Genomic DNA, 57,671 nt, shown 5'->3' on the forward strand with positions numbered 1-57,671 from the left:
AGCATACATAAGACCGGACGACCACGTATGCAAACCTTTCATGCTGCCTCAGGAGAAACCGCTGGAATATTACGACCGACTGATTTACTCTTACAATGTGCCGGAGTTTACAAACAGACCGATACAACTGGAACATCGTAAGATAGAAAATGAGATTGTATCAAGCAAGCGTGTAAAGGTAAAAATCCACAAATAGTAAAGCACCATTTTCCATCAGTATTATGCTGATGTGGAAAACTTTAGCTCATACCACGTTAAAAAATAATAATTCTATTGCGCATCAAATGTCTTTATATACTTTTGCAAAAAAATTATAAAGAATCACTCCATACTAAACAATAGAAAGAGTCTTTATATTCTATGAAACGGGTCATTGTTGTATCTCATTTAATACTATTTTTCTGTATCAGTACCTGTTTGTCTGCGCAGGACACGAGTATACACCGGGACACATTATATGCAAATATCAAGTTCCGGCAGGGATATTCGCAGGTAGACTCTGCTTTCAGTGACAATCAAATGCACTTGGAACGTCTGATTGCATTACTGGACAGCACAGCACTCCACTCATCTTCAGTCCTCAAGTCCATAACCATAAAAGGGAGTGCCTCGCCGGAAGGATATACCCCCATGAACCGCAAGCTGTCGGAAAAACGCGCCCGCAACATGCAGGCATACATCGTCAACCACACATCCCTGAAAGACCTCAATGTAAAAACCGCCCCTTCGGACGTAGATTGGGAATTGCTGAGTGAGATGATTGCCGGTACCGACCAGCCGTGGCGTGACGAAGCCATGAGGATTATCGCCAATACTCCTATCTGGGTTTTCAAAGACAAGAAAATTGTGGACGGAAGAAAAAAACAGCTCTGCATGCTGCAAGGAGGACGTGCGTGGGAATACATGTCGAAGAACTTTTTCCCCACCCTGCGCAACGCCCGGTTCCGGATTATGTGCGAATGGGAAACAGAAGAAAGATTCGCCGATACCGGCAAGGATTCGGCAGCCACGTTACCTGTGCCCATAGCCGACACCGTCTTCACCGAATCCGTCGTCCCCCCGGCAAAAATAAAAATAGAGAAAGACCGGAAGTTTGTCATGCTATTGAAAACAAATATGCTGTATGACGCTATGGCTATACCTAATATAGGAATAGAGATACCCATCACTTCCAAGTGGTCGGCAAGCGCCAACTGGATGTATGCCTGGTGGAGCAACGACGCGCGCCACCGCTTTTGGCGGACATATGGCGGTGATGTGGAACTGCGGCGTTGGTTCTCGCCCCGACGCGAGAGCCGTTCACTGATGTGCGGCCACCACATAGGCGTATACGGGCAGATACTGACCTACGATATCGAGTGGGGCGGACGCGGATACCTGGGAGACCGCTGGAGCTGGGCTGCCGGGCTCTCCTATGGATATTCGCTGCCAGTAGGAAGACACTTCAACATCGACTTTACACTGGGAATAGGGTATCTGGAAGGAGACTACAAGAAATACCATCCGGAAGACGGATGTTACTTCTGGGAATCGACCCACCGACGGAAATGGTTCGGACCCACCAAGGCCGAAGTTTCACTAATCTGGTTCATAGGCGGACGTTACCAACGGAAAGGAGGTGAACAATGATGCGTTCTGTAAGATACTTGTGGGCAATGCTCGCAACATTGGCGTTTCTCACTCAGTCGTGCGACCACAAAGACCTTTGCTACCGCAACGAGCACCATACCGAACTCGAAATCAAGTTCGACTGGAGCAACGCTCCCGACGCACAACCCCGCACCATGGTGGTGCAGCTGTTCCGCATGGACGGAAGCCACTACCAGCGCCGCGAGTTCACCTCGCGCGAAGGCGGCAAAATCAGCATCGAGAGCGGCGAATACAAGATACTCTTCCACAACGGGGAGATGGAATCCGTGACCGAACGCGGAAACACTTTCGACGACTATCTGCTTGCCACCGTGCCGCAGCCGCTTCTCGCCCCCATGGGACGCGGAGACCTCAGCACGCCTCCCCTGCCCGAAGGAGCCGAAAATCAACCCGTGCGGGGCGTGCCTGCCAGCGTATGGGGCGGCAAGTGCAGCTACCTGCAAGTGCAGGAAAACGTGTCCGGACAATCGCTTATCCTGACCCCCGAAGCGGCTACTGTGGAATATACGGTAGAGGTGCGGAACGTGGAGAACCTGAGCGACCTGATTGACTTCAGCGCCGCACTGAGCGGCATGTCCGAGGGATGGAGCCCGGCAAACGGACAGCCGACCGGAGAACCGGTAGTTATGCCCCTCGAAATGCAACGGCATACTGATGAGAAGATGCTCTCGGCGCGCTTTGCCACCTTCGGCCACTGCCCCCACGGACAAGAAGGAAAGCACATGCTGACCATCTATACCTCCAATCAAAAATACTTCCACCACGATGTCACCGGGCAGCTGCACGAAGCCGCCGACCCCACCCACATCCATATCGTGATAGACGGGTTGAAGATTCCTTCGGGAGGTGGAGGCATGAGCCCCGACATTTCGGGATGGGACAACATAGTGGAAACAGACATTGATATGAATTGAAAAAATAACAATAAACTTAAGGGAAACAGATTATGAACGGAAATGTAAAATTACTGGGAATGGTTGCTACCGCCTCCATTATGCTTGCCTCTTGTTCAAACGACGAGTTGAAGGAAGTTTACAAGGGCGAAAAGATTTCATTTACCACGCAGGTAAAGACGCGTGCCACAGAGACAACTATCACGAACCTTAACGGCTTTTATGTCTATGCAGATGCTGACAACTATGAAGATATGTTCATAAACGGACGACCGGCTAAAAAAGAAGCAGGCAAAGACAATACCTTTACAATCAAAGACGAGAATGGAGGCGATTATTTATGGCCGACCGGAGTAAAAGAGGTACGTTTCTGGGCATACGGTCCCGACAATCTGGACACAGCAAAGGCATTCAAGCCTACCATAACCACACATACACAGCAATTTGAAACTCTTTTGGAATCTTCCATGGAAAATGGAGGTACGAACCAACAAGACTTTATTGTAGCTTATCAGAACGTAAAACAGGAAAACGTAACGGGAGGCGCCGTTAAGTTGGACTTTTATCATGCGTTATCGCAAATTTGTATCAATGCCAAGTGTCCGGACCACAACAATAGAAACGTGAACATCAAAGGAGCATGGCTGGTAAACATAAATCAGAAAGGCATTCTTTCATTCTCAGAGAGTGCAACAGATACATACCACATGCAATGGACACCCAGTCTACCAAGCACTTATGGCGTCAAATTCGAGAATCTGCCATTGCTTACCAGCGCAAATACCACCCTAATAGGACAAGCAGAAGGAACTACCGGAGATAAATCCAGCAGTCTGATGCTTATTCCGCAAAAACAAGATAAATGGACGACTGACAAACCTAAGGGAGCATACATTTTGTTTCTTTGCCGTATTGAGGCCATTCACAAAGGCACAGCCCATCCCGATAAAGATAGCAACGGAGCGATACACGTAGAAGGAGATTACCATTATCACCAGCTATTCCCTACTCCTCAATCCGATAAATGGAATCGCAACGAATACGGGTATACCTGTGTAGGTATTGATATCGACTGGAAGCCCAACCATAAATATGTATATAACGTTATATTCTGCGGACAAGGCAGCGGCGCGGGTGTTTATCCTCCTATTGAATTGCCTGATTTGCCCAAAATAGAGGGTATAGAGATTGTACCCAACAAAGATGAAGATAAAGTAGGAGAAACAGTACTTGATAGCCCGCTATCTTTCGACGTAAAAGTAGAGGCTTGGGAGCAAGGAAACACCGGAAACGATGATGGTAATACAAACATGGACTAATCGACTAACATCAAAAGAAACGTGATTATGCGACATTTTCGTATATTTCGACCATCCTTCGGGCTGATGCTCCGTATGCTTGCAGGTGTTGCGGTCTGTGCCGTGTCGTCCTCTTGCACGGACGACACTTTCGACAAGCACGGACATCAGGGTGCTTCGGGCATGCTTGCGTTCGATGTGGCGGCACCGGGCAGCTGGGCTGATGGTTCGGCGGCCACGCGCGTTGCCGACAAAGACATAAGCATCCGGAAGCTGACACAGTCCGAAGGGGGGAAACCCTTATATTTAGTTACTGAAATTGCGGAAGCTGCTGTGGATACAGCGGCTTCCAATGCTATAACCCGCGGCACCACGACAACCGGAGAAACATTTAAGAACCATAGCTTCGGACTCTCGGCGACATGCTACACCGGAGATTGGCCCGGAGAAGAGGAGACAAACAAGTGGACCACCAACTTTGCCCACAACATAAAGGTGAGTTATACCGAAAGCGATAGCAAATGGAAATCCGAAAAATCCCTGTACTGGGTAGGTTCGGAGAATATCAAATTCTTTGCCTACTCCCCCTACTCTGCTGCCGCACCTGCATCTTCCGAAGAAGGCGCGGCTGATGCCGACGATGCCACTCCCTCCGTCATCCACTCGGCAGCGGATGCCACCGGTATTCCCACGCTGACCTATACAGTCCCCAAGGACGTGACCAAGCAGATTGACCTGATGTATGCCACCGCAGACTGTGGCGGAAACGGCACGGGAGACGTCCGGAATGGAGCAGTGCAATTGAACTTCAAGCACGCACTGACTGCCGTCACCATAAAAACCGGCGAAAAGATGCTTGCCGGAAAAGTGACCAAAATAAAGATTTCCGGAGTGCATGGTAGCGGCAGTTACCCGATAGGAGCAACTAGCTGGACCATTACAGACGAAACCGCCGGACGCACGTTCAGTATAGACAATGAAACTGCATTGGACGGGAATAAAGACAAGAATGAAATCATGACCAAACCCGGCACCATACTGAACGGTGACGATAAGGGATACACGTTCATGATGATTCCCCAAGAACTCACGGATGATGCAAAATTAACAATCTCGTTCACAGACAAGCTTACAAATACGGAACGTACTCTTACAGCCAAACTAAAGGAGTTTACGAAAAACGGGATATGGGAGATAGGAAAGCAGTATACCTACTCTATCAACTCCACCGGAATCGTTATTACACCGGTGATTGAATTGAAAGTCAACCGGGATAATACACTGTATCCTAATGGCGGTTATAAGGGAACTTGGAGCGCAGGTAATCCGCATCCTAATCCTCCATCTCTATACATAGAAATGACAGATGAAGAAAAACAAGCATATCTTCCGGTCAGCGGTGTTCTGAATGATGTAAGTATTGCCGCATACATGAAGGTGGCACAAGCTAATGCAGAATCAGCAGCCGCGAAAGAGCAAAGAAGGAAACTTGATTTCACGATTGAGTGGTCTATTGATGGCGGCACAACGTGGAATTCATCGAAAGAGAGCCCTGAACTGGGCTGGAAACCGGCCACCGGTTCCCAAAGCAGGGCGGACGATACCGACCCGACGCAGCCCGTAAGCGGAAGCATAATCCTGCCTGCCCAATCCCAATTTACATACATGCGGAATTTCTTGTACGGGAAAGGAACCACTATAGAAGGCCAAACACCGGGCAAGACTATTACCGATGCAGGAAATGGCTCGAAAGACGCCCCATACGATTTGGTTGACCGCAATGAGGTACAAGAAAGTGCCAACTGCTATATTGTGAATGATTATGGCTATTATAAGTTTCCGGCTTACTATGGCAATACTTATAATAAAGGAAACGATACTTCGTCTTACAAGTATGAAGGTGACATAAATGCTATTTCGGACAAAACTCGTAAGTTTGTACTAGGCGAGTTCGTGAAACATGATAATACCCCCATTACAAGTGGTGAAATTTCAGGAATAAAAGATGCAATACTACTATGGCAAGACAGTCCGGACCTTGTAACAGAGGTGAAATACGATAATGGCTGGGTATCTTTCCGTGTGCCCGAAGAAAGCATCAACCAAGGCAATGCCGTGATTGCCGTACGCGGTTCTGAGGGTATTTTATGGAACTGGCATATATGGGTTACCCATCGCAAATGGGACGAATCATCTTGTCATACAATGTCGGATGATAACCTGAATCAATATGACAAGCCATTTATCATAACCCCTTGCAACCTTGGTTATTGCGAACCACATATCGGAGACGCTGAAAGAGATATACTTATACGTTTTGTAGCCAATAGCGAACAAGTAGGTGATAATGAAATTGCACTAACCGTCAGCGGAGCATCGCAACCCGGGAAAGATGAAAAGAAGGGCATCATTACATTTACCCAACCCGAGATTGCAGCATCCGCAGCAGGCGACAACACCTATTACCAATGGGGACGTAAGGACCCGATGCTCCCGGGCATTCACAATGATGACACTTACAATACTGACAAAGAATTAGACATGGTAAACAAAATGTTCTATTCTACTCCGAAGTATCGTTTCACTTCATCAGAAAGCGCCAGAAGTATCGGAGAAAGCATACAATATCCAAATGAGTTTTTTATGCACAAGCGGCCACCAACTGATAATGGTGAGGGTGAAAATGGTACCCCAGATGATCCGAGAAATAACTATATGCGACGTCACTGGCATGATGGAAGAAAAGCTAATTATGACAAAAAAACCATCATGAACTATTGGAATACACAGTTGACAGCAAGTGGGAACGCTAACTTTGCCTATGGCAAGGACATCCAGGATTACAAGCAATCCCCTAATGACCTATATGTCATCAAAACAATATACGACCCTTCACCGGCAGGATTTAAAATTCCGCCTATTAAGGCTTTTGCTGATTTTTTTGATCAGGTAAAGTTGAAACAAGTGCCTGCTCCAACTGAGAAAAATCCCAATGCAAAAAAAACCGTAAGTGCAGGCCCACCAAATACAGTGGAAACCACGGAATTCAAAGGATGGAGAGTTACTGTTGAAAGCCAGCCCTTTTATTTTCCCGCTACCGGAGTACGTGATATGGGAGTAAAGAACCGAAAGGTAGATTATGGCACATTTCCAGGCTTCTCTTCAATAACATATATAGCAACATCCGGATTTCAGGGTACCGTTACATCGGATGAAAATGCCAACTCCAGTTGCTTGATACTTGCTATTGATAAAAGACCAGGGGATTTTACAAACTGCACCTATCCCATTCATGGCACCAACAACGCATACGGCTTTACCGTCCGCCCCATCCGCGACGGTCAGACAGCAGATTAAAGCCGCCACCTAAAGCCCCCCTCCGGAAGGGGGGCTTCCTCCATCCATTCTGTCTTCCAAAAAATCTCCATCCCCCTCTTTTACCATTTGTTTTTTTTGCCTACTTTTGCAGAAAATACAAGGAAAACAACAAACTTCAAACATCATCCATACTATGTTTAGCAAGAAGAAGAACAACAACGAAGAGTATCTCAGCCCCACAGCCCAACCCTTGAAACTGACCACCATAGCCGTAGGCACCATCCTGAAAGGAACGGTGGACGTGGAAGGAAGCCTGCGCATAGACGGAACCATCGAAGGAGACATCACATGCCACAAAACGGTGGTGGTGGGCCCCCAAGGAAAGGTGACGGGAAAGGTGACTTCCGCCTCGGCCATACTGGAAGGCACGCTGAAAGGAGACATACATATATCGGACAAACTCATCCTGAAATCGGGATGCCTGATGGAGGGAGACATCTATACCTGCAAACTGGAAGTGGAACCCACCGCCTGCTTCAACGGCAACTGCAACACCATCAAAGAGACCAAGCAACCTGCCGCCCCCACACCCGAACCTCCTGCAAAGAAGAAATAAACCGGTTTACCGGATAATACCCTCTGCCGGTATGCCCTTACCGGTAGAGGCCACCACAGAACCAGAATGAAGAAAATACTCAATCTCGCAGGAAGCTTCATAGTCGGAGCGTGTATCGGCGCGGGAGGAATGATAGGCGTAAGAACGCTGGTCATAGGAGACTCGCTCGACAGTGTATGCAGCAGGTTTTCCGAATTCGGCGCCCTGCAGATGGCAGGAGTCTTTCTGGCCGCCATACTGCTTCTGCTGCTCTCCATCTTCCTGCAAGTGATTCTGCACGAAGGCGGGCATCTTGTCTGCGGACTGGCCACCGGCTACCGCTTCGTCTCCTTCCGCATCTTCAGCCTTACCTTCATCCGCAAAGACGGGAAATTGTGCATCAGGCGCTTCAGCATTGCCGGAACGGGAGGGCAATGCCTGCTTGCCCCGCCCGAAAAGCCTCTGGCATACATCCCCACCGCCTTGTACAACCTGGGCGGAGTGCTTGCCAATCTGTCGGCCGCCATCCTTGCCTTCCTTCCGCTACTCGCCGCAGACGGACTGCCCTATCTGCTGAAATTCTTTCTCCTGACGTTCTCCCTGACGGGCCTCTTCCTTGCACTGATGAACGGAATCCCCATGAAGATAGGCGGCATCGGCAACGATGCCGACAACATGCGCCTGCTTCTCAAGGACAGCAAAAGCAAGCAGGCACTGGTCACCCAGCTACGCGTCAATGCACTGGTGCAGGAGGGCATGCGCCCCAAAGACATGCCTGCCGAATGGTTCGGCCAAGCGGAAGGCATCGACTACAAGAATGCCCTGCAAGCCACCATAGCCTTGATGCACGCCTCGCGCCTGCTCGACCTCGAAGAATGGGAAGCCGCCCACCACGCGTTCGGCAGAGTGATGGACCACCGGCACGAAGTCATCGGGCTTCTGATAAAGGAAACCGCTTGCGAACTGCTCTTCACCGCCCTGGTGACAAACAAGACCGCGCAGGCAGAAGAATTATATACCGACGAACTGAATGCCTACATCCGGCAATACAAGGATGTGACGTCTTCCAAGCAGCGCTTGCTCTGCGCCCTGGCACTCTGCCGGGACAAGGACGCGGCAAAGGCAAAGGAAATTTACGACACCACCTGCCGACGGAAAGACAAATACCTGATGCAGGGAGAAGTCCGTTCGGACATAGCGCTGATGAAATCAATCCTTACCGCCGCGAATGTCTTGTAGCGGAAATGCCCCTTGTAACAGGAATATGTCTTGCAAAATGAAACAACTCCTCTTCTGCCTGCTACTGCTGCCGTCGGCCTGCGCGCTGCAAGGCTGCGGCGGGAAGCAACCACCGCAAAGGCAAATACAACGCGCGGACACAATGGAAAGGGATGCCGCATGTTCCGACTCCATAGAAGAAGCCCCCGCCCCTCCTGCCCCGGTCAAAAGCCGTACAGCCCGCTATCTGGACTCCCTCGGTTTCGTCAACATTGCCGAAGCGGACAGCAGCATTGCCATCGACCTGATGTACACCCGTGCCGACAACTTCACCGGAACCATACTGTACGAAGACCTGAAAGAAGCCTACCTGCACCCCGATGCCATGAAGAGTCTGAAGCAGGCACAACACCTGCTGCGGGAGCGGCATCCCGGCTACAGCCTCGTCGTCTACGACGCGGCGCGCCCCTTGTCCGTACAGCGGAAGATGTGGGACACAGTGAAAGGCACCTCCAAATACATCTACGTCTCCAACCCCTCGCGCGGCGGCGGCCTGCACAACTACGGACTGGCAGTGGACATCAGCATACTCGACGACAAAGGCCTCCCCCTGCCCATGGGCACCCCCGTAGACCATCTGGGCAAAGAAGCCCACATCACGGAAGAAGCCGCACTCGTGGCACAAGGCAAGCTGACGGAACAAGAACGCGCCAACCGCCTGCTGCTGCGGCAGGTAATGGAAGAAGCCGGATTCCGCCCGCTACCCAGCGAATGGTGGCACTTCAACCGCGTCGGCAGGCAGACGGCGAAGGAGAAATACCGGGTAATCCCTTAAAACCCAAGCACACTGCTTCATTTAAGGAAGTTAAAAGGAATCAAAACTTAGAATCATATTTTTTCAGTAAGTTTGCATAGAAATAAATAAGCCAAACCATGCCTCTATCCCCAGACACCCTCCGCTTCATCCGCGAGCATCACCGCGACGACGTGCGCAGCCTTGCCTTGCAGGCACGCCGCTACCCTTCGGTAGACATGCCCGCCGCCATCACACAGATTTCAGGCCGGCAGATTGCCAAAGAGAAGATACCCGCATGGGCCGAGAACGAGAACATACTCTACCCCGCCCACCTTTCTCTGGAGCAATGCTCCTCCCAGGTGACGGCACAATATAAAGCGGAAATCATAGGCAACCTGCCAAGAACAGGACAAGAACATCCCGCGAAAGCCGGCACTCACGCGAAAAACAGCACTCCCGCATCGGCCGGCACCCTTACCGACCTCACCGGAGGTTTCGGCATCGACTGCGCCTTCCTCTCCTCCTGCTTCGGACACGCCACTTACGTAGAGCGCCAGGAAACACTCTGCCGGATAGCCGCGCACAACTTTCCCGCCCTCGGCCTGAACCACATCTCCGTGTGCCACGCAGACAGCGTCCGCCATCTGCAAGAGATGGAACCCGCAGACTGCATCTTCATAGACCCTGCCCGCCGCGACGGACACGGCGGAAAGACCATAGCCATCGGCGACTGCGAACCCGATGTGTCCGCCCTCGAAGAACTGCTGCTGCGCAAGGCACGGCACGTGCTGGTAAAGCTCTCTCCCATGCTCGACCTCACCCTTGCCCTGAACGACTTGAGGCATGTACGAGAGGCACACATCGTCTCCGTGGGCAACGAATGCAAGGAGCTGCTGCTCTTGCTGGGGCAAGGCGAAACGCTGCCTACAGACGACATTCCCATACATTGCGTCAACTTCACCTCCGCCCCGGCTCCCCAAGCCCTCGTCTTCACCCGCGGACAAGAGAAAGAGTGCGCATGCCCCTACACCCCCCTTCTGAAGCCATACCTCTACGAACCGAATGCCTCCGTGCTGAAAGCCGGTGCATTCCGTAGCCTTTCCTCATTATATAAGATTGAAAAGCTGCATCCCAACAGCCACCTCTATACTTCGGACAGCCTCCTTCCCGACTTCCCCGGCCGCAAGTTCCGGATTACCTCCTCCTGCGGCTTCGGCAAGAAAGAAGTGAAAGAGATGCTGGCCGCCGAGAAAAAGGCGAACCTCACCGTGCGCAACTTCCCCGCCACCGTGGCCGAACTGCGCAAACGGCTTAAACTGGCCGAAGGGGGAGACACTTATCTATTTGCCACTACCCTGGCAGACGGAAAGAAGGTACTTATCCGCTGCCAGGCTACGGGATAAGACACCAACCCCTATACCTTCCCCTGCACAAGATGCCATCCCGTGTTGTTCGAGATGCCCATCTCATACAGCATAAGATGCCATCTTGTGCGTCTTTATCAATAGTCCGCCAGACGACGGCAAGGGGAGAATGCGGTCACATCGGCCAGAAACAGACAAGCTAAAAGGAAAGAGCCATGAAACCAACATAACTTTTCTTTGCAAACATGGCAGTTCTGCATTCAGTTTGCACTATCTTTGCACCCAAAATCAACACACCTATGGATATATTGCTTCTTGTCGGAGGACTGCTCCTCATTCTTCTGGGCGCCAATGGGCTGACAGACGGCGCCGCATCCGTTGCCAAACGTTTCCGCATACCGTCCATCGTCATCGGGCTTACCATTGTCGCCTTCGGCACTTCCGCACCGGAACTCACCGTCAGCATATCCTCCGCCCTGAAAGGCAGCGCAGACATCGCCATCGGCAATGTGGTGGGAAGCAACATATTCAATACCTTGATGATTGTGGGCTGTACGGCCCTTTTCGCTCCGATAGTCATCACCCGTAATACGCTGAAACGCGAAATCCCCCTTTGTATACTTTCGTCCGTCGCCCTGCTGATTTGCGCCAACGACGTCTTTCTGGACGGCAGTGAGGAAAACATGCTCGGCATTGCCGACGGACTGCTGCTGCTGTGCTTCTTTGCCATTTTCCTGAGTTACACCTTTGCCATCGCAAAAAGGGACGGAGACACGACGAACCCCGAAAAGGAGCCCCTGCAGGAAGAGGATGAAATCAGGCTGCTGCCGGTGTGGAAGTCTGCCCTATACATTCTCGGCGGACTTGCCGGACTCATCATCGGGGGCAATTTCTTTGTAGACGGCGCCGGCGGCATAGCCCGCGGATTGGGCGTCAGCGAATCCGTCATAGGCCTTACGCTCGTGGCAGGCGGCACATCACTGCCCGAACTTGCCACCTCCATCGTAGCCGCCCTGAAGAAAAACCCCGAAATAGCCATCGGAAACGCCATCGGAAGCAATCTCTTCAACATATTCTTCGTGCTGGGCTGTTCGGCTTCCATCACCCCAATGCGTCTGACGGGCATCACCAATCTCGATTTGTGGGTACTCGTGGGGGCGGGCATCCTGCTCTGGCTGTTCGGCTTGTTCTTCGGGAAACGCACCATTACCCGAATCGAAGGAAGCATTCTGATGCTCTGCTACGCGGCCTACATGGCTGTACTGATATGCAACCTCTGACACAGGGCATAAAAAATAAGCAAGCTTATTTTGTTCTGCTCTCAGTTTGCATTACCTTTGCGAACCCAATATTGAACAATTATGGCAATTACAATCAAGAAAGTTACCACACGACGGGAACTGGAGCGCTTTATCCGCTTCAACTACCTGCTATACAAAAACAACCCTTATTCCGTCCCCGACCTTTTCGACGACATGCTCAATACCTTCAACAAGAAGAAAAACGCTGCATTCGAATTCTGTGAAGCCGACTATTTTCTGGCCTATCGGGAAGGTAAAATCGTAGGACGTGTAGCTGCCATCATCAACCACAAGGCAAACCAAACCTGGAACAAGAAGGAAGTACGCTTCGGGTGGATAGACTTCATCGACGATGCGGAAGTATCCGATGCCCTGATACGCACCGTGGAAGAATGGGGAAAAGAACGGGGAATGACGTATATACAAGGCCCGCTGGGATTCACCGACTTCGATGCCGAAGGCATGCTTGTTGAGGGATTCGACCAACTGGGCACCATGGCCACCATTTATAACTATCCCTACTACCCGCAGCACCTGGAACGCATGGGCTTCGAGAAGGACGCCGACTGGGTGGAGTATAAAATCTACATTCCGGATGCCATACCCGACAAGCACAAGCGCATCTCCGACCTCATCCGGCGCAAGTACAACCTCAAGGTAAAGAAATATACATCCGCCAAGAAGATTGCCCAAGACTACGGCCAGGCCATCTTCGAGCTGATGAACGAAGCCTACCGGCCACTCTACGGCTACTCGGCGCTGAGCCAACGGCAGATAGACCAATACGTCAAGATGTACCTGCCCATCCTCGACCTGCGCATGGTGACTCTGATTACCGATGCCGACGACCAGCTGCTCGCCGTAGGCATCTCCATGCCGTCTCTTGCCGAGGCCTTGCAGAAAGCCCGCGGACGCCTGCTCCCTATGGGCTGGTATCACCTGGCCAAGACCATCTTCCTGAAGAAATATCCTAAAATGCTCGACCTGCTGCTGGTTGCCGTAAAACCGGAATACCAGAACAAGGGCGTCAACGCACTGCTGTTCTCCGACCTTATCCCCGTCTACCAGCAACTTGGTTTCGAGTATGCCGAAAGCAATCCGGAGCTGGAGCTGAACGGCAAGGTACAGGCACAATGGGAGTACTTCAGGACGGAACAGCACAAGAGGAGAAGATGCTTTGTGAAGGAGATAGGATAACCGCAGATGGCATAGTCCTTTGGAGTATGTGAACTTTCAATAAACACAAGACCTTCCTTTTGTATATATCATATATAAATTATATATTTGCGAAGAAACAAAAAGAAGAGATATGGAAGCCACAATAATGCCCAAGAAAAGAAAAGTGATTGATATACCCGAGAATGTATTCAAATATCTTTCCATAAAAGCAGCTGCCAATGGAATGAATCTGAAGAAATATATCGAAAACCTGATAGCCAAAGATGTGGAAGACATTGACGACTCCGCCACCTATCAGCAATTGATAAAAACCGATCCGGAGGGACTCTCTCCGGCAAGCGAAGAAGAACAGGAGCAGTTCCGTAAATGGCTTGGAATATGAAAGCCTCCTTCTCCAAATCATTTATAAAATCAGCCGAAAAGCTGTCCGGCAAAGTTAAAGAATCGCTCCGTACTGCCATTTTAGAGGTAGAACAAGCGGAAAGCATCAAAGAAATCACCGATTGCAAGAGGCTGATAAACTATAATCACATATACCGTATCCGCATAGGCAGTTATCGGGCGTTCTTTATATTTCATGTCCAAATAGTAGATGACACCGTTCTATTTGAATATCTTTTGCCCAAAGGCGAGGCATATACCAAGAAAACGGAAAAGAACTTAAGGCAGAAAGACAAATGACCAAGTATCCCTAACAATCAAAATTCCATGGAAGAAGAACTGAATATCAATGGTAGTCTGCAATTCAGCGAACCAACAGTATCATATACCGACGACAATATCCGCCACCTGGACGACATGGAGCATATCCGTGTCCGTTCAGGCATGTACATCGGTCGCCTGGGCGACGGCTCCCAGAACGATGACGGCATCTATGTGTTGCTGAAAGAAGTGATGGACAACAGCATCGACGAGTTCAAGATGGGTGCCGGAAAACGCATAGAAGTGACTATAGAAGACAATCTGCGCGTCAGCGTGCGCGACTACGGCCGAGGCATTCCGCAAGGCAAGCTGATAGAGGCGGTCAGCAAGCTGAACACCGGAGGAAAGTACGACAGCAAGGCTTTCAAGAAAAGCGTCGGGCTGAACGGTGTGGGTATCAAGGCGGTCAATGCGCTGAGCAACCGTTTCGAGGTACGCAGCTACCGCGACGGCAAGGTACGCACCGCCATCTTTGAAAGAGGAACGCTGTTGAGCGACGCAACCGAGGATTCGACGGAAGAAAACGGAACTTATATCTTCTTTGAGCCGGACAACACGCTCTTCTACAACTATTCCTTCCAGAACCAGTTTGTAGAAACGCTGCTGCGCAACTACACCTACCTGAATACGGGGCTTACCTTTATTTACAACGGACAGCGCATCGTTTCCCGCCACGGACTGGAGGACTTGCTGAAAGACAACATGACCAGCGAAGGCCTTTACGACATCATACACCTGAAAGGAGAAGACATCGAGATAGCCTTCACGCACACCAGCCAATACGGCGAAGAGTACTACTCCTTTGTCAACGGACAGCACACCACCCAAGGCGGTACACACCAGACTGCCCTGAAGGAGCACATTGCCCGTACCATCAAGGAGTTCTACAACAAGAACCAGGAGTATGCCGACATACGCAACGGCCTGGTAGCCGCCATCGCCATCGACGTGGAGGAACCCATGTTCGAGAGCCAGACCAAAACGAAACTGGGAAGCAACAACATGTGGCCCGCCGTGCCGCAGGAAGGCAAACCCGCCGGCCCCACAGTAAACAAATACGTGGGAGACTTCATCAAGACGGAAGTGGACAACTACCTTCACAAGAACCCGCTCGTCTCCGAAGTGATGCTGCAAAAGATACAAGACTCCGAGAAAGAGCGCAAAGCCATTGCCGGTGTCACCAAGCTGGCACGTGAACGTGCCAAGAAAGCCAACCTGCACAACCGCAAGCTGCGCGACTGCCGCTACCACCTGAGTGACGGCAAAGGCAAGGACCAGGAGGCCGAATCGTGTATCTTCATCACCGAGGGAGACTCGGCCAGCGGCTCCATCACCAAGAGCCGCGACGTGAATACACAGGCGGTATTCAGCCTGCGCGGCAAGCCGCTAAACTCCTACGGACTTACCAAGAAAGTGGTTTATGAAAACGAAGAATTCAACCTGCTCCAGGCGGCCTTGAATATAGAAGACGGCATAGAGACGCTGCGCTACAATAAAGTCATCGTAGCCACCGATGCCGATGTGGACGGCATGCACATCCGCCTGCTGATTATCACATTCTTCCTGCAGTTCTTCCCCGACCTGATAAAGAAGGGACATGTATACATCCTGCAAACCCCGCTCTTCCGCGTGCGCAACAAGAAGAAGACAAGCTATTGCTACACCGAGGAGGAACGTGTGAAAGCCATTGACGAGCTGGGACCCAATCCCGAAATCACACGGTTCAAAGGTCTGGGAGAAATCTCGCCCGACGAGTTCCGCCACTTCATCGGCAAGGACATGCGTCTGGAGCAAGTGTCGCTGCGCAAGACCGACCTCGTAAAAGAGCTGCTGGAGTTCTACATGGGCAAAAATACCATGGAGCGGCAAAACTTTATTATCAACAACCTGGTTATAGAAGAAGATTTGGCATCATGAGAAGAGCTATCTTTCCGGGAACATTCGACCCGTTTACTATCGGACACTCTTCGGTAGTGAGCCGTGCGCTGACCTTCATCGACGAAATCGTCATAGGCATAGGCATCAACGAAAACAAGAACACGTATTTCCCCCTGGAAAAGCGCGAGCAGATGATACGGGACTACTACCGGAACGAGCCGCGCATCATCGTGCAGTCATACGATTGCCTGACCATCGACTTTGCCCGGCAGGTAGACGCCGGCCTGATCATACGCGGCATACGCACCGTGAAGGATTTCGAATACGAGGAAACCATTGCCGACATCAACCGCAAGCTGACCGGCATAGAAACCATCCTGCTCTTCACCGAGCCGGAACTTACCTGCGTCAGCTCCACCATCGTGCGCGAACTGCTGCAATACGGAAAGGACATCAGCATGTTCATACCCGAAGGAATGGAAATCAAGGATTAGGGATTAAGAACCAAAATGGAAATGATGAAGAAACTATTTACAATTATAATATGTATATGCGCAGTGACGGCGCAAGCGCAAAAGCCGAACAATAATGAAGCCCTGCGCAAACTGCAAATGGCAGAGTTTGCCATCACCAACCTTTATGTGGACAAGGTGGATGAAGACAAGCTGGTGGAAGAAGCCATCATCAAGATGCTGGCGCAGCTCGACCCGCACTCCACCTACAACAATGCCGAAGAAGTGAAAAAGATGAACGAACCGTTGCAAGGCAATTTCGAGGGTATCGGCGTACAATTTCAGATGATGGAAGATACGCTGCTCGTGATACAACCCGTCAGCAACGGCCCCTCCGAGAAGGTGGGTATCCTTGCCGGCGACCGTATCGTAGCCGTCAATGACAGCGCCATTGCCGGAGTAAAAATGAGCACGGAAGACATCATGAGCCGCCTGCGCGGACCAAAAGACTCGGAGGTGAAACTGACCGTCGTGCGCCGTGGCGTGGACGATGCATTATACTTCACCGTGAAGCGTGACAAAATTCCCATTCTCAGTCTGGACGCCTCTTACATGATACAGCCCCAAACCGGCTATATACGCATCAACCGCTTTGGAGCCACCACCGCCGAAGAGTTTGCAAAGGCCTTGAAAATACTGCAGAAGAAAGGAATGAAAGACCTTATCCTCGACCTGCAAGGAAACGGAGGAGGATATCTGAATGCCGCCATCGACCTTGCCAACGAGTTTCTGAAACAAAAGGAACTCATCGTCTACACCGAAGGAAGAGCCGCACGCCGCAGCGACTTCTTTGCCAAGGGTACGGGCAACTTCAGGAACGGCCGCCTCATCGTATTGGTAGACGAGTACTCCGCTTCTGCCAGCGAAATCGTGACCGGAGCCATCCAAGACTGGGACAGAGGTGTGGTAGTAGGACGCCGTACATTCGGCAAGGGACTTGTGCAGCGTCCCATCGACCTGCCGGACGGTTCCATGATTCGCCTGACCATAGCCCGCTACTATACTCCCTCGGGCCGCTGCATTCAGAAGCCTTACGACAGCACCGCCAACCTTGACAGCCGTCCGACCGGCGAAAACAACCAGAAGAAATACAACCAGGAACTGATAGACCGCTTCAACCACGGAGAAATGATTCATGCGGACAGCATCCACTTTGCTGACTCCCTGAAGGCGCAGACCAAGCGTATGGGACGTACCGTCTACGGAGGCGGAGGCATCATGCCCGACTTCTTCGTGCCCATCGACACCACCCAGTACACAGACTATCACCGCAATCTTGTGGCCAAAGGCGTGGTTATCAAAGCCACTACGAGCTACATAGAGAAGCACCGGAAAGAGTTGCAGGGCAAATACAAGAAGTTCGAAACCTTCGACGGAAAGTTCGAGATAGACGACAACTTCCTGACGGAGATACGCACCCTGGCAGAAAAGGAAAAAATCAAGTTCGACGAGAAGCAGTACAGCCAATCCCTGCCGCTTATCAAGACACAGCTCAAAGCCCTGATAGCCCGCGACCTATGGGACATGAACGAGTACTTCCGGGTGATGAACACCACGAACAACAGCGTGCAGCAAGCCTTAAAGGTGTTGAACGAAGACATCTACAGCACCATCATACGATAGCAATATACCCGTTTGACAGGCACAAGTGTCTGTCAAACCCTCCCGTATCAGTCTGCAAACAGCCATTTATTCAGCCAGCGGTTAACATAGACGTTGACTACGGCGCATCCCGCGCCAATCGCCGCCCCCGCCAGTACGTCCGACGGATAATGTACCCCTTCATTCATGCGGGAAACTCCCACGGAACACGCCCACAAGGCAGACGGAGCTATCACGTACCATTTAGGGTACTTTACACTGAGAGAAGTGGCAAGGGCGAAAGCCGTCGCCGTATGTCCGGAAGGGAAAGACGGGCTGCCTTCACGGCTATATGCATGCACTCTGTCGGGATATTTGTCGTACGGGCGCTCACGACCCACCAGATGCTTCATTCCGTATGTCACGACAAAAGCTCCGGCCACGCTTGTGCCCACATAAACCGCATCCTTCAGCAAGCCTTTGTCATGTCTTATCCAGGCGGCAACGGCCATCGCCACCGGAACACCGACAGCGATGTATGGCTCCGAACGCGAAATCAGCTTATTATAGTTACGGACAAACTTACCATCCCAACTGTTAACCCGATGCAAGGTGTTGATATCCCAATTCTGTGCCGAAAGACCGGATACAACAAGGCACATAAAAAATACAAAAAAAACAGCCTTCTTCATAAGTCCTTCATATTAGTTTGACGCAAAGATAGGATAAATAGATAAAACTTCCGGTATTTCGTCATTCAGAACTACGACAAGATGAAGAATGTGGAAAAGTTTGCCCACTTCTGCAAAGACCCTTTCGGAGACACACCCCGCGCGCTGAGAACAAACTTCGCATTCTGCCGGATTACGGAATTATTTCTTTAATCGCTTGCTTTATCGCTGGATTTCTCCTATTTTTGCGAGACATTTACAGAAGTATCCTGATAGAACAAATTTTCAAACTATTAAATAACTTAAATTCAATCATTTATGTGGTTAAGTAATTCATCTGTAGGAAGGAAAGTGGTGATGAGCGTTACCGGTATCGCCCTTGTCCTGTTTCTGACATTTCACATGGCGATGAACCTGGTAGCATTAGTCTCGGCTAATGGCTACAACATGGTTTGTGAGTTCCTGGGAGCAAATTGGTACGCGCTGGTGGCCACGGCAGGTCTGGCGGCCTTATTCATCATCCACATCATCTACGCTTTCTGGCTGACTATGCAGAACCGTAAGGCACGTGGTAGCGAACGCTATGCCGTTACAGAAAAGCCCAAGACTGTGGAATGGGCTTCTCAGAACATGCTCGTACTGGGTATCATCGTAATTGTAGGTTTGGGTCTGCACCTGGTAAACTTCTGGGCTAAAATGCAGCTTCCCGAGTTGATGCACAACATGGGCATGCATGCCGACACCCTCACGCTGGCATATGCAGCCAATGGTGTCCATCACATTCAAAACACATTCAGCAATCCGGTATTCGTAGTGCTTTACCTCGTTTGGCTGGGCGCATTGTGGTTCCACCTCACTCACGGTTTCTGGAGCTCCATGCAGTCTTTGGGCTGGAACAACAAAGTATGGATTAACCGTTGGAAATGTATCTCCAACATCTATTCTACTATCGTTGTCCTCTGCTTCGCTCTGGTAGTTGTCGTATTCTTTGCAAAATCATTGTGCGGCGCTTGCTAAATTCAAATTGTAAATGACTAAATTGTAAATTGCATTATGACTAAGATAGATTCTAAAATACCGGAAGGACCGGTGGCTGAGAAATGGACCAATTATAAGGCTCACCAAAAATTAGTAAACCCTGCCAACAAACGTCGTCTGGACATCATCGTAGTAGGAACCGGACTTGCCGGTGCCAGTGCTGCCGCTTCTCTGGGCGAAATGGGGTTCAGAGTATTCAACTTCTGCATTCAGGACTCTCCGCGCCGTGCTCACTCCATCGCTGCGCAGGGCGGTATCAATGCTGCCAAGAATTACCAAAACGACGGTGACTCTGTGTACCGTCTGTTCTACGATACAGTAAAGGGTGGCGACTACCGCGCCCGCGAAGCCAACGTTTACCGTCTGGCCGAAGTATCCAACAATATTATCGACCAATGCGTTGCACAAGGTGTTCCCTTCGCCCGCGAATACGGCGGTACGCTGGACAACCGTTCTTTCGGTGGTGCCCAGGTATCACGTACTTTCTACGCTAAAGGCCAGACCGGACAGCAGCTGCTGCTGGGTGCATACTCTGCATTGAGCCGCCAGGTGAACGTAGGTACCGTAAAACTGTACACACGCTACGAGATGGAAGACGTTGTCCTCATTGACGGACGCGCCCGCGGTATCATCGCCAAGAACCTCGTTACCGGTAAATTGGAACGTTTTGCCGCCCACGCCGTGGTAATCGCTACCGGTGGTTACGGCAATGCCTACTTCCTTTCTACCAATGCAATGGCATGTAACTGCTCTGCAGCAATGGCTTGCTACCGTAAAGGTGCCTGGTTTGCCAACCCTGCTTACGTACAGATTCACCCCACTTGTATCCCGGTTCACGGTGACAAGCAGTCCAAGCTGACTTTGATGTCCGAGTCTCTGCGTAACGACGGCCGCATCTGGGTTCCGAAGAAGCTGGAAGACGCCAAGAAACTGCAGGAAGGCACACTGCAAGGAAAAGATATTCCTGAAGAAGACCGCGACTACTATCTGGAACGCCGCTATCCGGCATTCGGCAACCTCGTTCCGCGTGACGTTGCCAGCCGCGCTGCCAAAGAACGTTGCGACAAGGGTTATGGCGTAAACAATACCGGTCTTGCCGTATTCCTCGACTTCGGCGATGCCATCAACCGTCTGGGCGTTGACGTGGTTCGTCAACGTTACGGCAACCTCTTCGACATGTACGAAGAAATCACCGACGTGAACCCCGAACACAATCCGATGATGATTTATCCGGCTATCCACTACACTATGGGTGGTATCTGGGTCGACTACGAACTGATGACCTCCATCAAGGGTCTGTTTGCCATCGGTGAATGCAACTTCTCCGACCACGGTGCAAACCGACTCGGTGCTTCTGCGCTGATGCAAGGTCTGGCCGACGGTTACTTCGTATTGCCTTACACTATCCAGAACTACCTGGCCGACCAGATTACAGTTCCCCGTTTCTCTACCGACCTGCCCGAATTTGCAGCCGCAGAAAAGGCCGTTCAGGACAAGATTGACTGGATGATGAACATCAAGGGTAAGAAGTCTGTTGACTCTATCCACAAGGAACTGGGTCACATCATGTGGGAATATGTAGGTATGGGACGTACGGCTGAAGGCCTGAAGGAAGGTCTGAAGAAACTGAAAGAAGTACGCAAGGAATTTGAGAAAGAACTGTTCATCCCCGGCGACAAGGAAGGCATGAATGTAGAGCTCGACAAGGCCATCCGTCTGTACGACTTCATCACTATGGGCGAACTGGTCGCTTACGATGCGCTGAACCGTAACGAGAGCTGTGGCGGTCACTTCCGTGAAGAATACCAGACTGAAGAAGGCGAAGCCAAGCGTGACGATGAAAACTTCTTCTACGTGGCTTGCTGGGAATACCAGGGTTCTGACGAAAAGGAACCGGTATTGCTGAAAGAGCCGCTGGTCTACGAAGCAATCAAGGTACAGACTCGTAACTACAAGAGCTAATCGGGAAGTTGAACATTTAAAGAACTAAAGAAAATGGATAAAAATATATCATTTACGCTCAAGGTATGGCGCCAGAAGGGTCCGAAAGCAAAAGGCGCTTTTGAAACATACCAAATGAAAGATATTCCGGGCGATACTTCATTCCTCGAAATGCTGGATATCCTGAACGAACAGCTGATTTCTGAAGGTAAAGAACCGGTGGTATTTGACCACGACTGCCGCGAAGGTATCTGCGGTATGTGTTCGCTCTACATCAACGGACACCCCCACGGTCCTGCAACCGGCGCTACGACTTGCCAGATTTATATGCGCCGCTTCAACGATGGTGATACCATCACTGTTGAACCGTGGCGTTCTGCCGGTTTCCCGGTTATCAAGGACTTGATGGTAGACCGTACGGCTTACGACAAGATTATGCAGGCAGGCGGCTATGTCAGTGTACGTACCGGCGCTCCCCAGGATGCCAACGCCATCCTTATTCCGAAGCCCATCGCTGACGAGGCAATGGATGCTGCCAGCTGTATCGGTTGCGGCGCATGTGTAGCTGCTTGCAAGAACGGTTCTGCCATGTTGTTCGTTTCTGCCAAGGTAAGCCAGTTGAACCTGCTGCCTCAGGGCAAACCGGAAGCATTGCGCCGTGCCAAGGCTATGTTGAGCAAGATGGACGAACTTGGTTTCGGTAACTGTACGAATACCCGTGCATGCGAGGCCGAATGTCCGAAGAATGTTTCCATCAGCAACATCGCCCGCTTGAACCGCGACTTCATCATTGCGAAGCTGAAAGACTAATACGGTCTTTCTGCAAATAATATAGGATGTGCTTCGGATAAACCCTTGAACAAACTCAGATTTATCACCCAGCTTTCACTATATTTGATTAATATCACAAGAGACTCCTCCGCCGGGAAACCGTCGGAGGAGTTTTTTTAACCATTTTCTTCCCAGACATATACACAGGCTTCATTTAAGGGAGCTAGAAGGAGTTATCGCCCTTAAATGAAAAGAGCCGTATAGACATATATCATATAGACATACGTAAGTCTTCATATTCTCTCAAAAAGTCAATCCGTGTACGGAAACAGTGAAATTCAGTGAAAGAAATACAAAAGAAGTAGCAGGAGAATACAGAAATTTGGAGGACTACAAAAAGAGTCCTATATTTGTGACGTGATTTTTTTCATAGTATTAGATTTAAGGTTAACAAAGGTTGGAGTACAGCGGTACTCCTTTTTTTATGCCCATACGTTTCTCCGAGCCCATGATGAAAAAAACGGTACTCGCATTTCTTTCCATAATCCTATTTGCCGCAGGCTGTTTCCAACGGCCTGCCGCCACCACCAAGATGCCCATATGAGATACGGGAAACCGTCCATATAAGGCAAAAGAGCTGCGCGCTCAAGCCAGCAAGTGATAGACCCCGCCCACCATTGCCTTGACCACTCCCTTCATCTCCAGTTCAAAAAGCAAGGCACTCATCCGGTTGACGGGGATATCCGCTTCCACCACCAACGCATTGATATGGAGGTCTCCCTGTCGCATAAGGATACGCACAACAAGCTCCTCCTCTTCCGTCAGTTCCGGAAAGAGATTACGCTGAATGCCTTCTATCCGGACAGGCTGCTCCGCTACAGCCCAGCCCATAATCCGCACAAATTCTTCCGCATCCTGGATAAGGGCGGCCTTGTTGTCACGTATCAACCGGTTGCAACCGATGGAGGATTCATCCGTGATACGGCCCGGAACGGCAAAGCAGTCGCGATGATACCCTTCCGCCAGTTCGGCAGTGATAAGGGAACCTCCCTTTGCGGCAGACTCCACAACAATGGTAGCATCACTCATACCTGCCACAATACGGTTGCGGCTGACGAAATTATGCTTGTCCGGATTCGTCCCGGTAAGGAATTCGGTCAGCAGACCGCCTTGCGGCAGCATGTCGATGGCTGTTTTCCGATGGACATACGGATAGATGCGGTCCAGTCCGTGAGCAAGAACGGCAACGGTGGAAAGATGATTTGCCAAGGCAGCGCGATGGGCATGGATATCTATGCCATAGGCCAGCCCGCTTACTACCAGCGCATCGGGACAAAGAACGGCCAAATCGCGCAGGAAGTCGGCACAGAATTGCTTGCCGTAGTCGGTAGCGCGTCGTGTACCTACCATATTGATGACATGCAGGCGATTGAAATCGGTGTTCCCTTTAAAGAAAAGTACAATCGGTGCATCTTCACATTCGCGCAAGCGGGAAGGATAAGCCCCGTCCTTCAACGTCAGGCAGGAAAGGCGGTTCTTCTCCACGAACTCCATCTCCCGTTCGGCACGCAGAAAGGCAGCAGGACAGTCAAGGGCCGCTACTATTCCTGGATTCACACCGGGCATGATTTCGGGAAGTTCCTCCCGCTGGAAGAACACTTCGACAGCGCTCCCCACCCCGTCTATCAAACGTTTCGCCCCAATATGTCCGATACCGGGACAAAGCGTGAGGGCTATACTGCAAATGCGTTCGTCACTGTTCATCTCACCACGGATTACACAGACCCACACGGATTGAGATAAGGAGCAAAGAGGCGGTCGAACAGTTCGCTGTCGCTCAAGCGGCCATTGAACACACACACGGTTTCGACTATCCCCTTGAGGCATACCTTACCGTCGGAAGCACGGAAAATGTCCTGATAAAAGACATACTTGATGCCTTCCTTCTTCATATAAAGCCTGGAAACAAACTCGTCACCGCTTTTCAGAGGTGTCTTGAAAGCCATACTGATGCGTGCCACCACCGGGTCTACCCCCTGCTCGTGCAAAGCAGCAAAGCTGGCACCCGCAGACAGAAGAAACTCGTGACGCGTATGTTCCAGATAATGCTGGTAATTGGCGTTATTGACGATGCCTTGCAGGTCGCATTCATAGTCGCGCACCTTCATCGCCAATTCATAAATATACTTTTCCATAATGTTCTTCATGCTGTATCATTTTAACCCGAAAATGTCTCATCAGCGTAAAATGATACACTTTCGCCTTAAAATGATACACCTTTTATACATGGTTTTCCGATTATTTTCTTATAGGTCAACCGCGTTGCTTCTCCACATCCAATCCTTTGAACTTCTTCAGTTCTTCTACGGTAACCAGCTTGTAGAGTTTGTCACTGGGACGTATTTTCACCGATTTCATCGAGAAATGCTCTCCTTTCTTCACGGTCTGCACGGGTTTCAAATCAACGCGCGCCTCGTCCAGAGTGACGAATTCGGCACCCGTCGTGGGACCCGTAATCAGCAGTTTGTCGCCTACGTTCACTTCGGCCGCCTCTACCAGAAACTCCGCCACACCGATGTTGGAGAAGTATCGGATGCCCTTGCCCACATAGATTTTACGCTCCGTAGCGGCAGAACCGTAGTTCTTGGTCCATTCGCCCAAGCGTTGTCCCAAGTAGTAGCCATCCCAGAAGCCACGGTTGAAGACCGTCTTCAAGCGTTCGTCCCATCGGGCAATTTTCTCATCGGTAAACGTATCGTCCAGATAAGCCCCGATGGCCTCTTTATAACATTCCACCACCGTACGCACATACTCGGGACCGCGGGCACGCCCCTCAATCTTGAAGACACGCACACCGGCATCCAGCATCTTGTTCATGAAGTGGATGGTCTTGAGGTCCTTGGGCGACATGATATACTGATTGTCCACTTCCAGCTCTACATCCGTCTCCTTGTCGCGCACCGTATAGCTGCGGCGGCATACCTGCATGCAGGCCCCGCGGTTGGCCGAGTGGTTCATTTCGTGCAGCGATAGGTAGCACTTTCCGCTGACCGCCATGCAAAGAGCACCGTGACAGAACATCTCTATGCGTATCTGCTCTCCGCCGGGGCCGCAGATATTCTCCTCACGGATATGGCGGTAGATTTCCGCCACCTGCTCCAGATTCAGTTCGCGTGCCAGCACCACCACATCGGCAAACTGCGCATAGAAGCGGAGAGCTTCCACATTGCTGATGTTGAGCTGTGTGCTGAGGTGTACCTCCTGCCCTATCCGGCGGGCATAGCTCATCACCGCCACATCGGCGGCAATGACTGCCGAGATGCCTGCCGCCTTTGCCGCATCTACGATAGTATGCATCAGCGGGATGTCATGGTCGTATATGATGGTATTGACGGTGAGGTAGCTTTTCATGCCATGCTCGTCGCACGTCCGGGCTATTTCCCGCAGATCGTCGATAGTGAAGGTATTGGCCGAACGGGCACGCATGTTCAGGTTCTCGATACCGAAATAGATGGAGTCGGCACCCGCTTGTATGGCTGCTGCGAGAGATTCGCGTGAGCCTACCGGTGCCATGATTTCGAAATCTTTCAAATCCATAAATCATATATTTTGAGCTACGGGCTACAAGTGGCCGGGCTCTGTTCCGAAAGGCACTCGTAGCTGCTAGTAGCTAGTAACTTATTTTCCCTGTGCCTGCAATTCCTGTTGAAGTTCAGCGGCAATCTCCATTCCCAGCTTTTGCCCTATTTGCATACCCTCAGTCATCATGGCAGGAGTAGAAGCACCCAGTTTCTTTCCGACAGGCGATTCATAGAAAGCAACGATTTTCTTCAAATCATCCAGTGTGAGGTATTTCTGATAAACGGGAGCATAAAGTTCTGCCAGCCTGCTGCCAAACTTTCCTTCCCATTTCTTCTGAAAACCGTCCCAGAAAGAAGCCGATGCCGACGACTGTTGCTTCAACATAGAAACCATCTGCGGCACCATAGTCTTTGCCGACGCCATAGCGCCGGACAGTTCCAGCATTTTTTCCAATGTAGCCTTATACTCATCACTCGGCACTTGTGCCAAAGCCGAAGGCGCGGCAGCAAACAACATTGCTACACATATCAGAATTAAAACCAAACCTTTTTTCATAATTCCATATCAGTTAAATAAATGAATGATACAAAGGTAGGCTTTTTTCCGTATTTTTGCAGTGAAATAATCATTTAGTTCAATCGATTCATGAAAATAGGCCACATAGACCTGGGCGAACGTCCCATATTTTTAGCTCCGATGGAGGATGTCACCGATCCTGCTTTCCGCCTGATGTGCAAGCACTTCGGAGCAGACATGGTATATACCGAGTTCGTTTCTGCCGATGCCTTGATACGCTCCGTAGGCAAGACCCGGCAGAAGCTGAACATCAGCGATGAAGAACGGCCCGTGGCCATACAAATATACGGACGGGACACCGCCACCATGGTAGAGGCCGCCCGCATCGTGGAGCAGGCACGTCCGGACACGCTGGACATCAACTTCGGCTGCCCCGTGAAACGCGTGGCAGGCAAGGGTGCCGGTGCCGGCATGCTGCAGAACATTCCGCTGATGCTGGAAATCACCCGTGCCGTGGTAGATGCCGTGAAGATTCCCGTCACCGTAAAGACCCGCCTGGGCTGGGATGCCAACAGTAAAATCATCGTCGGCCTTGCCGAGCAGTTGCAAGACTGTGGCATTGCCGCCCTCACCATTCACGGCCGTACCCGCGCCCAGATGTATACCGGTGAGGCAGACTGGACTCTTATCGGCGAGGTGAAAAAGAACCCACGCATGCACATTCCCATCATCGGCAACGGTGATATCACCACTCCCCAACGGGCCAAAGAGTGCTTCGACCTCTACGGTGTGGACGCCATCATGATAGGCCGTGCCAGCTTCGGCCGCCCGTGGTTCTTTAAGGAAGTGAAGCATTATCTGGAGACGGGCGAAGAACTCCCTCCGCTGAGTTCCGAGTGGAGGCTGAACGTACTCCGCCAGGAAGTGGAAGACAGCGTCAACCTGCTGGACGAGCGACGGGGCATACTGCACGTACGCCGCCACCTGGCAGCAAGCCCACTCTTCAAAGGGATTCCCAACTTCCGCGATACCCGAATAGCCATGCTGCGGGCAGAGACGAAGGAGGAACTGTACCGCATCTTCAAGGAAATAGAGCCATTGCTACCTTAAACGGTTGTCTCACATTTTTACCACCATCCTACTTGCTGACCGTTTTTGCTCCTACCCCTCCCAGAACACCTTACATAAGGGGGTAGAATGAGTCACTGACTGAAAGGCATTCAGTCAGTGAGTGAAAGGCATTCAGTCAGTGACTGAATCAGCTTCATTCAGCGGATGAAATGAAAACGCTGCGCAAGCATGACGCCACCAAGATATATTTGTATAAAAAACGGTCATTTAAACATCGGCTGCGCAAACCATCGCTTGAACATCCACGTAGCCAGGATATAAATGCCGAAAGCCGATACGAAACCCACGATAGAGTCTATCAGGTAATGTGCCTGGATATAGACCGTGGCCCCGCACAGCAGCAGATAGAAAGGAAACAGGCAGGCAAACAGACGCTTGCTGCCACGCCATGCCATAATCATCAGTACCGTAGACATTCCGACGTGCGAACTGGGAAAAGCTGCCGTGGGACGCTCACCCACCTGCTGGGAACTCTCCACCAGATTGTAGAAGAAGCCGTGCTCATAGCCCGGACCGGGAAGAAGTTCCTGATGGTGATGGAAATAGTCACCGATGGACGGGAAGATACCTTGCGCCACATGGTCGCTTCCAATGGCGGGGAAGTAGAACTGCGGCCCGGCAACGGGGACGAAGATATAAATAAGGTAATAGATGAAGAAAGCGGTGACGATGACGAACGAAACCTTCTCGAAAAGGTCGAAACGATAAAGGAAATACCACACCACCACCAGCAGAATCATCGGATAATAGAAGAAGTATCCCATATTGAACGGCTCGCTCACCCACATCTGCGGAAACCTTTCACAGAACCACACGGCAGGCTGTCCACCAAACATCCACTGCTCCACCGACGCGAACACGTGGTCGAGATTGGGAAATATCCGGTTGAACTCAAAGGTGTCGGGATACCAATAAGAAAGCAGCGACATCTGGATGGCTATGCGCACAAAGGCGGAGAACTTGCAGGGCGCCAGCCGATAAAGCCACATCAGCAGGAAGGTCATGCCTGCAATGACGGCACGGTCTGCAAGCATCTGCACCGGATGGTCCATTTCCTGAAAGAGAAACAGAATGAGAATGGAGGTCAGCAGATTGTATATCAGCGTAACCTTCTCTACCGCAAAAAGCCCCTTACGGGTTTCTACCCTTCTAAATAAATCTAAAGCCATCCCTTATCCTTATACCAGGCAATGGTTTCCTTTACACCCCGTTCCAGATCGTACTCAGGACTGAAGCCCAGTTCCTCGACAGCCGGTGTGATGTCGCACTGCCAGTTGCGTTGTTTCATTATTCTATACTTGTCCGAATTGAGCGTACTGGTCTTGTTCTGCCGCTTCGCCCAGAATTCAGCGAGCAAAGATACGACTTTCAATACAATTAACGGACATCTCAGGCGAATAACAAACGGATTGCCCAGTTCTTTCCTTATCAAGTCGGAAAAAGCACGGCTGCTGTACACCTTCCCGTCAGCCAGGAAATAGGCGCGGCGTGACACCCGCTTCTCTATCCCGAGGAAGACGGCCTGCACGATGTCCTTTACATATACAAACGTCAAGTCCTGGCGGCGGAAGCCCACGGAAAAGTCCGTATGTTGCCGGATGGACTTTGCCATGAGGTAATAATCCTTCTCACGCGGCCCGTATACACCCGTCGGCCGGTAGATGACGTAGGGGAAACCCGGAACGCTCTGCAAATAAAGTTCTGTTTTCAGTTTACTGAGTCCGTAGGCGGTATTGGGCGAAGGGGTGTCGCTCTCCATAATCGGGTCGTAGGTCTTCTCGCGCACCGGGCCGAACACACTCAGCGTACTGATGAAGATAAACTGCTTGGGAATCATGTCCAGCTCCCTCAGCGTATCGATGAAGCATTTGGTCTGCAGGTAATTCACCAGCTCGAATTCGTTCTTGTCCACACACTTCGTTACACCGGCACAATGGACAATATAATCAAACTTATTGTAGGTTCCTTTATGTTCCGAAAGCTGCGCCCTCAGTTCATTGGGGTGCGCAAAATCCAATTCGAGGAAATGCAGTTTGCGGTCACCCAGATACTCGCGGCTGCTGGACGAGCGTACACCCGCCCACACGCCGAACTTGCGCCTCAACGCCTCCTCCACGATGAAACTTCCGATAAATCCGCTTGCTCCTGTAATTAAAATCGATTCCACTTCTTCAGTTACAAATTACTAATTACTTTTCATCCGGTCTGTCACCTTGACGCTCCTTATGTTACTCTGTCGCCCGGTTGCTCTTCTTCACCGGCTCCACATGGATGCTGACCAGTGTTCCTTTGCCGAACTGCCTTTTCAACTTGTTCTCCACCGCCGTTGCCATCTCGTGAGCTTCCTCCAGCGAGATGCTGCCATCCATACGCACATGCACCTCGATGGCACAATAACTGCCGATGCGGCGCGTACGAAGGTGATGCGGCGAGCTGATACCGGGAAAAGAGAGAATTATCCTTACTATCTCATCCTCTACCTCGGCAGGCAATGATTTCTCCAACAGTTCATCCACACAGGGTATCAACAACTGCACGGCCACCTTCATAATGAAGAAGCTGACAACAATCGCCGCCACCGGGTCCAGCACCCGCCAATGGTCACCCAGAAGAATGGCGCCAGCTATACCCGCCGCCGTGCCTATGGACGAAAACGCATCACTCCGGTGATGCCAGGCATTGGCAACAACCGCCTGCGAATTCAACTTCCTGCCCTTGAATACGGTATATTGATAAAGCACTTCCTTGAAAATGATGGATACCAATGCAGCCACCAGCGCCAGCATGGCGGGCTCCTGCAAAGAACCGCCTTGCAGGAAACGGTAAATGGAGGAAGCCCCGTTCCAGAAAATGCCAAATCCCACAAACAACAGTAAAATACCGATAATGGCAGTTGCCAGCGTCTCGTACTTGCCATGACCGTAATCGTGCCCTTCATCTTCGGGCTTCGCCGAAATGCGTACAAAAACAATGACAACAATATCTGTTATGAAATCCGACAAAGAATGCACCGCATCTGCCAGCATGGCGGCACTGTGACCCATAATACCTGCAAAGAACTTGAAGACAAGCAAGAGAAAGTTTACCACACTTCCCACAACCGTCACCCGGTAAATGGCCTTTTCCCGCGTGGCATCCGCTTTTTTATTCAGAGTTTGCATTTCCATCTGCTTTTCGTTCAAGATACAGCCTATCTTCGCTTTTTGTGCAAATATAGTACATAAATCCATTACAATCTGTCGTTCCTTCATTATTTTCAATAGGATGGCAATATTTTAAAGTCTGAGTGAACGAAAGGACGTATTTATTTGTTTACTTTGCAAGAAAGAATAATGTGCACATTAATTTATCATCATTATGGCCAAAAAGAAAGAAAAGAAAGCCGGCAAACGCATGAAGAAGAAAGAACTCGTCAAAGTGTTACTTGAATTCTTCCACACAAAGCAAGACGAAGTATTATCCCTGAAATACATCTTTGAACAACTTCATCTCTCCACACATCCGCTGAAGATGCTGTGTATGGACATCTTGTCCGAACTGTTGATGGACGACTACATTACAGAGGTGGACAAACACAAGTACAAGCTGAACAACCACGGCGTGGAAATGACCGGAACCTTCCAGCGCAAAAGCAATGGCAAGAACTCCTTCATCCCCGAAGATGGAGGCGAACCGATATTCATAGCCGAACGCAACTCGGCACACGCCATGAACAATGACAAAGTGCGTATCGCCTTCTGTGCCAAACGTCGCGGACGCGAAGCCGAAGGAGAAGTCATCGAGATACTGGAACGTGCCAACGACACCTTCGTGGGTACTCTGGAAGTTGCCAAGTCATACGCTTTCCTTGTAACGGAAAACCGTACGCTTGCCAACGACATCTTCATCCCCAAAGAGAAACTGAAAGGCGGCAAGACGGGCGACAAGGCTATCGTCAAGATAGTGGAATGGCCCGACAAAGCCAAAAATCCCATCGGCCAGGTAATAGACATCCTGGGACGCGCCGGAGACAACACCACCGAGATGCATGCCATCCTCGCGGAATTCGGCCTGCCATACGTCTACCCCGCCGCCGTAGAAAAAGCAGCCGACAAGATACCCGCCGAAATCTCCGCCGAGGAAATAGCCCGACGCGAGGACTTCCGGAGTGTAACCACCTTCACCATCGACCCCAAGGATGCCAAGGACTTCGATGACGCCCTCTCCATCCGCAAACTGAAAGAGGGAGTTTGGGAAGTGGGCGTACATATCGCCGACGTGACCCATTACGTGAAAGAGGGCGGCATCATAGACAAGGAAGCCGAGAAGCGTGCCACATCCGTCTACCTCGTGGACCGTACCATCCCGATGCTTCCCGAACGGTTGTGCAACTTCATCTGCTCCCTCCGCCCCGACGAAGAGAAGTTGGCCTATTCCGTCATCTTCGAAATGACGGAAAAGGGAGAAGTGAAGAACTCTCGCGTAGTGCACACCGTCATCAAGAGCGACCGCCGCTTCACCTACGAAGAAGCCCAGCAAGTCATCGAAACAGGAAAAGGCGATTACAAAGAAGAAATACTCGAGCTGGACAAGCTTGCCAAGTTTCTGCGTGAGAACCGCTTCAAGGCCGGTGCCATCAACTTCGACCGCTACGAGGTGAAGTTCGAAATTGACGAGAAGGGCAAACCCGTCAGTGTCTACTTCAAGGAGTCGAAAGACGCCAACAAGCTGATAGAGGAGTTCATGCTGCTTGCCAACCGCACCGTAGCCGAAAAGATAGGCCGTGTGCCCAAAGGCAAGAAAGCCAAAGTGCTGCCTTACCGTATCCACGACCTCCCCGACCCGGAGAAACTGGACAATCTGGCACAGTTCATCGCCCGTTTCGGCTACAAGCTGCGCACCAGCGGAACAAAAACGGATGTGTCCAAGTCCATCAATCACCTGCTGGACGACATCCAAGGCAAAAAGGAAGAGAATCTGATTGAAACCGTATCCATCCGTGCCATGCAGAAAGCGCGTTACTCCACGCATAACATCGGCCATTACGGACTGGCTTTTGATTATTACACGCATTTCACCTCGCCCATCCGCCGCTACCCGGACATGATGGTACACCGCCTGCTTACCAAGTATCTGGACGAAGGAGGCCGCAGCGTGACCGAACAAAAGTACGAAGCCCTCTGCGAACACAGCAGCAGCATGGAGCAGATAGCCGCCAATGCGGAACGTGCCTCCATCAAGTACAAGCAAGTGGAATTCATGACCGAACGCCTGGGACAGACCTTCGACGGCGTCATCTCCGGCGTAACGGAATGGGGCCTCTACGTGGAGCTGAACGAGAACAAGTGCGAAGGCATGATTCCCATCCGCGACCTCGACGACGACTATTACGAATTCGACGAAAAGAACTACTGCCTGCGCGGACGACGTAAAAACCGGATATACAGCCTGGGCGATGCCATCACCGTCAAGGTGGCACGCGCCAACTTGGAAAAGAAGCAGTTAGACTTTGCACTGGCATAAAACAACCCTATAATTTAAACCATCCCTACCTCCTCTCTTTCAGGGAGAGGCCGGGGAATGAGAGCTATACGATGAAGACAATTACCATTACAGATACTACACAGATTGAGGAGATTATCCGTAGATGCCCATACTGCATAGTAGGCATCACAGACTTTGAAGGAAACCCGTATACAATTCCCATGAACTTTGCCTATCAAGACGGAGTGATATACCTGCATTCCGGCCCGGAAGGTAGTAAAGTGGAGATGGTGGCAAAGCACCCGCAAGTCTGCATCACCTTCTGCGAAGGACACGAACTGGTCTATATGCACCGGCAAGTGGCATGCAGCTACAGCATGAAGTCGCGCAGTGTCATCTGCCGCGGGAAAGTACACTTCGTGGAAGACATGGAAGAGAAGCGACGCGTACTCGACATTCTGATGAAGCAATATACGGAGAATGAATGCAAATATGCCGAACCTGCCGTACGCAATGTCAAGATATGGGAAGTGAAAGTAGAGAAAATGAGCTGCCGGTCGTTTGGGTTAAGACCAAGCGAACTATAACGGCACACAGTTCATTATTTAACAAAAACGACTAAAAACCAACAAGTTGCCTCAATAATCAAAAGAGAGCTGCACGTCACATAAATGTTTCTTCAAAGCCTTTGCCCTTGGGAAAGTTGAAATAGCAGGCTCCTTAGAAGGTTGCCCTTGGAAAGGTATATCCTTTGCATTCAGCCTTTGCCCCTCAAATAAATCATTTTGCCCCGGCAGTTCTTTTCCATTGATGAAAACACGATAAGCATCTATTTCCGATGCCGTAACCCCTTCGATAGTAACATCCCCAATGATTTCCAAGACCTTAGATAAATCTATCCGCATCAACAGTTCGCAGTTAATTACCCGCTTTGCATCCGTAAAGCAGAGAGCTGATATGAACTGCATGACAACCGGACTATTCAATAAATGATGTGTAATTTTAGCAAATGCCCAATTGTCAAATCCCAGCATATAGCAAGTATCGTCCAACATAACGCTTTGCCCGTTGATTGGTGAAACAAGAGAGAATATTATGTTCTTATAGAATGACGACACCACAACCTTATATGGCTTGAACGAGTAATCTCCCAACCCAAATACACAAAAGCGAGGCTTCCCTTTGTAGATGGAGCTTTTTCTCCCATCCAGCAGTTGACCATACTTTTCGAAATAAGCGTAAGTCAATGGAGTACGTTGCTTCATGGCAGAGTTGGGTTCAGCCAGGCTTCTATGGGGAAGAACGATATATTTTCTCACTTCGCCGGAAAAGCCATTGCCGATATCTGAGCTCTTAATCAACGGATATATACATACGGGTTCAACGTCTACAGTTTCACGAAAGCCATTCTCGTATCGACCAGACCTGACGATAAGTTCCATTACTTTTGAACAATCATGCTTGACCCCTGATCGCCAGACCAATTCTGATACGCCATCAATCATCGCAGCCTTATCGTACTCTTCAATATCCGACACAAATCTATCGTTTTTCCAACCATACGATTTCTGAAAAGCTCCGGTATAAAAATCATAATACCGGCATATATCTGTCTTCTCCTTTCCTATCGTACAGGAGAACAAAGAGGCAGATACAGAAACATCGAATTCTTTCTTGGCATCGAAAGCGTATTGGCATACATGAGATATGAAATAGCCTTGAGGACGTTGGTGTATAAGGATGTTTTTTACAACAGAGTTCTTGACGAGTAATGCTATCCGCGTTCCTTCGTTAGACGCAAAGTTCTCAATAAGCAGGTTGCAGATACTCTCCGCTATATCAAAATTGCCCTTACCCGTTATCGCTTCAATACCTTTAGTTCCTCGATAATTGTATTTCTGAGGCAAGTTGGTACTTCCATTCTTGCCCAACTCGCTATTGGTCACCCATGGAGGATTGCCCAAAATCAGAACATTCTTGCCCTCCAGTTGCTTCTTTATCTCACTGAAATCAAAAGCAAATATATCTTCGTAGTAGAGGTGTATTCTTTGATTCTCCTTTACGACAAGACTCCTACGCAACTCGTCAAGATATGGCTTGTATATTTCTATGCCATAAACATCCGTGATTGTATCAAATATCGCCAACCCTGCTCTGATAAAATTCCCCAATCCACAAGTAGGCTCTAAAATAACCTCGGGAGCAGCACCCATGTCCTTCAGCTTGCGACAAACGGCACAAGCAAAGTCATAACCGGTCTGCCAATCTCCAAACTCTCCACGCATTTCAGGCAATCGCCCGGCAAAAGCTGCTGTGGCAGGATTCTCCATTCGTGCTGTTTCTTTAGTTTTTTGCATTATACTTAACAATCGGGGTTATACCATCCACCGTTTCATCAAGAGCGACGATACGAGAATATTGCAATCTCCACTGAAGGGCATTCGAAATAGTCAGATACCCTATTTTCGGCGGACTTTTCAATATCTCGTGTGCCATATTCATCAAAGTTACATCGTCTCCGGGAATCTTGTGGTCACTAAGAAAAGCAAATATATCATCTTCATTACCATTGTTGGCTATAATCGCCCGTAAACCGGTTGTAGTCTGATAGTCCGCGGTACGTGAAGATTCGACAAATGTACAAGAAAGGAAGTTCAACTTACCCTTTTTCTGTTTTGTATCATCTTCCTTGATATAGACAAATACAATCAAATTATATCCTAAGCCATATATCTTCTGCTTACTGTCCCTATATGGACAACTTGACTGCGGCTGTACAACGGAGGTAACCTTTATATCTGTATCGACAGACGGCAAATCAAGCCCTTTGGCCGAGCTGCCAGCCATCATCTCATACCGGTCCCTAAGGAAATCCTAAAACAAATGTTCAACAATAGTTCCTACTTTTTTCCCGTCAGTAACCCCAAACAATTCTTCCCGATAGACTCCATCTTCTTTCGTACAGAATTCTTTGGCTGCTATAACCAACTCCTTTATATTCAGTTTTTTCATACCTGCATATATTCCATATTCACACTTTCAAGTACGAAGGTATGCAAATGCAAATTATCTCGCAAATTATAATCCGCTTAATTTATGGCAGGACACGGCTCTTTCCTTTAACTCCCTTAAATGAAAGAGCCGTGATGGCAGGAAAGGCAGCTTCCTCTTACAACGGGTATTCCTCAAACGCATACAACAGCGTCGAAAGATACCGTTCGCCCGTATCGGGCAGCAGCGCTACAATCGTCTTTCCTTCATTTTCGGGCAGTCTGGCCAGGCGGGCAGCCGCAGCAACGGCTGCTCCCGAAGAGATGCCGACCAGCAATCCCTCATACTTCGCCAGTTCGCGGCCCGTACGGATGGCATCATCATTGGATACCTGCAGCACTTCGTCTACCACGGCACTGTTATAGTTCTTGGGCACAAATCCGGCACCGATACCTTGTATTTTATGGGGAGCGGGCTTCCCACCGGAAAGTACGGGAGAATCTTCGGGCTCCACAGCCACAATCCTTATCTTTGGGTTGTTGGCCTTCAGGGCTGCACCCACACCGCTCACCGTGCCTCCCGTACCTACACCGGCCACAAAAATATCCACCCGGCCGTCTGTATCACGCCAGATTTCCTGTCCCGTAGTACGCTCGTGCATTGCCGGATTGGCAGGATTATCGAATTGCTGCAAAATCAGCGAGCCGGGGCTGGCAGCTTTCAGTTCTTCGGCACGAGCTATGGCGCCTTTCATACCGTCGGCACCCGGAGTCAGCACCAGTTCCGCACCGAGAGCTTTCAAGAGGTTGCGGCGCTCCAGGCTCATCGTGTCGGGCATCGTCAGTATCAGCCTGTAGCCTTTGGCAGCGCTCACGAAGGCCAGTCCCACGCCCGTATTCCCACTGGTAGGTTCGATGAGGGTGGCACCGGGCTTCAACAGCCCTTTTGCCTCGGCATCTTCTATCATGGCAAGCGCCACGCGGTCTTTCACACTGCCGGCAGGGTTAAAATATTCCAATTTGGCGATGACACGGGCTTTCAGCCCCTTATTCTTGTTATAATTATTCAACTCCAGCAAGGGAGTGTTGCCTACCAGATCGGTGAGGCGGTCTGCCATTTTCTTCATACCCATATATGTTAAATTACTCATTCGCCCACGGCTCTTTCAGTTAAGGGAGCTAAAGGAGTTATCGGGAGTAACCTGATTGTTTTGCCGAAGTTACTCCTTGATAATTACTATAGACAACTCCCCGATAACTTCCCGGCAACTCCCTTAAATGAAAAAGCCGGGTCATTTCTTATGAGACAAAAGTAGCGCGGAATCGGTTCGCGGGAAATACCACAAATATGGTAAATACATACTATAAATGAGGGATATGTAGGATATTTGACGAGGATTTCCTATCTTTGTTGCCACTTTTAAACTTAAGGATATCATAATGAGTCCACTCAACTTTACCCACATTTTGACACAAGCAGTCGATGAGCTATCGGAAAGCGAGTCATACAAGGGACTGTTTCACCAGCATACGGACGGCAACCCGCTGCCTTCGGCAAAAGTGCTGCGCGACATCATCGAACTGGCGCGAGCCATCATCTTCCCCGGATATTTCGGAAATTCCACGGTCAACAGCCGAACGGTGACTTACCATATCGGTGTCAATGTAGAACGCCTGTTCGACCTGCTGACCGAACAAATCCTTGCCGGCCTCTGCTTCGCAGGCGACGGCGAATGCAACTGCTGCACCGAGCTGCAACGGGAAGAAGCCGCCCTGCTGGCTGCCAAGTTCATCAGCAACCTGCCGGCCATGAGACGGGTGCTTGCCACAGATGTGGAGGCTGCCTACAACGGTGACCCTGCCGCACAGTCGTTCGGCGAAGTCATCAGCTGCTATCCGGCCATCCGTGCCATCAGCAACTACCGCATCGCACACGAGCTGCTCAAGTTGGGTGTTCCCCTCATTCCCCGCATCATCACCGAAATGGCGCACAGTGAAACGGGAATCGACATCCATCCGGGAGCAGAAATCGGCGGTTATTTCACCATCGACCACGGTACGGGCGTGGTAATCGGCGAGACCTGCATCATCGGCAACAACGTGAAGCTGTACCAAGGTGTGACCCTCGGTGCCAAGAGCTTCCCGCTGGACGAGGACGGCAAGCCCATCAAGGGTATTCCCCGCCATCCCATACTGGAGGACAATGTGATAGTCTACTCCAACGCCACCATACTGGGACGCATCACCATCGGACAGGGAGCCACCGTGGGCGGCAACATCTGGGTGACGGAGGACGTTCCGGCAGGAGCGAGAATTGTACAGACAAAGGCGAAGAAATGAAAAGCCCGGAATCCCGTTTAAAAGGCAATATTGCTGCATTTGACAGGCACTTGTGTCTGTCACGTCAGACACAAGTGTTCAACGCAACAGACACCAGTGTCTGAGCCGACAGACGCCAGTGTCTGGCAAACGGGAGACAAACTACTGATAAACAACAGAATAAAAACAGTAAAATAGTAAATAAATAGATGAGCGAACAATCTTTTGAAATGATTGCCAAAACCTTCCAAGGACTGGAAGAGGTACTGGCGCAAGAACTGACTGCACTGGGCGCCAACGATATAGAAATAGGCCGCCGCATGGTATCTTTCAGTGGAGACAAGGAAATGATGTACAAGGCAAACTTCTGCCTGCGTACAGCCATCCGGATACTGAAACCCATCAAACACTTCACAGCCAAGAATGCCGACGAGGTTTACGAACAGATTAAAGCCATCCGATGGGAAGACTATCTGGATACGGACAAGACCTTTGCCGTGGACGCGGTTGTATTCAGCGAGGAGTTCCGTCATTCCAAGTTCGTTTCCTACAAGGTGAAGGATGCCATCGTGGACTATTTCCGTGAGAAGAGCGGCGAACGTCCCGGCGTGCGTGTCAACAAACCGGACGTGCTGCTGAACATACACATTGCCGAAACCAAATGTACACTCTCTCTCGACTCCAGCGGCGAATCGCTGCACCGCCGCGGTTATCGCCAGGAAGCCGTAGAGGCCCCGCTGAATGAGGTGCTGGCCGCCGGCATGATATTGATGACCGGCTGGCGTGGTGAATGCGACCTGATAGACCCGATGTGCGGCTCGGGAACCATTCCCATTGAAGCGGCGCTGATTGCACGCAACATCGCTCCGGGCGTATTCCGCAAGGAATTTGCTTTCGAGAAGTGGGTGGATTTTGACCAGGAGCTGTTCGACACCATCTACAATGACGACAGCCAGGAACGCGAATTTACGCATAAGATATACGGTTACGACAACAACCCGAAGGCAAACGAAATTGCCACACACAATATAAAGGCTGCCGGCGTAAGCAAGGATGTAGTACTGAAGCTCCAACCTTTCCAGCAATTCGAGCAACCTGCGGAGAAATCCATCATTATCACCAATCCGCCCTACGGCGAACGTATCTCTACCAACGACCTGCTGGGACTTTACTCCATGATTGGCGAGCGCCTGAAACATGCCTTTACGGGCAACACTGCGTGGATTCTTTCTTACCGCGAAGAGTGCTTCGACCAGATCGGGCTGAAAGCCACCTCCAAAATTCCTTTGTTCAACGGTGCGCTGGAATGTGAATTCCGCCAGTACGAAATCTTCGACGGAAAGTACAAGGAATTCCGTGCCGAAGGCGAGGAGCTGAGCAAGGAACGCAAAGAGTTTCGTCCGGCCGGGGGAGAACGGAAAGAGCTCAAGCCCGGAGAAAGAAGGGAGCCCCGTCCGAGATTCGGTGGAGAAAGACGCGAATTTAATAGGGAAAAACGTGAATTCAGCGGCGAACGCAGACCGAGAGAATTCAGAGACGGCGAGAAACGCGAATTCCGTCCAAGGGAAAGAAGAGAGTTCAAAGACGGGGAAAAACGGGAGTTCAAACCGAGGGAAAGACGTGAATTCGGCGGAGAACGCAGACCGAAATCGGGAGAGTCGTACCCGGAAAGAAAAAGAAGGAAGACGGAAGATAAACAATGAAGGAACTTTCCTGATTAGCGTCGTAGATTATTGAAATTCAAGGGGGATGTATCAAAACACCAAAAACATGAAAATCACCCCTGTCACAGATATCTGTAGCAAGGCTTTGCCAAACTCAGTGCTACCATACAAGTGAGAAGCACCCCCGACAGGCAGAGTAGAAGTGAAAGTATTCAGAAAAGAGAACAACAAAAACAATGACAAGGAGAATGAATGCAAAGGAAATAAGTAAGAGCATTCTTGCACTGTTGATGGCAGTGCCTGCTCTGTTTACAACAAACGTTATGGCACAAGAACTGAAAAAGCCGACTTTGGAAGATTTGATTCCCGGAGGCGAAACGTATCGTACCCCCGAGAACCTGCATGGATTGCAATGGTGGGGTGATGTTTGTATCATTGCGGACATAGACAAAGTAAAGGCCGTGAATCCGCAAAACGGCAAAGAGACAGTACTTTTCACCCGCGAAACCGTGAACCGCGCCCTGAAAGCCGCCGGACTGAAAGAGCTGTCGCACCTCTACAATCTGAAGTTCCCCTGGGCGGAGAATACGGAAGTCCTGCTCCCCCTACCGCAACGCTACGCCGTCTACAACTGGCATATGGACTCTGTGACCGGACGCGATGACCTGCCCAAAGAGCCTGCAGCCAATTACGACTACAACACTGCAAGCCATAACCTGGCTTACACCGTAAAGAACAATCTCTACGTGAACGGACAGCGCGTGACCAACGAACCCGAAGGCATCGTCTGCGGACAAAGCGTACATCGCAACGAGTTCGGCATCTCGAAGGGTACATTCTGGAGCCCGTCGGGAGACCTGCTTGCCTTCTATCGGATGAACGAAAGCATGGTCACCCCCTATCCGCTGGTGGACATCACGTCAAGAATAGCCGTAACGGACATGATACGCTACCCCATGGCCGGCATGCTGAGCCACGAAGTAGAGGTAGGTATCTATAACCCTGCCACCCAAAAGACCATCTACCTGAACATGGGAGCCCCCAAAGACCGCTACTTCACCAACATTACCTGGGCACCGGACGGGAAAAGCCTCTATCTGATAGAGCTGAACCGCGACCAGAACCACTCCGTTCTCCGCCAGTACGACGCAGAAACCGGAGAGCCCATAAACGGCATCCTCTACGAAGAGAAGCATCCCAAATATGTGGAACCCCAGCAGCCCATCCTCTTTCTGCCTTGGGACAGCAGCAAATTCATCTACCAAAGTCAGCGCGACGGCTACAACCATCTGTATCTGATGGATACCAAAAACCAGATGTATCCCGAGACACACTCTGCATCCGCAGGAGGCACTTACCGTCAGGGCTGCAAAGTGAAGCAACTGACGCAAGGCGACTGGCTGGTGCAGAACGTGCTCGGCTTCAACAAGAAGAAGAAAGAAGTCATCTTCACCGCTACCAAGGAATCGCCCCTGCAAAGCAATATATATAAGGTGAACGTAAACAATGGCAAGCTCACCGCAGTGGGTAACAACGAAGGAGTGCACCGCCCTCTGTTATCTGCATCGGGAGGCTACCTGATAGACCACTATTCCACTCCCCGGATTCCCCGCAATATCGACATCGTATCGACCCAGAACGACAAGGTCGCAAATCTGCTGGTAGCCACGAATCCCTACGAAGGCTTTGAAATGCCCAGCATAGAAGTAGGCACCATCAAAGCCGCCGACGGCAAGACAGACTTGTACTACCGCCTGATAAAGCCTGCCGACTTCGACCCGGCAAAGAAGTATCCCGCCATCGTCTACGTATACGGCGGCCCGCACGCCCAGATGATAACGAACGGCTGGATGAACAATGCCCGCGGCTGGGACATCTACATGGCAAACAAAGGCTACATCATGTTCAGCCTCGACAACCGTGGCAGCAGCAACCGTGGACTGGAGTTTGAAAACGCCACCTTCCGCCAGCTGGGCATCGAAGAGGGCAAGGACCAGGTGAAGGGCGTAGAATTCCTGAAAAGCCAACCTTATGTGGACGGAGAGCGTATCGGCGTGCACGGCTGGAGCTTCGGAGGACACATGACCACGGCACTGATGCTGCGCTATCCCGAAATTTTCAAGGTAGGCGTTGCCGGCGGACCGGTTATCGACTGGGGATACTACGAGATAATGTACGGTGAGCGCTATATGGACACTCCGCAAGCGAACCCGGAAGGCTACAAGCAGACGAACTTGAAAAACCTTGCCGGTAACTTGAAAGGACATCTGCTCATCATACACGACGACCATGACGACACCTGCGTGCCGCAGCATGCCCTTTCGTTCATGAAAGCGTGCGTGGATGCCCGCACCTATCCCGATTTGTTCATCTATCCCACGCACAAGCACAACGTTCTGGGACGCGACCGTGTGCATCTGCACGAGAAGATAACAAGATATTTTGAAGACTATCTTTAACGTACAATTTGCCATTTACAATGTACAATCTGCTATGCAGTATCACAGTATAGCCTGATTATACATTGTAAAACGGAATCATAAAGCGAAACAAATCATTAAAAGTATAACACTTGTACAGATTACCATCTGCCTGTCACGTAGCGCAGCCCGATTGTAAATTGTACATTGTAAATTGTAAATGGAATCATGAAAGTATTATTATTAGGCTCCGGTGGCCGCGAACACGCTCTGGCATGGAAGATTGCCCAAAGCCCGAAAGTAGAGAAACTATATATCGCTCCCGGCAATGCAGGTACAGGCGAAGCAGGCGAGAATGTGAACCTGAAGGCGACAGACTTTCCCGCACTCAAAACCTTTGCTCTTGAGAAAGGAATCGACATGATTGTTGTGGGTCCCGAAGACCCCCTGGTACAAGGCATCTTCGACAGCTTCAAGGAAGACCCTGCCACCCGCCATATCGACATCATCGGCCCCACCGCCAAAGGTGCCACTCTGGAAGGCAGCAAGGAATTTGCCAAAGGCTTCATGATGCGCCACAACATTCCCACTGCCCGCTACAAAAGCATCACTGCCGACAACTTGCAGGAAGGACTCGATTTTCTCGCAACCCTCGAAGCGCCCTACGTTCTGAAGGCCGACGGGCTGTGTACAGGCAAGGGCGTACTGATTCTGCCCACGCTGGAAGAAGCTCAGAAAGAACTGAAGGAAATGCTGGGCGGCATGTTCGGCGATGCCAGCGCCACGGTAGTCATTGAAGAATTCCTCAGCGGCATCGAGTGTTCCGTGTTCGTGATGACAGACGGCCGCCACTATAAGGTCTTGCCCGTAGCCAAGGATTACAAGCGTATCGGCGAAGGCGACAAAGGCCTCAACACCGGCGGTATGGGCAGCGTTACTCCCGTACCTTTTGCCGACGAAACATTTATGGAGAAAGTGCGCACCCGCATCATCGAACCTACCGTAAACGGCCTGCTGGAAGAAGAAATCGGCTATCAAGGCTTCATCTTCCTGGGACTTATCAACGTGAAGGGCGAACCTATGGTGATTGAATACAACGTCCGCATGGGCGACCCCGAAACCGAAAGTGTGATGCTGCGCATCAAGAGCGACCTGGTAGACCTGCTCGAAGGCGTTGCCAAAGGCGACCTCGACCAACGTGCATTGGAATTCGACCCGCGCACAGCCGCTTGCGTCATGCTGGTGAGCGGAGGATATCCGGAAGCTTACGAAAAGGGCAAGGCAATGACCGGATTCGACCTCGCCGCCCAGACCGACAGCATCTTGTTCCATGCCGGAACGGCCACGAAAGACGGGCAGACCGTGACAGCCGGCGGCCGCGTCATCGCTGTCTGCTCCTATGGCGAAACAAAGGAAGAAGCTTTGCAGAAGAGCTACCGCGTGGCCGACATGATAGACTTCGAGAAGAAGTATTTCCGTCGCGACATCGGATTTGACTTATAAGAGCCTCTCCCCTAACCCCTCCCCCATAGGGAGGGGAATAGGGATGGTCTGTAAATGTAAACAGAAAAAAAGAAGCTTACGCAGGCAGAGGGGAACAAAGGACAGATTGTGAATAAGATAAACAGTAAACATAAAACAGAAGTAACCAACCTCCCCTCCCTACAGGGGAGGGACCGGGAAAGAGGCTTATGAGAACCAAACGATTCCAGAACCGGATAACGGCAGGGCGGTTCACACTACCCGCCGCTATCCTGATTTCAGTATCCTGCTGGACACTGACCGCCGTTCTGTTGTCCGAAACGGAGACACAGCAAAACGGATATTCCCTTTGGGAAACATTCTGCAACTTCTGCATCCCCACCTGGGCAAACCGTCTCTTCAGCTTCATTCTGTATGCCGTCATCGGGTATTTCCTGATACAGCTTAACAATACGTTTGCCATCATCCGGATGCGGGCATCGGTACAGACTTCTGTCTACCTTCTGCTGATATCCGTCTGCCCCAGCCTGCACATGCTGTATGCGGGAGACTTGGCAGCCGCCTCCTTCCTTGTGGCACTGTTTTTCCTCTTCAGGAGCTACCAGCAGGTACGGCCCACAGGCAGTCTCTTCCACGCCTTCTTCTTCATCGGACTGGGCAGCCTGCTTTTTCCGCAGCTCATGCTGTTTGTCCCCATCTTCTGGATAGGCGCCTACAACTTCCAGTCTCTCCAACCCAAAAGCTTCTTCGCTTCATTGGTAGGATGGAGCGTACCCTACTGGCTGTTACTGGGACACGCCTTCTATCACGGACAAATGGAACTCTTCCGCCAGCCCTTCCGCGAACTGGCAACCTTCGCTCCCGTCCGGTTCGACTATCAGCCGTGGGAACTCGCCACCCTCGGGTATCTCCTTGTTCTGTTCATCGTCAGCGCGGCACACTGCCTCATTGCCGGCTATGAAGACAAGATACGTACCCGCAGCTATCTGCACTTCCTCATCCTGCTGAATTTCTGCATCTTTGTCTATATCGGACTGCAACCGGCATTATGTGTCCATCTGATGTCCTTCCTGCTCATCAGTGTCAGCATCCTGGCAGGACACTTGTTTGTACTGACAAATAGCCGCAGTTCCAATATATTCTTCATTTGTGCATTCATCGGATTATTCATTCTATTAGGATTCAACATATGGACGCTCTTGTAGACACACTCATACAGCTGCTGATTGACTGGGGATATGTCGGTCTGTTCATCTCTGCCCTGCTGGCAGGAAGCATCATTCCGTTCAGTTCCGAGATAGTGATGATAGCACTGGTCAAAGTGGGGCTGAACCCGGCGCTGTGCGTACTCTCCGCCACCTTGGGAAATACACTGGGAGGCATGACATGCTACTACATGGGACGTCTGGGACGTATGGACTGGATTGAGAAATATTTCAAGGTAAAAAGGGAAAAGATAGAACGGATGCAGCATTTCCTCCAGGGAAAAGGGGCACTGATGGCTTTCTTCGCCTTTCTTCCCTTTGCGGGAGAAGCCATAGCCATTGCACTGGGCTTCATGCGCAGTAATCTGATGCTGGCCGCCACTTCCATGTTTGCAGGGAAGCTGATGCGATATATAGCTATGCTGTGGGCACTGCAAGGAGCCATTTCAATGATGAATTATTGAAATGCAGGGGGGAACAATAGATGTATAGATACAAGACATTGAATGTACAGGTGCAACAACACACTGAATCACAGAGAATCAAATAAAATAAAAACATTCAATAAAAGCAGAAGTGATGCAACGAATCATAGAGAAGACGGAAGACGGAAGTGCGACACTGTTTGTACCGGAACTGAATGAACATTATCATTCGGTAAAGGGGGCACGTACAGAGTCACAGCACATCTTCATCGACATGGGACTGAGGGCATCCGCTACTGTCCGCCCGCATGTCCTTGAAATCGGCTTCGGCACCGGGCTGAATGCCCTGCTCACACTGGAAACTGCCGGAAAGGAAAAGAGACCTATGCACTATGCCGGCATCGAACTTTATCCGCTTGCATGGCCGGAGGTAGATGCGCTGAAATATAGCGACAATCCTCTGTTCGAGGAACTGCATCGGGCTGCGTGGGAAGAAGAAGTCGCCATAACTCCTTATTTCACACTGAAAAAAGTGCGGGCAGATGTCGAAACAATAAGCATTGACAACTTGTTAATGATTAATAAATCTCCGTTCGATGTTGTCTATTTCGATGCCTTTGCACCCGAAAAGCAACCGGGAATGTGGGAGGAAAAAGTCTTCCGGAATATCCATGCTGCCATGAGCACCGACGGCGTGCTGACCACCTACTGCGCCAAAGGGGTGGTACGCCGCATGCTGCAAGCCATAGGATTCAAGGTAGAACGTCTTCCGGGCCCCCCCGGAGGAAAACGGGAGATATTGAGGGGAAGGAAAGAGGAAGTGAAAATAGATAATTGATGCCCCTTGCCACGGCGCCGCCAAATTGCAAATTGTAAATAATAGATTGTAAATGAAAAAGTTTTGTTTTTTACTCCTCATAGCCACCTTGCTCTTCTCGTGCAAGCAAGAAGGCCAACAGAACAAGAAGAAGAATGACGATAAACCCGTGATTACCGTCACCATCGAACCGCTGCGGTATTTCACCGAAGCCATTGCCGGTGATGAATTCACCGTCGTCAGCATGGTGCCCAAAGGTTCAAGTCCGGAAACCTACGATCCCACACCCCAGCAGCTTGTCGACCTTGCCCGAAGCAAGGCCTATTTCCGCATCGGATACATCGGTTTCGAACAGACATGGACGGAAAAACTGACGGACAACGCTCCCCACCTGCAATTCTTCGATATGTCCGAGAATGTGGAACTTATTCTGGACGATACCCATGCGCATCATCATAAAGACGGGCATGCACATGCCGGTGGTGTGGAACCACACATCTGGAATTCCACCATCAACGCTCAAATCATTGCCGGAAACATTCTGAATGCACTCTGTGCCATAGACAAAACCAATAAAAGCGCCTACATGGAACGTTACAACGCACTCATCCGGCAGATAGAGCATATGGACAGCCTCATCTGCCAGATGCTTTCCAGCCCGAGTGCCGACCGTGCCTTCATGATTTATCATCCGGCACTTTCCTACTTTGCCCGCGACTACAACCTGCACCAGATTCCTATCGAAGCCGGTGGAAAGGAACCCTCTCCCGCCCATCTGAAGAACCTGATAAACTCCTGCAAGAAAGAGAAGGTACGCGTCATCTTTGTACAACCGGAATTCGACCGCAGCAATGCCGAACTCATCGCCCGGCAGACCGGAACCCGGGTGGCGGATATCAATCCCCTCTCATACGACTGGGAGGAGGAGATGATGAATACCGCCAGAGCGCTTGTAAAAGAATAAACGATGATTCTGTCCATTTAACGAAGAAGAAGCTATGCCTGCATCCCCCATTATAGAGATAAAGAACCTCAGTGCCGGATACGATAACCGGACTGTACTGCATGATATAAACCTGACTATCTACGAACATGATTTTCTGGGCATCATCGGTCCCAACGGTGGCGGAAAGACTACGCTTATCAAATGCATACTGGGACTGCTGAAACCCACTGCCGGAGAGATACTTTATCATCCCTGTTCCCCGTTACCCGAATCAGCCGGCTCTCAATGCCCCCCCCTCAATGCTCGATTATCCATGGGATATCTACCCCAGTACAGCAGTATCGACCGGAAGTTTCCCATTACAGTAGAAGAAGTCATCCTTTCAGGTCTCAGCAGCAAGAAGCCGCTTGCTTCACGCTTCACCGCCCGACACCGCGAGAAAGCCCGCCACGTGATAGCCCGCATGGGGCTGGAAGGTATGGAGCAGCGTGCCATCGGTGCCCTGAGCGGTGGACAGTTGCAACGCGCCCTCCTGGGCCGTGCCATCATATCCGACCCGCAGGCAGTGATTCTCGACGAACCCAACACATACATCGACAAGCGTTTCGAAGCCCGCCTCTACGAGCTGCTGGCAGAGATAAACAAGGATTGTGCCATTATTCTCGTCAGCCACGACATCGGCACGGTGCTGCAGCAAGTCAAGTCAATTGCCTGTGTAAACGAAACTCTGGACTACCATCCCGATACCGGAGTTACGGAAGAATGGCTGGAACGCAACTTCAACTGCCCGATAGAGTTGCTGGGACACGGAACACTGCCGCACAGGATATTGAAAGAACACAAGCATTCTCACGGATGACTGGAAGCAAGGGAGGTTGGTTTTACAGTAAACCAGCCTCCTTGCTCTTTCAAATAGTCACCCAGCAATCTTCTTACTCATTATTTATATCGGAATGCCTTATATGAATGGGGCAACAGTAATAAACGGAAAGAATTCTTAGGCGTAACCGGACGTCTGGTCTGTATCACCGGTCTGGCAGGAAGAGGACTCAAAACAGTCCCATCCTCCAAGTTTTCCAGCTTCATCACCTTATCATCGGTCACGATACGCACCTCTACCGGTTCGTTATTGAAGTTCTCTACCACCAGCGTTTTATTGTCATATACAAACAGGCCCACTTTGGAGGGAGCCTCCAGACAGACTCCTATGTCCTTACTCATAATGCGACGAATTTCATTCAAGGCATTGGCCGGAAAATCATACAGATTGCCCATATCGTCGGGAATGGTAAGAACATACAGATTACCGGTAGCATACGGGGCTCTCAACAGAATAGGATAGCCCGAAACTCCACCCGTCAGCGGACGACCGGCACTGACCATCTCCCAAGCATCATTCGTATAATACTGCACCTGCGGTATCAATAAATCGCGTCCGGCTTGTCCGTAACGGCCGAAATCATTGACAAGAGCCTTCAAATCAGTACAACGCAACTCGGCTACCTCTGTAAGCTTCTCAGGAATGGCTTTCAGCAAACTGCTCGTAACCACCACATCACGCCCGCTTTGCAGTTGTCTCTTGATTTTAGCCATAATTTCCGTATCCTGTGCAGCTTGTGCAGTCAGCAGAACCACTTGCTGGTCTTCCGGAAAAACAGGACGCATATCCATCGGCAAACCTATCATGCCCAAATAGTTCTGAAGGAAATCATCACCGGCGGCATGAAAAGGCTTGTAGGATTTTATACCCACCGGATTCCCCAGCTTATGAATCAACTTATCCGTCTGTTTCAGCACAACACCGGCTATACGGGCCATCGTGGTAGGTTCTACCAAAGAGCCGTCTTCCAACCGGATGGGAGCAGTCACCTCATCATAGTTAAAGCTGGTACCCATTCCCTGCCAGGGAGTACGGTATTTAGGCGACAACTTCACATCCAAAAGCTGGTGATAGGCAAAGAGAATAATCTCGGGAGCCTTGGCAAGCATGGTCAAATGAAGCTGTTCGGCATACCGGTCCATACCCATGTTCAGTCCACCTACATCGACCCATCCCCCACCGTTATAACCCGGACGCAGGTTATCGAAATAACGGATAATATTATAACTCAGATAGTTCTGCAAATGCTGATTACCTGCCGGGTCTCTTGTTTCAGTACCGGTCCAGACACCGTCAAAGAGCTGGGGACCTTCCTCCAAATTAAATCCCAAACCTTGAAAGTGATCATACCAGTTGGGATATTTGATAATCACCTTTACCTGAGGATTCACTTTCTTGGCAGGTTTCAGCACGAGGTCACGGCCGGCCTCGGTCATCAGCTTCAAGCGGTAGTCCGTCCAGCTCTGCATTCCTTTTGCCTTTATTTCTATGTCGGACTTGCAGCTGGTGAAGAAGAAATCATCCAGAATAAACTCATCAAGGTGTTTCGCCGTGTGTTCCGCAATCTTTTGCACCATCTTGCGGTGTTCGGGATTGGAATAGCAGAATGTCTCGAAACTGTTTGCCTCGTTGATGGTATAGGTAATACCTCCAGCTGTCTCTATACCCCGGTCATGAAAGAATTTCTTTGCCTGCTCCAGAGTGGCATCCTCCACAACCAGCAAGTCCCGGTGTGTTTCCAGATAAATCTTGTCCACTTCCAACTGTTGTGAAATCACATTCCAGGTAGAATCCAGCCAATGGATGTCCTTCATCTTGTCTACCTCGTAAGCACGGACATAAATGGATACTTTGAAACTCTCGTAAGCTTTTGCCTGCATGGTCATATTACAAACCATGCAGAGCAGAAAAACTACAATTACAAACTTATCTACCTTTATTTTACTATTCATTGCAATTCAATATTTTATTAGACGCCAATACCATATACATAAACCACGTAGCATGTCCACCCAGGCAATACTCACCTTCCTGCCACAAGAACGGAAAATGAAGCAGTTCGGGTAAATCGGGACGAATCAGATTAGTACCCGGAGAAACTCCACCCGGGATATAAGACCAATCAGCACGATTGACACCATAGGCGGCCTTCATCGTTTCGGCACCAACTCCCGTTACAAAAGCTGCCTGGTTACGTCCCGGATGCATACCCAGCAGATACTGGACGGCATTAAAAATGTAGTCCGGTGTAAATAAGTCAGGATAAGCAGCATGCAGGTAACAGTAATTGTAGCCCAAATGCTGAGGCTCCCATGAACCGGAAGAACGGTTACCTCTGTCGTGTGGCACTCCATACGGGGTTTTACTGCTATACTCCTGATACATGGCCTGTAACTCCGGCAATGCCTTACGAATAGCCTTGCTGAAACGGACATTGCCCACAGCCTGGTCGAACCGTCCGATGAACCAGCCCGTCTGACGGATATTCTTGCAGATCAAATCCTGCTGCTGCAAAACGAAATCGCGGTACCCGGCTTCCTTCGTTGCCAGATAAAGCTCTACGGCGGCATGTACTTTCGTTGTCAGTATCCAATTGTTATCACAACGTGTAATCTTAAACAGCTCACGGGCTATTTCCAGACAATCTGCCGCCAGAGTATCATTATGTCCCTTCAGCACGCGTGAAATCCCTGCCAGCCAAGCGGCCACCTGTAACTCACGTCCCGGATTGTCTTCCGTAAACACCCAACGGTCATCAGCCGTTCCACTGACATGATCAGTATGGGCCGAAGCATCTCCCAAGTGTGCATATTGCCGTACAGTAGGACACAAAATTCCTCTATAGAGGCGTCCCAATGCCTTCCAACCGGCTACTACGGTCAAAACCCCGTTTTCCACTTGCTGTAACAAGTCGTTTTTCCCGTCAGGCTGGTGTATCTCTACAATCCGTTTTTCGAAATCAATGGAAGTCTCGTCCCAGTAGGCGCCGAAATTCTCACAAGCCATAGCGAGGATATAGGCTTCACCTGCCTGCGACTCCACACGCAGGTCATAATCGCCTGCATCGTGCCAACCGCCTACGTTCAATCCCGGAACAAGATCGCCCGGCTGATATTTGCACAGAGTAGAAGGTCCCTGGCTATATCCGTCAATGTGATTGATATTCGTTTGGGCCATTCGGGCATCGTCCTGGTGGCAGAAGTCATGCCATACACGATACTTCTCGTTGACACGCATGTGACACATCTGTACTGGTAGGAAGTATTCCACCTCCGCCTGCCAGATTCCCTTATCCCAAACATCCTTTGCAATACGGAACACCGGAGAAGCCGCATCACCGTACATCACCTGATAAAGTCCCTCTTCCGTAATTTCCGTAAAGTCGAACTGCAAATAATGGTAACGCTGGAAATCTCCCCAATCCTTGGCAGCCTGCTGCTTCACCAGTTTCCTGCCGTCGGCCGCAATACGGTAGAGGGCAGGTTGCCGGAAATCTGTATCCCGTTTGTCCAATTCGATGACAGCCACTTTCTTCTGTCCGGGATGATAACCCACTTGGGAAGTCTGTACTACCGGTGCATAGCGCCACTCCTTGGTAACTGTGGGACGGATAATCCATTTTACCGCATCCCCTTTCGTTCCTGCCGGAAATTCCGAACGAAGTACAAACCAACCGTTATTATGGTTTATCCGTCCGTCATACAGCATCAAATCCCCCTTCTCACTCTCAATCATAATCTTTGCCAACTCATCCTGCGGATTGAGCACAAACTTTTTTCCCGCGGCAAGAGGAGCAGAGACAATATCATCGGCAATCATCGGATTATAAGTCTTCCGGTCCAGAAGCAACTGGTCCAGGCTGGCTTTCCCCTTAGGATTGAAATCTCCGATATGTTCCATATTAGAGGTCTGCTTCATCGTGGGTCCCATCGCCTGGTGGGGAAAGACTCCCGTCCGGTTGTCCATAATCCACGGCTTGCCCAACAAAGTAGAAGGCACCAACTCCAGATTGAAACCGAGTTTCCCGGCAAAGCGTTCCGGAACCGGCCGGTCCAAATCAACAGTCAATACCAAATAGTCCTTCTCCCCTTTCACCTTAATAGTATAGCCGAAAGCAAAATCCGGATAGAGCATCGGATTGAAACCCGCCATATGCTTGGACGAGTCAGGATAGCTCAGCGTGACACGGATTTCGTTAGCGACCTCATCCACCACCCGTTTCCGCATCTTGGGCAATCCCTGCCATTGTCCCTGCGAAATCTCAAAACGCACATCACCGCCTGCGGCCCTGCGGTCTCCATTCAAAACCAAAGTGACACCTCCCTGGTGTCCTTCGGGATAAACATCACTGAACACCATCACATTGGCCCCGTGGTTTTCAAAATACCCCGACGGGTTAATCTTGAAGTCCTGGGCTTGCAAACCTGCACAAAACATCAGCGATGCCGCACCTATTATCAATTTCTTCATACATATTATTTTAAACGATTATACATTTCCACTCCCAAACGTACCGTATGATACGGGCAACGCCACATACTCACTTTGGGAGTATCCTTCTTGGGTTCTCCATCAAAACAATCACTGTACCATTCACCGTATTCCCGGTCTATCATACAGTCCTTTACAAAAGTCCAAACCGTATCGGCCGATTGCAGATAAACGTCATTCCCGCTGATTTGCCAGGCATTGACACAAGCTATCATCGTTTCAATCTGGCCCCACCATGAGGCATGCTTGGTTTTTCTGTCACCTTTCTTCTCGTAAATCATATAGCCTTTATCACTCATTCCTTCAGCCAGACAAGCTTCCGTCACATCCAATGCAAGCTGATTTGTCTGTTCTATCAGGTCCTGATTTTCCAGCGTACGGGCAGCCTCACAAAGCAACCATCCCGCCTCCACATCATGCCCATAAGAATCCATTTCGACCAGACTATTCCACTCATTATCAAAGAACAGATTGAAATGCCTCCTTGACGGGTCGTAAATGCGGTTCATGAACAACTTGGTGCAGAACTCGAGTCTTTTCCTCAGTCCGTCGTCTTTCCAGCATTGATATAAAAGGGTATAAGCCTCCAGCACGTGCAAATGCGCATTCATAGTCTTGGGTGCATTGTTATCATAGTTATCCGGTTGTTTCCAATCTTCAGTAAAAGATTCCACATAACCGTCATATTGCGATTCACGGCCTTTTTCTTCCAAGACATGATACAAACTAATAGCAGTTTTCAGACTTTCGTCGTTACCCGTCGCCAGATAGTGCTCTGCTAATCCATAAATAGCATAAGTCATGGCATAAGTATACTTAGAAGCATTCACTACTTCACCATCGGGGTTGACCAACCAATACACCCCACCGTTCTTCTTATCAATAAATGTATCGATAAAATAGCGCTGAGACTTGTTGGCAAGTTTCAGATAAGATTCATCTCCAAATGTACGGTATGCAGCAGAAAAACTCCACAGAATCCGGGCATTCAGAACCCCTCCTCTCGGAGCATCCACTACCGGAGTACCATTCCGCAATACAGTTCCATAAAAACCGCCGTCGGGAGCCACTGCATAATCCATCCAAAACGGCAACACGCTGTCCCTGACATTCGTGACAATCTCTGTACGCATGCGTGTCTGCATATCTGTCTCCCCTGAATGCGACCGGCAGCCTGCCAGACAAGACGCAACCAGCAGTGCTATCCAATAAAACATCTTCCTTTCCATAATTATTCTCTAAAACCGTCAAACTTTTCCTTGTATAACTCCCCTTTTATCAGAGACTGGTGTTCGTCGTCTCAAGTACTGGTGTTTATCATGTCAGACACTGGCTTTCATCACGACAGACACTGACATCTATCATAACAACGACCGGTGCCTGACATTTCACTCGCAAATATTTTATTATTAAGTGTTTATCTATAATTTATCAATATCCCGGGTTCTGGTCTTCCTGATTGATGAGCGGATTCGTCAAAATCTCATTCGTCGGAATCGGGAAGATTTCCTGATAAGCCTCGTGCTCAAAGAAACGGAATGAGTCACCGGTCTGCAGACAAGCCTCTTGTGAAGAGTTGGCTGCTGTCTTCGGATATTCGGCGGCAAACCATTCTTTACACATACCCATACGGCACAAATCATGGTAAAGCGAGAACTCGGCATTGAATTCATGGCGACGCTCTATAATCAGCGCCACCTTCCATACCGGAGAAGTATAGCCTTTGGCTATCTTATAGCTTGTATAGTAGGTCTCTGCATCCGGCACTTCCACCGTCTGGGTATTCAACATGTCGGCGGGTAGGTCAATCATCGTCGCTCCCATCTCCAGATTACCCCAAGCACGGTTACGTATCTGACGTATCATGTTCCATCCGGTAGCGTTGTCATCTGTCTCGAAACAACATTCTGCATAGTCGAGCATGATGCCTGCATAACGCTTCAGAGTCAACGAAATCGGATTGAACACCTTGTTGTTCTCACCCGGCTTGCATCTCCAGTATTTCAAGGAATAAACAGTAGGCATATTTTCGGAACCTTGGAAAAGACCGTCAAAACCACTTGTCACCCCTACAGTCTGCCCGGTAATAGGATGCGTATCCCCTTTGGCAACAGCAGAGTACTGGCGGCGTTTGTCACCCGGTTCAAAGGAACGTACAAACTCCCAAGAAAGACAGAGAGAACCCCAGCCTCCCCATTCGGGTGCCGCACACATATATCCGTACCACATCATGGCATCTGAAGATGAATCGGCTCCCCAACCCATATATCCTTGTTCGTGATACATCACCTCAAATACGGACTCTTTGGTCCAATGTGTATCCCAGGCATGAAGGTTACCGAAGCAGGGCTCCAATGAATAGGTTCCGCTGTCCACTATATCCTTCAGTTCCGTCTTGGCTTTCGTAAAGTCTTTCTTCAACATATACAGCTCGGCCAAATAAGCTTTGCAGAACCCCTTGGTTATACGTCCGTATTCACCATTCATGGGTAACCAGTCCAGATGGTCGCGTCCAAAAGACAAATCTTCCTCGATAGCCGCATAAGTCTCATCCACGGATTCCGGACGTGCCTTTCCTACCGAAGTAGTATAGGTTTCACCGGTAAGCAACATCGGTACCCTTCCGAAAAGTTTCGTCAGGTAAAGGTAGTTATAACCGCGGATGGCACGTGCTTGCGCTTCATAAACGGTCTTGGAATTGCTGTCCGCAAATATAGAGGCATCCGCCGTCTCCAGGCCAGCCAGGAAACGGTTTGCACGGTCCACTGCACGATAACTCATCCGCCATGCAGTCTCCAGGGAACCCTTATCGGGTTTCCAGGCATGACGCTGCCATTCCGCATCCCAACCGGAAGCCTGACAGTCCATCGTAGAATGGTTGGCAGCAAATACCTGAGGCTTGAATCCCCATGTCTCGTCATCACCGGAACCGTGCTGGTCCGTATAAAAGGTATCATAAAGTCCGTTCAGCCCGGAAAGGACATTCTCCTCCGTCTTAAACATGAAATCCGCCGGAAGAATATCGTAATGATCCACTTCCAAATAATCGTCACAAGACGTTACGGTGCTTAAGGCCAGCACACCGATCAACAGTTTATATAAGTTTTTCATAATCATATTTTTTATCCGTTAGTATTAGAACTGTACACTCAGACCGAAAGTAACCGACATCGGGAACGGATAACGTCCTCCGTCAAATCCCGAATACAATACATTGGAGTCACCAACTTCCGGATCGCCGAACTTATTGTACGAAGAAATGGTACATACATTGTCGACACTGGCAAATACGCGTGCATTTTCCATTTTCACCGGTTTCAGCACATTCTTCGGGAATGTATATCCTATCTGAATATTTGAAATCTTCAGATAATCCCCCTTCTGGATGTAGGCGTCGGACACACGCATATTCTTATTATAGTCTGTCTTGGTGATACGCGGATATTTGGCACCGGTATTCGAAGACGACCATGCATTATTGATATATTCCTTCAGTACATTCTGATAACCGCCGTCGGGTGCATAGACAGAGGTCAAGCGGGCCGAAGAATAAGAAAGGATATCCATACCGGCTACACCGTACAAGTTCATCGAGAAATCAAAGTTTTTCCAGGAAGCGGTAAGGTTCATTCCGTAAGTGAACTTGGGATATCCATTGCCTATAACAGTACGGTCGGCATCGGTAATCTGCCCGTCACCATTCAAATCAACAAACTTATAGTCGCCGGGCTGGGTAGTCTTGTCCTGATATACACCACTTTCAACTCCCTTTTCAACCGCCAGCCTATTCATTTCATCAATTTCGGCCTGGGTTCTGAAAATGCCTTCTACCTTCCAGCCATAGTAGGAACCTACAGGATAGCCGTTCTGTGTAATGGAGTGGTTGTCCCAGTTGTCGCCATCTTGTGCTGACCCTGACTTGCTGAATATCGGATCGCCGACTTCAATAGCCTCGTTCTTCAGGGTAGACCCATTCAGCCTTATGCCGATATTCCAATCGCTGAAGCTCTTGTTCCACGCAGCAGTAAACTCGAAACCTGAGTTACGGATATGTCCCGCGTTAGTATAGACATTGGAGAAACCGGTGGAAGGACGAATCTGGCGATACAGAAGCAGATCCTTTGCGTCACGGATAAAGTAATCGGCAGAGAAAGAAAGCTCATTGTTCATAAAGGCAAAGTCAATACCGATATTTGTCTGCTCATTGGTTTCCCATTTCAGGTTGGTATCAATTTCTTTCTGCTGGGCGATACCGGCACCGTTAATCACACTCGAACCATTAAAGAACCAGTACATTGCATTTGCCGAAGACAACTGTGCAATGGACAAGTTGGTACCATTGCCCGCATTACCGGTCTGTCCCCATCCGGCACGCAACTTCAAGTTACTGAACAGTTCCAAATCCTTAATGAACTTTTCCTCGGAAAGACGCCAAGCTACAGAAGCGGAAGGGAATGTACCGTAACGATTGCCGGCACCAAAGTTCGAAGAACCGTCGCGGCGTACCGTTGCAGTCACAATATAGCGGTCGTTCAAAGTATAAGTCAGACGGCCGAAGTAAGAAAGGAATCTTGTCTTCAGGTCTAGCCCGCCATCCGTTTGCTTGGAAGAAGGATCATTGGTCAATGAAATTT

At 50.1% G+C, this 57,671-nt stretch carries 48 protein-coding genes (2 of these 48 running past the window's edge); 31 read left to right on the plus strand and 17 right to left on the minus strand.

The annotated features are described in order from the left end of the window. The 16 genes from M1B78_RS01230 to M1B78_RS01305 form a co-directional block, all read left to right on the plus strand. On the plus strand, window positions 1-196 hold the final stretch of the coding sequence (locus M1B78_RS01230) for a TolB family protein (RefSeq protein ID WP_257939674.1). The gene continues 1,268 nt to the left of window position 1, outside the view; 196 of the gene's 1,464 nt are visible here — the last part of the coding sequence; its start codon lies off the left edge, out of view; the stop codon is at window positions 194-196. Between the two features lie 164 nt (window positions 197-360). After that, window positions 361-1,629, plus strand: coding sequence for a DUF3575 domain-containing protein (locus tag M1B78_RS01235; protein ID WP_257939675.1), 1,269 nt, complete (start codon window positions 361-363; stop codon window positions 1,627-1,629). Next, window positions 1,626-2,564, plus strand: coding sequence for a DUF5119 domain-containing protein (locus M1B78_RS01240; RefSeq protein ID WP_257939676.1), 939 nt, complete (start codon window positions 1,626-1,628; stop codon window positions 2,562-2,564). Before M1B78_RS01235 ends, M1B78_RS01240 begins: the two co-directional genes overlap by 4 nt. A 32-nt stretch (window positions 2,565-2,596) precedes the next feature. Beyond that, entirely contained in the window at window positions 2,597-3,862 is a 1,266-nt protein-coding gene (locus M1B78_RS01245) for a fimbrillin family protein (RefSeq protein ID WP_257939677.1), read from the plus strand. A 27-nt stretch (window positions 3,863-3,889) separates the two neighbouring features. Beyond that, complete coding sequence (locus M1B78_RS01250; RefSeq protein ID WP_257939678.1) at window positions 3,890-7,198, plus strand: fimbrillin family protein; 3,309 nt, start codon at window positions 3,890-3,892, stop codon at window positions 7,196-7,198. 154 nt (window positions 7,199-7,352) lie between these two features. After that, a complete protein-coding gene (locus M1B78_RS01255; protein ID WP_016272305.1) occupies window positions 7,353-7,775 on the plus strand; it encodes a bactofilin family protein in 423 nt (140 codons plus the stop codon). Between the two features lie 66 nt (window positions 7,776-7,841). Then, complete coding sequence (locus M1B78_RS01260) at window positions 7,842-8,993, plus strand: hypothetical protein (RefSeq protein ID WP_257939679.1); 1,152 nt, start codon at window positions 7,842-7,844, stop codon at window positions 8,991-8,993. A 37-nt stretch (window positions 8,994-9,030) separates the two neighbouring features. Beyond that, window positions 9,031-9,807 (plus strand): M15 family metallopeptidase, encoded by a 777-nt coding sequence (locus tag M1B78_RS01265; RefSeq protein ID WP_257939680.1) that lies wholly within the window; start codon window positions 9,031-9,033, stop codon window positions 9,805-9,807. Between the two features lie 98 nt (window positions 9,808-9,905). After that, complete coding sequence (locus tag M1B78_RS01270; protein WP_257939681.1) at window positions 9,906-11,171, plus strand: THUMP-like domain-containing protein; 1,266 nt, start codon at window positions 9,906-9,908, stop codon at window positions 11,169-11,171. A 260-nt stretch (window positions 11,172-11,431) separates the two neighbouring features. Continuing rightward, a complete protein-coding gene (locus tag M1B78_RS01275; RefSeq protein ID WP_016272294.1) occupies window positions 11,432-12,412 on the plus strand; it encodes a calcium/sodium antiporter in 981 nt (326 codons plus the stop codon). Between the two features lie 81 nt (window positions 12,413-12,493). Continuing rightward, window positions 12,494-13,630 carry an N-acetyltransferase gene (locus M1B78_RS01280; protein ID WP_257939682.1) on the plus strand — a complete coding sequence of 379 codons (1,137 nt, stop codon included), beginning with the start codon at window positions 12,494-12,496 and terminating at the stop codon, window positions 13,628-13,630. 112 nt (window positions 13,631-13,742) lie between these two features. Next, on the plus strand, window positions 13,743-13,994 hold the full coding sequence (locus tag M1B78_RS01285) for a hypothetical protein (protein ID WP_136009197.1): 252 nt from the start codon (window positions 13,743-13,745) through the stop codon (window positions 13,992-13,994). After that, entirely contained in the window at window positions 13,991-14,293 is a 303-nt protein-coding gene (locus tag M1B78_RS01290; protein ID WP_257930346.1) for a type II toxin-antitoxin system RelE family toxin, read from the plus strand. The genes M1B78_RS01285 and M1B78_RS01290 overlap by 4 nt, the downstream gene beginning before the upstream one ends. Before the next feature lie 27 nt (window positions 14,294-14,320). Next, entirely contained in the window at window positions 14,321-16,231 is a 1,911-nt protein-coding gene (locus M1B78_RS01295; protein WP_136009196.1) for a DNA topoisomerase IV subunit B, read from the plus strand. Then, complete coding sequence (gene coaD, locus M1B78_RS01300) at window positions 16,228-16,686, plus strand: pantetheine-phosphate adenylyltransferase (protein WP_136009195.1); 459 nt, start codon at window positions 16,228-16,230, stop codon at window positions 16,684-16,686. Before M1B78_RS01295 ends, coaD begins: the two co-directional genes overlap by 4 nt. 24 nt (window positions 16,687-16,710) lie before the next feature. Beyond that, entirely contained in the window at window positions 16,711-18,327 is a 1,617-nt protein-coding gene (locus M1B78_RS01305; RefSeq protein WP_176468125.1) for a S41 family peptidase, read from the plus strand. 47 nt (window positions 18,328-18,374) lie between these two features. Here M1B78_RS01305 and M1B78_RS01310 read toward each other — a convergent pair whose 3' ends face one another. Beyond that, a complete protein-coding gene (locus M1B78_RS01310) occupies window positions 18,375-18,977 on the minus strand; it encodes a phosphatase PAP2 family protein (RefSeq protein WP_257939683.1) in 603 nt (200 codons plus the stop codon). Between the two features lie 297 nt (window positions 18,978-19,274). Between M1B78_RS01310 and M1B78_RS01315 the strand changes: the two genes are divergently transcribed. Genes M1B78_RS01315 through M1B78_RS01325 form a run of 3 tightly spaced genes read left to right on the plus strand, consistent with a single transcriptional unit; the run spans window position 19,275 to window position 22,745 of the window. Beyond that, window positions 19,275-19,973, plus strand: a complete 699-nt coding sequence (locus M1B78_RS01315) for a succinate dehydrogenase/fumarate reductase cytochrome b subunit (protein ID WP_136009193.1) — start codon at window positions 19,275-19,277, stop codon at window positions 19,971-19,973. 36 nt (window positions 19,974-20,009) lie between these two features. Further along, complete coding sequence (locus M1B78_RS01320) at window positions 20,010-21,956, plus strand: fumarate reductase/succinate dehydrogenase flavoprotein subunit (RefSeq protein WP_136009192.1); 1,947 nt, start codon at window positions 20,010-20,012, stop codon at window positions 21,954-21,956. A gap of 33 nt (window positions 21,957-21,989) precedes the next feature. After that, window positions 21,990-22,745 carry a succinate dehydrogenase/fumarate reductase iron-sulfur subunit gene (locus M1B78_RS01325; protein WP_005830925.1) on the plus strand — a complete coding sequence of 252 codons (756 nt, stop codon included), beginning with the start codon at window positions 21,990-21,992 and terminating at the stop codon, window positions 22,743-22,745. Between the two features lie 606 nt (window positions 22,746-23,351). Here M1B78_RS01325 and dprA read toward each other — a convergent pair. From dprA to M1B78_RS01345, 4 genes are all read right to left on the minus strand, one after another. Then, on the minus strand, window positions 23,352-24,470 hold the full coding sequence (gene dprA / locus M1B78_RS01330) for a DNA-processing protein DprA (protein ID WP_136009191.1): 1,119 nt from the start codon (window positions 24,468-24,470) through the stop codon (window positions 23,352-23,354). A gap of 11 nt (window positions 24,471-24,481) precedes the next feature. Further along, entirely contained in the window at window positions 24,482-24,901 is a 420-nt protein-coding gene (locus M1B78_RS01335; protein ID WP_257939710.1) for an acyl-CoA thioesterase, read from the minus strand. 118 nt (window positions 24,902-25,019) lie between these two features. Continuing rightward, on the minus strand, window positions 25,020-26,303 hold the full coding sequence (locus tag M1B78_RS01340; protein ID WP_176468101.1) for a peptidase U32 family protein: 1,284 nt from the start codon (window positions 26,301-26,303) through the stop codon (window positions 25,020-25,022). Between the two features lie 81 nt (window positions 26,304-26,384). Then, on the minus strand, window positions 26,385-26,843 hold the full coding sequence (locus M1B78_RS01345; protein ID WP_136009189.1) for a DUF2059 domain-containing protein: 459 nt from the start codon (window positions 26,841-26,843) through the stop codon (window positions 26,385-26,387). A gap of 90 nt (window positions 26,844-26,933) precedes the next feature. On the opposite strand from M1B78_RS01345, the gene dusB reads away from it, so the two are divergent. After that, the gene (gene dusB, locus M1B78_RS01350; RefSeq protein WP_136009188.1) at window positions 26,934-27,914 is read left to right on the plus strand and encodes a tRNA dihydrouridine synthase DusB; all 981 of its coding nucleotides are present in this window, start codon (window positions 26,934-26,936) and stop codon (window positions 27,912-27,914) included. 224 nt (window positions 27,915-28,138) lie between these two features. On the opposite strand, the gene M1B78_RS01355 is transcribed toward dusB, so the two are convergent. From M1B78_RS01355 to M1B78_RS01365, 3 genes are all read right to left on the minus strand, one after another. Further along, a complete protein-coding gene (locus M1B78_RS01355; protein WP_257939684.1) occupies window positions 28,139-29,104 on the minus strand; it encodes a phosphatase PAP2 family protein in 966 nt (321 codons plus the stop codon). After that, on the minus strand, window positions 29,095-30,102 hold the full coding sequence (locus M1B78_RS01360; protein ID WP_257939685.1) for an NAD-dependent epimerase/dehydratase family protein: 1,008 nt from the start codon (window positions 30,100-30,102) through the stop codon (window positions 29,095-29,097). Before M1B78_RS01360 ends, M1B78_RS01355 begins: the two co-directional genes overlap by 10 nt. A gap of 61 nt (window positions 30,103-30,163) precedes the next feature. After that, on the minus strand, window positions 30,164-31,102 hold the full coding sequence (locus M1B78_RS01365; RefSeq protein WP_136009220.1) for a cation diffusion facilitator family transporter: 939 nt from the start codon (window positions 31,100-31,102) through the stop codon (window positions 30,164-30,166). 190 nt (window positions 31,103-31,292) lie between these two features. Here M1B78_RS01365 and rnr point away from each other — a divergent pair, with 190 nt between their 5' ends. Then, window positions 31,293-33,437 carry a ribonuclease R gene (gene rnr, locus M1B78_RS01370; RefSeq protein WP_257939686.1) on the plus strand — a complete coding sequence of 715 codons (2,145 nt, stop codon included), beginning with the start codon at window positions 31,293-31,295 and terminating at the stop codon, window positions 33,435-33,437. Between the two features lie 71 nt (window positions 33,438-33,508). Beyond that, complete coding sequence (locus M1B78_RS01375) at window positions 33,509-33,985, plus strand: pyridoxamine 5'-phosphate oxidase family protein (protein WP_257939687.1); 477 nt, start codon at window positions 33,509-33,511, stop codon at window positions 33,983-33,985. Window positions 33,986-34,036: 51 nt separating this feature from the next. On the opposite strand, the gene M1B78_RS01380 is transcribed toward M1B78_RS01375, so the two are convergent. The 4 genes from M1B78_RS01380 to cysK form a co-directional block, all read right to left on the minus strand. Continuing rightward, a complete protein-coding gene (locus M1B78_RS01380; RefSeq protein WP_257939688.1) occupies window positions 34,037-35,728 on the minus strand; it encodes an SAM-dependent methyltransferase in 1,692 nt (563 codons plus the stop codon). Window positions 35,729-35,741: 13 nt separating this feature from the next. Further along, a complete protein-coding gene (locus tag M1B78_RS01385; RefSeq protein ID WP_257939689.1) occupies window positions 35,742-36,248 on the minus strand; it encodes a restriction endonuclease in 507 nt (168 codons plus the stop codon). A 24-nt stretch (window positions 36,249-36,272) separates the two neighbouring features. Next, window positions 36,273-36,410, minus strand: a complete 138-nt coding sequence (locus M1B78_RS01390; protein ID WP_255260457.1) for a hypothetical protein — start codon at window positions 36,408-36,410, stop codon at window positions 36,273-36,275. Between the two features lie 157 nt (window positions 36,411-36,567). Continuing rightward, a complete protein-coding gene (gene cysK / locus M1B78_RS01395; protein ID WP_257939711.1) occupies window positions 36,568-37,515 on the minus strand; it encodes a cysteine synthase A in 948 nt (315 codons plus the stop codon). A 313-nt stretch (window positions 37,516-37,828) separates the two neighbouring features. On the opposite strand from cysK, the gene epsC reads away from it, so the two are divergent. The 9 genes from epsC (at window position 37,829) to M1B78_RS01440 (ending at window position 48,525) form a co-directional block, all read left to right on the plus strand. Further along, entirely contained in the window at window positions 37,829-38,728 is a 900-nt protein-coding gene (gene epsC / locus M1B78_RS01400) for a serine O-acetyltransferase EpsC (RefSeq protein WP_136009182.1), read from the plus strand. A gap of 188 nt (window positions 38,729-38,916) precedes the next feature. Then, window positions 38,917-40,410 carry a THUMP domain-containing class I SAM-dependent RNA methyltransferase gene (locus M1B78_RS01405; protein ID WP_257939690.1) on the plus strand — a complete coding sequence of 498 codons (1,494 nt, stop codon included), beginning with the start codon at window positions 38,917-38,919 and terminating at the stop codon, window positions 40,408-40,410. 209 nt (window positions 40,411-40,619) lie between these two features. Then, the gene (locus M1B78_RS01410) at window positions 40,620-42,830 is read left to right on the plus strand and encodes a S9 family peptidase (protein WP_257939691.1); all 2,211 of its coding nucleotides are present in this window, start codon (window positions 40,620-40,622) and stop codon (window positions 42,828-42,830) included. 189 nt (window positions 42,831-43,019) lie between these two features. Beyond that, window positions 43,020-44,294, plus strand: coding sequence for a phosphoribosylamine--glycine ligase (purD, locus tag M1B78_RS01415; RefSeq protein ID WP_257939692.1), 1,275 nt, complete (start codon window positions 43,020-43,022; stop codon window positions 44,292-44,294). A gap of 188 nt (window positions 44,295-44,482) precedes the next feature. Beyond that, window positions 44,483-45,478: a hypothetical protein gene (locus M1B78_RS01420; protein ID WP_136009179.1), complete on the plus strand. Its 996-nt coding sequence runs from the start codon at window positions 44,483-44,485 to the stop codon at window positions 45,476-45,478. Beyond that, window positions 45,463-45,942 carry a YqaA family protein gene (locus M1B78_RS01425; RefSeq protein ID WP_257939693.1) on the plus strand — a complete coding sequence of 160 codons (480 nt, stop codon included), beginning with the start codon at window positions 45,463-45,465 and terminating at the stop codon, window positions 45,940-45,942. The genes M1B78_RS01420 and M1B78_RS01425 overlap by 16 nt, the downstream gene beginning before the upstream one ends. A gap of 115 nt (window positions 45,943-46,057) precedes the next feature. Then, window positions 46,058-46,741 carry a tRNA (5-methylaminomethyl-2-thiouridine)(34)-methyltransferase MnmD gene (gene mnmD / locus M1B78_RS01430; RefSeq protein WP_257939694.1) on the plus strand — a complete coding sequence of 228 codons (684 nt, stop codon included), beginning with the start codon at window positions 46,058-46,060 and terminating at the stop codon, window positions 46,739-46,741. Window positions 46,742-46,793: 52 nt separating this feature from the next. Next, window positions 46,794-47,684, plus strand: coding sequence for a metal ABC transporter solute-binding protein, Zn/Mn family (locus M1B78_RS01435; RefSeq protein ID WP_257939695.1), 891 nt, complete (start codon window positions 46,794-46,796; stop codon window positions 47,682-47,684). 34 nt (window positions 47,685-47,718) lie between these two features. Continuing rightward, on the plus strand, window positions 47,719-48,525 hold the full coding sequence (locus M1B78_RS01440) for a metal ABC transporter ATP-binding protein (protein WP_257939696.1): 807 nt from the start codon (window positions 47,719-47,721) through the stop codon (window positions 48,523-48,525). An 80-nt stretch (window positions 48,526-48,605) separates the two neighbouring features. Here M1B78_RS01440 and M1B78_RS01445 read toward each other — a convergent pair whose 3' ends face one another. From M1B78_RS01445 to M1B78_RS01465, 5 genes are all read right to left on the minus strand, one after another. Continuing rightward, a complete protein-coding gene (locus M1B78_RS01445) occupies window positions 48,606-50,498 on the minus strand; it encodes a hypothetical protein (RefSeq protein WP_257939697.1) in 1,893 nt (630 codons plus the stop codon). After that, window positions 50,491-53,016, minus strand: coding sequence for a glycoside hydrolase family 9 protein (locus M1B78_RS01450; RefSeq protein ID WP_257939698.1), 2,526 nt, complete (start codon window positions 53,014-53,016; stop codon window positions 50,491-50,493). The genes M1B78_RS01445 and M1B78_RS01450 overlap by 8 nt, the downstream gene beginning before the upstream one ends. 5 nt (window positions 53,017-53,021) lie before the next feature. Continuing rightward, a complete protein-coding gene (locus M1B78_RS01455; RefSeq protein WP_257939699.1) occupies window positions 53,022-54,266 on the minus strand; it encodes an AGE family epimerase/isomerase in 1,245 nt (414 codons plus the stop codon). Between the two features lie 202 nt (window positions 54,267-54,468). After that, window positions 54,469-56,148 (minus strand): RagB/SusD family nutrient uptake outer membrane protein, encoded by a 1,680-nt coding sequence (locus tag M1B78_RS01460; protein WP_257939700.1) that lies wholly within the window; start codon window positions 56,146-56,148, stop codon window positions 54,469-54,471. 24 nt (window positions 56,149-56,172) lie between these two features. Next, window positions 56,173-57,671, minus strand: the final stretch of a protein-coding gene (locus M1B78_RS01465) for a SusC/RagA family TonB-linked outer membrane protein (protein WP_257939701.1). It continues 1,675 nt past the right edge of the window; 1,499 of the gene's 3,174 nt are visible here — the last part of the coding sequence; its start codon lies off the right edge, out of view — the gene reads right to left on this strand; its stop codon occupies window positions 56,173-56,175.

Origin of the sequence: Bacteroides muris (ex Fokt et al. 2023) (assembly GCF_024704895.1) — a bacterium.
Lineage (GTDB): Bacteria > Bacteroidota > Bacteroidia > Bacteroidales > Bacteroidaceae > Bacteroides > Bacteroides muris.

Coding starts and splice junctions, on each gene's coding strand:
- M1B78_RS01235 (WP_257939675.1), top strand. CDS start 361: ATGAAACGGGTCATTGTTGTATCTCATTTAATACTATTTTTCTGTATC.
- M1B78_RS01240 (WP_257939676.1), top strand. CDS start 1,626: ATGATGCGTTCTGTAAGATACTTGTGGGCAATGCTCGCAACATTGGCG.
- M1B78_RS01245 (WP_257939677.1), top strand. CDS start 2,597: ATGAACGGAAATGTAAAATTACTGGGAATGGTTGCTACCGCCTCCATT.
- M1B78_RS01250 (WP_257939678.1), top strand. CDS start 3,890: ATGCGACATTTTCGTATATTTCGACCATCCTTCGGGCTGATGCTCCGT.
- M1B78_RS01255 (WP_016272305.1), top strand. CDS start 7,353: ATGTTTAGCAAGAAGAAGAACAACAACGAAGAGTATCTCAGCCCCACA.
- M1B78_RS01260 (WP_257939679.1), top strand. CDS start 7,842: ATGAAGAAAATACTCAATCTCGCAGGAAGCTTCATAGTCGGAGCGTGT.
- M1B78_RS01265 (WP_257939680.1), top strand. CDS start 9,031: ATGAAACAACTCCTCTTCTGCCTGCTACTGCTGCCGTCGGCCTGCGCG.
- M1B78_RS01270 (WP_257939681.1), top strand. CDS start 9,906: ATGCCTCTATCCCCAGACACCCTCCGCTTCATCCGCGAGCATCACCGC.
- M1B78_RS01275 (WP_016272294.1), top strand. CDS start 11,432: ATGGATATATTGCTTCTTGTCGGAGGACTGCTCCTCATTCTTCTGGGC.
- M1B78_RS01280 (WP_257939682.1), top strand. CDS start 12,494: ATGGCAATTACAATCAAGAAAGTTACCACACGACGGGAACTGGAGCGC.
- M1B78_RS01285 (WP_136009197.1), top strand. CDS start 13,743: ATGGAAGCCACAATAATGCCCAAGAAAAGAAAAGTGATTGATATACCC.
- M1B78_RS01290 (WP_257930346.1), top strand. CDS start 13,991: ATGAAAGCCTCCTTCTCCAAATCATTTATAAAATCAGCCGAAAAGCTG.
- M1B78_RS01295 (WP_136009196.1), top strand. CDS start 14,321: ATGGAAGAAGAACTGAATATCAATGGTAGTCTGCAATTCAGCGAACCA.
- coaD (WP_136009195.1), top strand. CDS start 16,228: ATGAGAAGAGCTATCTTTCCGGGAACATTCGACCCGTTTACTATCGGA.
- M1B78_RS01305 (WP_176468125.1), top strand. CDS start 16,711: ATGAAGAAACTATTTACAATTATAATATGTATATGCGCAGTGACGGCG.
- M1B78_RS01310 (WP_257939683.1), bottom strand. CDS start 18,977: ATGAAGAAGGCTGTTTTTTTTGTATTTTTTATGTGCCTTGTTGTATCC.
- M1B78_RS01315 (WP_136009193.1), top strand. CDS start 19,275: ATGTGGTTAAGTAATTCATCTGTAGGAAGGAAAGTGGTGATGAGCGTT.
- M1B78_RS01320 (WP_136009192.1), top strand. CDS start 20,010: ATGACTAAGATAGATTCTAAAATACCGGAAGGACCGGTGGCTGAGAAA.
- M1B78_RS01325 (WP_005830925.1), top strand. CDS start 21,990: ATGGATAAAAATATATCATTTACGCTCAAGGTATGGCGCCAGAAGGGT.
- dprA (WP_136009191.1), bottom strand. CDS start 24,470: ATGAACAGTGACGAACGCATTTGCAGTATAGCCCTCACGCTTTGTCCC.
- M1B78_RS01335 (WP_257939710.1), bottom strand. CDS start 24,901: ATGGAAAAGTATATTTATGAATTGGCGATGAAGGTGCGCGACTATGAA.
- M1B78_RS01340 (WP_176468101.1), bottom strand. CDS start 26,303: ATGGATTTGAAAGATTTCGAAATCATGGCACCGGTAGGCTCACGCGAA.
- M1B78_RS01345 (WP_136009189.1), bottom strand. CDS start 26,843: ATGAAAAAAGGTTTGGTTTTAATTCTGATATGTGTAGCAATGTTGTTT.
- dusB (WP_136009188.1), top strand. CDS start 26,934: ATGAAAATAGGCCACATAGACCTGGGCGAACGTCCCATATTTTTAGCT.
- M1B78_RS01355 (WP_257939684.1), bottom strand. CDS start 29,104: ATGGCTTTAGATTTATTTAGAAGGGTAGAAACCCGTAAGGGGCTTTTT.
- M1B78_RS01365 (WP_136009220.1), bottom strand. CDS start 31,102: ATGGAAATGCAAACTCTGAATAAAAAAGCGGATGCCACGCGGGAAAAG.
- rnr (WP_257939686.1), top strand. CDS start 31,293: ATGGCCAAAAAGAAAGAAAAGAAAGCCGGCAAACGCATGAAGAAGAAA.
- M1B78_RS01375 (WP_257939687.1), top strand. CDS start 33,509: ATGAAGACAATTACCATTACAGATACTACACAGATTGAGGAGATTATC.
- M1B78_RS01380 (WP_257939688.1), bottom strand. CDS start 35,728: ATGGAGAATCCTGCCACAGCAGCTTTTGCCGGGCGATTGCCTGAAATG.
- M1B78_RS01385 (WP_257939689.1), bottom strand. CDS start 36,248: ATGATGGCTGGCAGCTCGGCCAAAGGGCTTGATTTGCCGTCTGTCGAT.
- M1B78_RS01390 (WP_255260457.1), bottom strand. CDS start 36,410: ATGAAAAAACTGAATATAAAGGAGTTGGTTATAGCAGCCAAAGAATTC.
- cysK (WP_257939711.1), bottom strand. CDS start 37,515: ATGAAGAAAATGGCAGACCGCCTCACCGATCTGGTAGGCAACACTCCC.
- epsC (WP_136009182.1), top strand. CDS start 37,829: ATGAGTCCACTCAACTTTACCCACATTTTGACACAAGCAGTCGATGAG.
- M1B78_RS01405 (WP_257939690.1), top strand. CDS start 38,917: ATGAGCGAACAATCTTTTGAAATGATTGCCAAAACCTTCCAAGGACTG.
- M1B78_RS01410 (WP_257939691.1), top strand. CDS start 40,620: ATGAATGCAAAGGAAATAAGTAAGAGCATTCTTGCACTGTTGATGGCA.
- purD (WP_257939692.1), top strand. CDS start 43,020: ATGAAAGTATTATTATTAGGCTCCGGTGGCCGCGAACACGCTCTGGCA.
- M1B78_RS01420 (WP_136009179.1), top strand. CDS start 44,483: ATGAGAACCAAACGATTCCAGAACCGGATAACGGCAGGGCGGTTCACA.
- M1B78_RS01425 (WP_257939693.1), top strand. CDS start 45,463: ATGGACGCTCTTGTAGACACACTCATACAGCTGCTGATTGACTGGGGA.
- mnmD (WP_257939694.1), top strand. CDS start 46,058: ATGCAACGAATCATAGAGAAGACGGAAGACGGAAGTGCGACACTGTTT.
- M1B78_RS01435 (WP_257939695.1), top strand. CDS start 46,794: ATGAAAAAGTTTTGTTTTTTACTCCTCATAGCCACCTTGCTCTTCTCG.
- M1B78_RS01440 (WP_257939696.1), top strand. CDS start 47,719: ATGCCTGCATCCCCCATTATAGAGATAAAGAACCTCAGTGCCGGATAC.
- M1B78_RS01445 (WP_257939697.1), bottom strand. CDS start 50,498: ATGAATAGTAAAATAAAGGTAGATAAGTTTGTAATTGTAGTTTTTCTG.
- M1B78_RS01450 (WP_257939698.1), bottom strand. CDS start 53,016: ATGAAGAAATTGATAATAGGTGCGGCATCGCTGATGTTTTGTGCAGGT.
- M1B78_RS01455 (WP_257939699.1), bottom strand. CDS start 54,266: ATGGAAAGGAAGATGTTTTATTGGATAGCACTGCTGGTTGCGTCTTGT.
- M1B78_RS01460 (WP_257939700.1), bottom strand. CDS start 56,148: ATGAAAAACTTATATAAACTGTTGATCGGTGTGCTGGCCTTAAGCACC.